This is a genomic window from Lyngbya aestuarii BL J (assembly GCF_000478195.2).
GTDB lineage: Bacteria > Cyanobacteriota > Cyanobacteriia > Cyanobacteriales > Microcoleaceae > Capilliphycus > Capilliphycus aestuarii.
Map to the genome: position 1 here is coordinate 1 of NZ_AUZM01000035.1, position 57,671 is coordinate 57,671.

The 57,671-nt window shown below is 41.6% G+C and carries 41 protein-coding genes (1 of these 41 running past the window's edge); 14 read left to right on the top strand and 27 right to left on the bottom strand.

The window, feature by feature from the left end; all coding sequences use genetic code 11:
• Both M595_RS15320 and M595_RS15325 read right to left on the bottom strand, forming a co-directional pair.
• Positions 1–409, bottom strand: a 409-nt coding sequence (locus M595_RS15320) for a helix-turn-helix domain-containing protein (protein ID WP_040484176.1), incomplete at its 3' end; no start/stop codon positions are given.
• A 308-nt stretch (positions 410–717) separates the two neighbouring features.
• Positions 718–2,607 carry an alpha/beta hydrolase gene (locus M595_RS15325; RefSeq protein WP_023067281.1) on the bottom strand — a complete coding sequence of 630 codons (1,890 nt, stop codon included), beginning with the start codon at positions 2,605–2,607 and terminating at the stop codon, positions 718–720.
• 215 nt (positions 2,608–2,822) lie between these two features.
• Between M595_RS15325 and M595_RS15330 the strand changes: the two genes are divergently transcribed.
• Positions 2,823–4,937 (top strand): diguanylate cyclase, encoded by a 2,115-nt coding sequence (locus tag M595_RS15330; RefSeq protein WP_052001788.1) that lies wholly within the window; start codon positions 2,823–2,825, stop codon positions 4,935–4,937.
• Here the strand turns inward: M595_RS15330 and M595_RS15335 are convergent.
• From M595_RS15335 to M595_RS15350, 4 genes are all read right to left on the bottom strand, one after another.
• Positions 4,926–6,239, bottom strand: a complete 1,314-nt coding sequence (locus M595_RS15335) for a DUF2330 domain-containing protein (RefSeq protein WP_023067249.1) — start codon at positions 6,237–6,239, stop codon at positions 4,926–4,928. The two genes, M595_RS15330 and M595_RS15335, sit on opposite strands and share 12 nt — an antisense overlap.
• A 22-nt stretch (positions 6,240–6,261) precedes the next feature.
• Positions 6,262–7,104, bottom strand: coding sequence for an RnfABCDGE type electron transport complex subunit D (locus M595_RS15340; RefSeq protein WP_023067280.1), 843 nt, complete (start codon positions 7,102–7,104; stop codon positions 6,262–6,264).
• Positions 7,105–7,186: 82 nt separating this feature from the next.
• Positions 7,187–8,227 (bottom strand): patatin-like phospholipase family protein, encoded by a 1,041-nt coding sequence (locus M595_RS15345; protein WP_023067271.1) that lies wholly within the window; start codon positions 8,225–8,227, stop codon positions 7,187–7,189.
• 34 nt (positions 8,228–8,261) lie between these two features.
• Positions 8,262–8,894: an HAD-IB family phosphatase gene (locus M595_RS15350; RefSeq protein WP_023067244.1), complete on the bottom strand. Its 633-nt coding sequence runs from the start codon at positions 8,892–8,894 to the stop codon at positions 8,262–8,264.
• 119 nt (positions 8,895–9,013) lie between these two features.
• Between M595_RS15350 and M595_RS15355 the strand changes: the two genes are divergently transcribed.
• Positions 9,014–9,907 carry a calcium-binding protein gene (locus M595_RS15355; RefSeq protein ID WP_023067252.1) on the top strand — a complete coding sequence of 298 codons (894 nt, stop codon included), beginning with the start codon at positions 9,014–9,016 and terminating at the stop codon, positions 9,905–9,907.
• 43 nt (positions 9,908–9,950) lie between these two features.
• A complete protein-coding gene (gene truB / locus M595_RS15360; protein WP_023067265.1) occupies positions 9,951–10,880 on the top strand; it encodes a tRNA pseudouridine(55) synthase TruB in 930 nt (309 codons plus the stop codon).
• 34 nt (positions 10,881–10,914) lie between these two features.
• Here truB and M595_RS15365 read toward each other — a convergent pair whose 3' ends face one another.
• Complete coding sequence (locus tag M595_RS15365) at positions 10,915–11,811, bottom strand: calcium-binding protein (protein WP_023067278.1); 897 nt, start codon at positions 11,809–11,811, stop codon at positions 10,915–10,917.
• A 971-nt stretch (positions 11,812–12,782) separates the two neighbouring features.
• On the opposite strand from M595_RS15365, the gene M595_RS15370 reads away from it, so the two are divergent.
• A complete protein-coding gene (locus M595_RS15370) occupies positions 12,783–14,474 on the top strand; it encodes a DUF1565 domain-containing protein (RefSeq protein WP_238987083.1) in 1,692 nt (563 codons plus the stop codon).
• Positions 14,475–14,781: 307 nt separating this feature from the next.
• Here the strand turns inward: M595_RS15370 and M595_RS15375 are convergent, their stop codons facing one another.
• The 3 genes from M595_RS15375 to ubiE form a co-directional block, all read right to left on the bottom strand.
• Positions 14,782–15,078, bottom strand: coding sequence for a DUF3493 domain-containing protein (locus M595_RS15375; RefSeq protein ID WP_023067272.1), 297 nt, complete (start codon positions 15,076–15,078; stop codon positions 14,782–14,784).
• 103 nt (positions 15,079–15,181) lie between these two features.
• Positions 15,182–16,414 carry a DUF445 domain-containing protein gene (locus M595_RS15380; protein ID WP_023067268.1) on the bottom strand — a complete coding sequence of 411 codons (1,233 nt, stop codon included), beginning with the start codon at positions 16,412–16,414 and terminating at the stop codon, positions 15,182–15,184.
• A gap of 54 nt (positions 16,415–16,468) precedes the next feature.
• Positions 16,469–17,185 (bottom strand): bifunctional demethylmenaquinone methyltransferase/2-methoxy-6-polyprenyl-1,4-benzoquinol methylase UbiE, encoded by a 717-nt coding sequence (ubiE, locus tag M595_RS15385; protein ID WP_023067234.1) that lies wholly within the window; start codon positions 17,183–17,185, stop codon positions 16,469–16,471.
• Positions 17,186–17,525: 340 nt separating this feature from the next.
• Between ubiE and M595_RS15390 the strand changes: the two genes are divergently transcribed.
• Positions 17,526–17,837 (top strand): DUF6679 family protein, encoded by a 312-nt coding sequence (locus M595_RS15390; protein ID WP_009788026.1) that lies wholly within the window; start codon positions 17,526–17,528, stop codon positions 17,835–17,837.
• A 127-nt stretch (positions 17,838–17,964) separates the two neighbouring features.
• Here the strand turns inward: M595_RS15390 and M595_RS15395 are convergent, their stop codons facing one another.
• Complete coding sequence (locus tag M595_RS15395; protein ID WP_023067250.1) at positions 17,965–19,521, bottom strand: MBL fold metallo-hydrolase; 1,557 nt, start codon at positions 19,519–19,521, stop codon at positions 17,965–17,967.
• A gap of 164 nt (positions 19,522–19,685) precedes the next feature.
• On the opposite strand from M595_RS15395, the gene M595_RS15400 reads away from it, so the two are divergent.
• Positions 19,686–20,255, top strand: a complete 570-nt coding sequence (locus M595_RS15400; RefSeq protein ID WP_023067254.1) for a phycobiliprotein lyase — start codon at positions 19,686–19,688, stop codon at positions 20,253–20,255.
• A gap of 271 nt (positions 20,256–20,526) precedes the next feature.
• Here the strand turns inward: M595_RS15400 and M595_RS15405 are convergent, their stop codons facing one another.
• On the bottom strand, positions 20,527–21,561 hold the full coding sequence (locus tag M595_RS15405; RefSeq protein WP_023067248.1) for a hypothetical protein: 1,035 nt from the start codon (positions 21,559–21,561) through the stop codon (positions 20,527–20,529).
• Positions 21,562–21,826: 265 nt separating this feature from the next.
• Between M595_RS15405 and M595_RS15410 the strand changes: the two genes are divergently transcribed.
• Together M595_RS15410 and M595_RS15415 are read left to right on the top strand one after the other, a co-directional pair.
• On the top strand, positions 21,827–22,558 hold the full coding sequence (locus tag M595_RS15410) for an HAD-IA family hydrolase (protein WP_023067257.1): 732 nt from the start codon (positions 21,827–21,829) through the stop codon (positions 22,556–22,558).
• Positions 22,559–22,856: 298 nt separating this feature from the next.
• On the top strand, positions 22,857–23,492 hold the full coding sequence (locus tag M595_RS15415; protein ID WP_023067238.1) for a hypothetical protein: 636 nt from the start codon (positions 22,857–22,859) through the stop codon (positions 23,490–23,492).
• A 101-nt stretch (positions 23,493–23,593) separates the two neighbouring features.
• Here M595_RS15415 and metH read toward each other — a convergent pair whose 3' ends face one another.
• Positions 23,594–27,166 (bottom strand): methionine synthase, encoded by a 3,573-nt coding sequence (metH, locus tag M595_RS15420; RefSeq protein WP_023067243.1) that lies wholly within the window; start codon positions 27,164–27,166, stop codon positions 23,594–23,596.
• Positions 27,167–27,634: 468 nt separating this feature from the next.
• Here metH and M595_RS15425 point away from each other — a divergent pair, with 468 nt between their 5' ends.
• Positions 27,635–28,693, top strand: a complete 1,059-nt coding sequence (locus M595_RS15425; RefSeq protein ID WP_023067262.1) for a response regulator — start codon at positions 27,635–27,637, stop codon at positions 28,691–28,693.
• A gap of 135 nt (positions 28,694–28,828) precedes the next feature.
• A complete protein-coding gene (locus M595_RS15430) occupies positions 28,829–29,569 on the top strand; it encodes a response regulator transcription factor (RefSeq protein ID WP_023067231.1) in 741 nt (246 codons plus the stop codon).
• A 98-nt stretch (positions 29,570–29,667) separates the two neighbouring features.
• Here the strand turns inward: M595_RS15430 and M595_RS15435 are convergent, their stop codons facing one another.
• From M595_RS15435 to M595_RS30185, 8 genes are all read right to left on the bottom strand, one after another.
• Positions 29,668–30,306: a Uma2 family endonuclease gene (locus M595_RS15435; protein WP_023067241.1), complete on the bottom strand. Its 639-nt coding sequence runs from the start codon at positions 30,304–30,306 to the stop codon at positions 29,668–29,670.
• Between the two features lie 636 nt (positions 30,307–30,942).
• Positions 30,943–31,704, bottom strand: coding sequence for a PHP domain-containing protein (locus M595_RS15440; protein WP_023067263.1), 762 nt, complete (start codon positions 31,702–31,704; stop codon positions 30,943–30,945).
• Positions 31,705–32,010: 306 nt separating this feature from the next.
• On the bottom strand, positions 32,011–33,231 hold the full coding sequence (locus M595_RS15445; RefSeq protein ID WP_023067267.1) for a HetZ-related protein: 1,221 nt from the start codon (positions 33,229–33,231) through the stop codon (positions 32,011–32,013).
• A gap of 502 nt (positions 33,232–33,733) precedes the next feature.
• Positions 33,734–35,125, bottom strand: a complete 1,392-nt coding sequence (locus tag M595_RS15450) for a malic enzyme-like NAD(P)-binding protein (protein WP_023067259.1) — start codon at positions 35,123–35,125, stop codon at positions 33,734–33,736.
• Positions 35,126–35,340: 215 nt separating this feature from the next.
• The gene (locus tag M595_RS15455) at positions 35,341–36,144 is read right to left on the bottom strand and encodes a class I SAM-dependent methyltransferase (RefSeq protein ID WP_023067256.1); all 804 of its coding nucleotides are present in this window, start codon (positions 36,142–36,144) and stop codon (positions 35,341–35,343) included.
• A 3-nt stretch (positions 36,145–36,147) separates the two neighbouring features.
• On the bottom strand, positions 36,148–37,551 hold the full coding sequence (gene leuC, locus M595_RS15460; RefSeq protein WP_023067258.1) for a 3-isopropylmalate dehydratase large subunit: 1,404 nt from the start codon (positions 37,549–37,551) through the stop codon (positions 36,148–36,150).
• Between the two features lie 105 nt (positions 37,552–37,656).
• Positions 37,657–40,482, bottom strand: a complete 2,826-nt coding sequence (locus M595_RS15465; protein ID WP_023067282.1) for a two-partner secretion domain-containing protein — start codon at positions 40,480–40,482, stop codon at positions 37,657–37,659.
• 98 nt (positions 40,483–40,580) lie between these two features.
• Positions 40,581–44,168, bottom strand: a complete 3,588-nt coding sequence (locus M595_RS30185) for a cadherin-like domain-containing protein (RefSeq protein ID WP_023067273.1) — start codon at positions 44,166–44,168, stop codon at positions 40,581–40,583.
• A gap of 780 nt (positions 44,169–44,948) precedes the next feature.
• Between M595_RS30185 and M595_RS15475 the strand changes: the two genes are divergently transcribed.
• On the top strand, positions 44,949–45,521 hold the full coding sequence (locus M595_RS15475) for a hypothetical protein (RefSeq protein WP_040484177.1): 573 nt from the start codon (positions 44,949–44,951) through the stop codon (positions 45,519–45,521).
• A 469-nt stretch (positions 45,522–45,990) separates the two neighbouring features.
• Positions 45,991–47,718 (top strand): mechanosensitive ion channel family protein, encoded by a 1,728-nt coding sequence (locus M595_RS15480; RefSeq protein WP_040484178.1) that lies wholly within the window; start codon positions 45,991–45,993, stop codon positions 47,716–47,718.
• A 58-nt stretch (positions 47,719–47,776) separates the two neighbouring features.
• Here the strand turns inward: M595_RS15480 and M595_RS15485 are convergent, their stop codons facing one another.
• On the bottom strand, positions 47,777–50,032 hold the full coding sequence (locus M595_RS15485) for an nSTAND1 domain-containing NTPase (protein ID WP_023067232.1): 2,256 nt from the start codon (positions 50,030–50,032) through the stop codon (positions 47,777–47,779).
• Between the two features lie 102 nt (positions 50,033–50,134).
• The gene (locus tag M595_RS15490; protein WP_023067233.1) at positions 50,135–51,208 is read right to left on the bottom strand and encodes a D-alanine--D-alanine ligase family protein; all 1,074 of its coding nucleotides are present in this window, start codon (positions 51,206–51,208) and stop codon (positions 50,135–50,137) included.
• A gap of 147 nt (positions 51,209–51,355) precedes the next feature.
• Between M595_RS15490 and M595_RS15495 the strand changes: the two genes are divergently transcribed.
• On the top strand, positions 51,356–52,624 hold the full coding sequence (locus M595_RS15495; protein ID WP_023067246.1) for a leucine-rich repeat domain-containing protein: 1,269 nt from the start codon (positions 51,356–51,358) through the stop codon (positions 52,622–52,624).
• A 69-nt stretch (positions 52,625–52,693) separates the two neighbouring features.
• Here the strand turns inward: M595_RS15495 and M595_RS15500 are convergent, their stop codons facing one another.
• From M595_RS15500 to M595_RS15515, 4 genes are all read right to left on the bottom strand, one after another.
• The gene (locus M595_RS15500; protein WP_023067237.1) at positions 52,694–54,193 is read right to left on the bottom strand and encodes a serine/threonine-protein kinase; all 1,500 of its coding nucleotides are present in this window, start codon (positions 54,191–54,193) and stop codon (positions 52,694–52,696) included.
• A 97-nt stretch (positions 54,194–54,290) separates the two neighbouring features.
• Entirely contained in the window at positions 54,291–54,698 is a 408-nt protein-coding gene (locus tag M595_RS15505) for a DUF309 domain-containing protein (RefSeq protein WP_023067274.1), read from the bottom strand.
• A 139-nt stretch (positions 54,699–54,837) separates the two neighbouring features.
• A complete protein-coding gene (locus tag M595_RS15510; protein ID WP_023067235.1) occupies positions 54,838–55,203 on the bottom strand; it encodes a ferredoxin thioredoxin reductase catalytic beta subunit in 366 nt (121 codons plus the stop codon).
• 133 nt (positions 55,204–55,336) lie between these two features.
• Positions 55,337–56,485 (bottom strand): DUF58 domain-containing protein, encoded by a 1,149-nt coding sequence (locus tag M595_RS15515; protein ID WP_023067247.1) that lies wholly within the window; start codon positions 56,483–56,485, stop codon positions 55,337–55,339.
• 252 nt (positions 56,486–56,737) lie between these two features.
• Between M595_RS15515 and M595_RS15520 the strand changes: the two genes are divergently transcribed.
• Positions 56,738–57,671 carry the 5' portion of a type IV pilus twitching motility protein PilT gene (locus M595_RS15520; protein WP_040484179.1) on the top strand. 293 nt of this gene lie beyond the right edge of the window, so 934 of the gene's 1,227 nt are visible here — the first part of the coding sequence; it begins with the start codon at positions 56,738–56,740; its stop codon lies off the right edge, out of view.

Here is a 57,671-nt window from a genome sequence, read left to right on the forward strand (position 1 = left end):
CTGGATTCTCCTTGAATTGAGGAAAAAGTAACGACTTGAATTGTCCGTACTTCTTGAAGCGTGGAAAACCAAATCCTCTGTTCTGGAAATATTCCCAACTTCTATGCAACTGCTTAATAGTTTGTTGAAGAACTTGAGAAGGAACTTTGCCCAATTCGGGAAATTCTTTCTTCGCTTTCGGCAAGTTGTTGAGCTGTTGAATTTCACCGGGAAACTTGCTCTCAGCAGGGAGGATATATTCCCTTTCAAGAGAGCATCTATCGACCAAGCACAGAAGACTGTTACACCAATCTTTAATCTCTCGCAACGCATAGTTAAATGCACTGCGACAAGTCTCCATCCACTCAATGATCTGTTGCTCTTGAGCGGCATCTGGATAGATTCGGTAACGATGAGTAAGTGTCAGCATCCTCGTATTATAGTAGATTTACTGGATAATAGTACAGCACTAAATGTTAAGTTTACGGACATTGAGTCCTAAACTTAACTGGGGGAGTCCATGGATGAGGGGCTGTCTGCGTGGGTTTCCCGCGCAGTTTATACGCCCCGTCCCAACACCAACCTGAGTAAAGGTACGGTTTCGGTCATAGCTCCCCCAAACCCCCTCAAAAAGATAAATCAGCCAATTTTCCAGTATTGACTGTCTATGAAAATCGATGGGTACAGATTAATTCCGAGGGTGAAAATATTGGTCACAACTGGATTTTGAAACCCTAATCAGTTTGAGTGGGTTTCCCGATTTATAAACGGCTGACAAGGCCAGAAGCGAATGGGTGTATCTGCTATTAAGCGATTAATTTCACCTATTGTTTCGGTGTGAGAAAAATCCTCTCGGGTAATTAAGCATTTCAAGATATCAAAACTTGGGGTTTCAACCTGATGATAACCGCCATGAACATCGATTTTTCCGGAAAAGAAGAAGATAATATTAATAGCGTCAATGATCAAACCATTCCACCTATTTAACTTAAAATTGACACGATTAATCCCTTTCATTAAAGAACAGTCGAGATAATTAAATTTCTCAAATAAGTCATAGGCAGAAGTCGGTTCTACGGCAGATTGCGATGTGATCATCACTCGAATATAAGGACGATATTCTGTCTGATTTTGAAAGGCTTTAACAGGTTGGAGATAAACGTTTCCTAATCGTAATCCTGACATTTCCAAACTGGGTTCTGTAAACCAATTGGCTAATAAGGAAAGGTATCGGAGAACGATATCTCGATCACTTGAGAATAAGTAGATATCTTGACAGCGTTGAATGGCAGAACGGACATAGTTGTTGCGTCCTTCTCGTAGGAATTCTAGGGGAATGTCGGGAGATGATAAAATTAGTTTATTCACAATCAGATAATCTCCCATCTGACTTTTTTCTTCGTCAATTCGTTCGTCTTTGCCAAATTTATCGGATAATATTCTTAAAACATTTACTAATACTAAAGCTCCCATACTATGCCCAATAAAATTAACATTTAAAGAGGTAAAAGCGGGAATTTTAGCTTCAGTATTAGGGTCAAAAGGCATACTAATATAAGGATTTTCTCCCAATACTTTATCTAAACGCCAAAAGAACTCTGCTAAGTCGGGTGCGCCGTAATGAATGGCTCGATAGCGATCGCGTTGATAGACAACTAATCGCAAAATTTGCATCAACAGTAACCACAAAACAAAGACGACAAAAGTTACCGCTTGCCATTGTTTAATTAATGAACCAATTTTAGAGAAATTAAACCAAGCCCAAATCGGATCTAAAATGGTGTCTAATCCTAAAATTTGTAAGAGGGGAACAATGGCTAATGCACTGAGAATATAAAGTACCGTTCCGGCTAACCAAGCTAACACTGCAATGGTCAATAAAAACTTAAAGAAAATCCCCCAATTGTACCGTGCATCTATCCAAAGACTTGGGGTTAAAAATGGCTGTTCTCCCGGCCAATTGTAGCCAATATAAGCACTTTTATCTTCTAACGTTCCAATATAATTAATCGGCCCTTTTAAACATAATGATTCGGCTTCTCTCTCAAAAGAGTTATAAAATTGTTCGGCGGTCGTTGCGTAACCATGGGTTCTCAGTGTAATGCGGTTAAAACTTTGCGATCGCAGGATAATTCCAAATTCAGCAATATTAAACAACGGACGAAATTGCTCCATTGGCGGTAATTTTCGAGCCACATTTAAGGAAGTTGGGGCTGTACTTACCACTAAAAATATGTTAGAATATTGTCGATTGGCATAAACTTCAAAGTTGCGACTAACTGCTTGGGTAAACTGTTTATTGTACCAACTATTAAGAGTCAGAATTACATAATCTTCATCGACTTGTTTGGCAAATTCGGGGTATTCGTTTGGATCACAAGTTGAACGCAAAGCTTCTGCAATTGCCTGTTCTCGTTGATAAGATCCATAGGTTGGTAAACCATAAATAGCTTGGGTTTTTACCCCTGGAGGTTGAATATAAGCAAGCTGTACAATACGGGCTTTTGTCCACCAGTCAGAAAACGGTGCTGCATTGCGAACAATTGACTCTAACCAACGGTGATCGCTTTTTAGGGTTTCTTTCTGCCAATAAAAAGGCAAACTGTCATAGGTGGGCTGAATTTCCATCGTTGTTGTAATATTGGATTATACTAAGAGATTCATTCTATTTATAACAGGTCGTGAGGCGTAACACTAGATAGAAGCCTCTCGATCAAATTGATCAAAATAAATACTTAGACAAAAAAATTTAGAGTTATAAATATTTGTTAAAATTCATGTCGCAAACTCGAAAGCTCTATTCAGTTTAAATTTATACTTAAGTTCTTACTCTTGCCATAGCGATGATCTTAAATCCAAAACAACGAATGCGGCTGTCTTCCACAATCCAAAAATTCATTGTCTCGACTCCAAAGATGAGAGTTGAACCGATTTCACGCCAATTCTTACGATATTTACCTGCACTGACTGTAATTAGTATTTTTAGTCTTTCTGTGTTGCTGTGGCAAGCCCTAGCCTTACAACAAAAGAAACAAATTGAACGCAAAACCGACTTAGAAGCAACCAGCGTTGCTAACCAAATTAGTAATCAGTTAGAGGAACGTATTTTAGCTTTAATTCGCATGGCAGGACGCTGGGAACACTCAGGACGTCCGATTCAGCAAGAGTGGGAGAGAGATGCTATTCTTTACACTTTGCATTTTGGGGCTTATAAGGCGATCGCTTGGGTTGACTCCGACTATCAATTGCGTTGGATTGAACCGGATCTAAGTCTAGAATCAATCTATGATAACAACGCCTCAATCAAACAATCCTACAAAGATATCTTAAACAAAGCTTATACACAACGTCATCTTGTTATCCAACAAATCCCTAGCTTTAACGCCTCAAAAAATACAGATATTGTGGTCATAATTCCCCTTTTTGCAAGACTAGAAAAAACTTCGTTAGAACAAGCACAAACAAGTAGAGAAGATCGTAAATATCGCAGATTTGATGGATTTATTATGACGGCTTCTCCAGTTAACCAATTATTTGAAATATTAGTGAGCGAAGAAATCCTCCAGGGATATGCAGTAGAGATTTGGGATGGTGATCACAAGATTTATGAATATTTAGATCCGCAAAAACGCAGTCTAACAACATTTATGAAAGAAGCAGACGTGAACCTCGATAGCGTCAATTGGCGAGTGCGGGTTTATCCAACCGAAGAACTTCTCGCTTTAGAACAAACTCATTTACCTATCATTGTACTCGGAAGTGGAGGGTTAATCGCCCTTTTGATGGGTTTGGTAATTCGTCAGGCGCAAATTTTAAATCGTCGGGCAAAAAAATTTGAAATGGCAAACCAAGACCTTCAAAAAGAAGTTGAAGAACGTCATCGGACTGAACAAGCATTACAACAAACGTATGATAATTTAGAACAACAAGCACAAGAACGAATTGCTTGGGTCAATACACTCGAACAACGCAATAAAGAAAGAACTTTACTCAACCGCATGAATGATTTATTACAGGCTTGTTTAAGCACAGAAGAAGCAACCCAAGTTGTTTCTAAAACAGTTCCGTTACTCTTTCCTGAAAGTTCCGGCGGGATTTATTGGATTAATAATTCTCGCACCTGGGTAGAAGCGATTGCGAATTGGGGAGAAACTCTAACCAGTAAAATCGTATTTGCACCCCATGAATGTTTGAGTTTACGTCAAGGTCAACCCTATTTATCAGATGAAACAGACATTGGTTTACCCTGTCAACACGTAGAACATTCTCATGCTCTTTCTCATTGGTGTATTCCGATGATGGCGCAAGGAGAAGCCTTGGGAATACTCTATTTGAGTTTTTTAGAAGTTCAAAATTTCAACGAAAACCAACAACAACTCGGGACAATGATTGCCCGTTCGATTGGGTTAGCATTAGCCAATTTAAAACTCCGAGAAAACCTGAGACATCAAAGTATTCGAGATCCCCTCACTGAACTTTTTAACCGTCGCTATATGGAAGAATCTCTCGAACGGGAAATTAATCGAGCGACTCGTAAACAGCATCCGATTGGGATTTTAATGATTGATGTTGATCATTTTAAGCGATTTAATGATACCTATGGTCACGATGCGGGAGATAGTGTTTTAAAGGTGATAGGTCAGTTTTTACAAAGTCAAGTTCGAGGGGGCGATATTGCTTGTCGCTACGGAGGAGAAGAATTAATTTTGATTCTTCCAGAAGTCAACTTAAAAGATACCCAAAACCGAGGGGAAAAAATTCGTGAAGGGGTCAAAAAATTGAAACTTAAAAAAGGTAGCCAGGAGTTAGATCAAATTACCGTCTCAATTGGAGTGGCTTGTTTCCCCGAGCAAGGGTTAACGGGAGAAGTTGTGATTCAAACCGCAGATGCAGCCCTTTACAAAGCCAAAACCCAAGGACGAGATCGGGTGGTTACCGCAGATGAGTTAATTCCATAACCGTCGCCACCAAGGTTCTTCTTTAACGGGGGGTAAATTAGCTTGAGTGCGAATTTCGTTAATATCCCAATTGGTTAACCGGGCTAAATTTTTAATTTCTTGTTCTTGTCGTTCTTGAACAGATTCTTGATAGGCTTCAGCGAGATCACAAGTGATTTCACCTTTGTAGGGATGATTAATCACATAACGTCCTTGAAAAAGTTCTTGATTTCCGGTTGCTTGAAACTGTAAATCTTCGGGGAAAGTTTCCCGAGTATACCGCACATGAACGCGACTAATAAATACATTTGTTGGTTGTCCGGGGTTTAACCAAAATACACCTGCTTGTTTCAATTCTTCAGGAGTTAAAGGGTCAGCCGCACAAGGATCACAACCTTGCATATTCCAAGCATATTCTAAAAACGCAACTCTTTTTTGTTCTCGTTTGTAGGCAGTTTGAAACATGGCTTGATAAAAGTCAGCAAACTTATTTTGAATAAACTCAGGAACATCAATATTAGAAGGAATTTTGACGGTGCGATAATTGGTAATTTCGGTTTGACCTTGAGGAGATAGCAAATAAACAATTAAATCTTGTTCTCCGGTGGCGTTGATCATTCCTAAGCGAATAGGTAACATAAATCTAGGTGATTCATAAGCCATCATCAACGGACGTAACGATTGAAAACCCACCCGATCAAATTCAGTTAAATTAACTTTAGCAACAAAAAACTTTAAATTTTGCCGAATATAAGGTTGTAAAAGTTGACTCGCACCTTGAGGGATTTGATACCCATTTTGAATCAGCCACGTTTCTAATCCATCTGATTCTTTGGCACTCAAAATAATAATATCATATTCTCCGACTGTAAAGCGAGATTCAATCGTAACACCCAAGGTTTTATCACTTTGGGCTTCTGGTTCCGGCGCTGATTCTAGGAATATATCTCCACCGCCTCGGGTTCCTCTAGGATAATAAGTACAAGGATTTTCATCAAAATATTCGACCAGTCGAGGCGCACTAAACGCATCAATTCGTTCAATAATTTTGGGTTCTCCAATTCGCACCTGATCTTCAGTTAAAACAACGGGAACGGGAACGACTAAAGCAAAATCTTTGACTTCACCTTTGTAGTCATTTGCCATTGTTAATACAGTTCGATATCCATCTCTAGCGAGAATCACTTGAGAAGCTTCGTTGTATAAACGGCTATCGGCTTTGGCGACATAAAATCCACAAAATGCCCAAGCATAAGGCGCAAATGGAGTAATAACGGCTAAAATTAAAAGGCATAAAATCAAAATTTTATAAATCTTGTTCATGGTGAAAAAAGAGGAAAATAGGTTACACAGAAGACCGGGTTAAGCGAGTATTCAGCCAAATAAACCGAGGGGCTGACCAAATCTCATCGAAAATAAGAGTGAGGGGAGAGAGGATAAATAATGCCCAAAATAAAGCTGTTGACAAAAAGAATAGATGCTGTAAAATAAATGTTAGACTGGCAATCATAACCGCCCAAACAATCCGGCTTTGAGAAGCATTGGGAATTGAACGAGGATCGGTTAACATAAATAGGGCAAATAAAAGCAAACTTCCACTCATTAGCTGATGAGTATAGACATCAAAACTCCATCCTAAATAAAGAGAACGAACGGCTTCGAGTCCGGCGTAGGTGGTTAAAAAGGTAGCTGAGGTTTCCCATCGTCCGACTTGTTTTAAAATCATTCCACCCAGTCCTAAGAAGAATAGGAAATACCAACTTTCAGTTCCCCACTGTCCAGGAGAAACCCAAGCATCAGAGGTGAGGGTTAAAGCCGCAATAATCCCAAAGTTAGCCGGGTTGAAAAAATGTTTCCCTCGATGATGTAAAATAAACTTACTGGCGATCGCCAAAACTCCAGCTAAGATCATTGTTGTATAACTATTAGCCCGGAGTAACAAGCATAACCCTAAAGCCGTAATTAAAGCACTTTTCCATGAATATAGACTGGGTTGATCGAGATTACTGATTAGACGAGATTGAGAATTTAATTGTTGTAACCTCATCATGATTCCCTGGGTTAACAAACAAGTAAAAATTACCGTAATTATTAATTCCGGTTTAATTGTCCAGTCTCGGGTCATTACCCCTAACCCTAAAAAGATAGAAAGAAACAAAATTTGAGCATTTCGAGCATCTTTAAACATTGTTTTTTAAGGTCTGCTATCTAGTGATCTATGACGCTATTCGAGAGTTTAATTGTTCCAGAATCTTCACCCTATTTAAAGTTTATATCAACAATAAATCGATAAAATCATCCAGACGATTTTTATATTTTTCAGTTTGTTCTTGACCTAATTCAATGATCGCCCGAAGATTTTTATCAGAAGTATCATCAATAGGAAAGATATCTTCATCCTTCAAAATTGGACTAATTCGTAAATATTGACTATGTTTTTCTATGGCATCATAAATTTGCTTCATCTGATAATCTACCGTCTCAGAAACTCCGGTCATAATGATATCAAATAAAGGAATTAACCATTCAATTTTACCCCAATTTTTAGCTTTATTGTAAGGATAAGTTCGTTTAACATCTCCAGTTCCCAGAGAAAGAATCACCATTGCTTCAGCCGTAGGGCCACTTTCATAGCGTTCGTCTAAATTAAAATAACGGTTAAATTTGTGACGGGCTTCTGCATAAGCACAAAGAGCGGGATTATTCGCAAAAACACCCCCATCAACACAGGTATAAACTTCGTTTTTTAACGATCTAAATTGAGCAACTTCAAAGAATGTGGGTGCCGCAGTTGTCGCCCGAACTACATCTCGAACTAAAAAATCATATCGAGAGTCAACTCGGGCATCATGTTGAGTAAAAAAATGGGTTTTACGTTGTTCAATTTCATAAGCCGTAATTAAGCTAGGTTTTAAAAGTTGACTTAATCTTAAATCTCCAAAAAAAGTTTTTAAGAGCTTTTCAAAACTATAGTGAGAATACTTTTCATTTAAAAACCCTCCAAAGTTTAGTAAACTATGTAAAAAAGATTTCGCAAAAATTTGATTAGACTTTTGATAATAAAACTGTAAGACTTCCTCGGCAGAAAGTAAGGGTTTATTGGGGGAGTTGGGATCAGGGCATAAATATAAGCTAGTTAAAATTCCTCCGGCACTACTTCCGGCGATCAAATCAAAGTATTCAGCCAGTTTAGCCTGGGGATTCCCCGTTTTTTCTTGAATTTTATGTTCGACATAAATCAAAACCTGAGCAGGAATTAAGCCCCGCATTCCACCACCATCTAGAGATAATATTCGAGTAAATTTAGACATAATAAATTCAGAAATTAGGAATACTAAACCAAAACTAAAGATTCCAGTGTCGAGCTAAATAATCACGAACTTCCCAAAAATCATTCCAAACAATATAAGGCTTTTGCTGTTCGTCGAGGTATTGAGCCAGGCGATCGCGAGCAAACACCAGCGGCGCACTTAAAGCCATATTTAAGTCGGTGACTGAATCCCCAATCGCGACTTTTTCCTCATGTTCATACAAATCCATAATCTTAACTTTGGCAACTAATTCAGTGCCACTTTCAAACTCAGAATGCACCTGCCAATACTCACCCTGAGTCGCGATATCAACCGCATAAATTGCTGCGACACGATTCACTAACTCTCCTAATACTGTTTCAACCATCACCCGAATTCCACCGGAAACCACAACCAGAGGAACCGCTTGATCATCGAGAAAATCAATCAACTCCACCAATCCTGGGCGAATGTGCTGATCATGAGAAAATTCAATCACCTCTTGATATCGCACCGAAGGAATCGACTCCAACATCTGTCGCACCCCTTGACGAAGGGTTAACTCTCGATTGTACAATTTTGGCATAATCTCCGCTGAGATTTGGGGGGTAAACTGTTTGAGCATTGCCACAAAAGTTTCTTGAGCGGTAATCGTACCATCAAAATCACAGAAAATAATCTTATTCATCGGGGGTTTAGCAACCGTCTATACTGACAGCAACAACAGATTCGTGAGTTGATAGAATATCAATCAGATCTGCTGTTGATTGAGCGTGCAATTTAACCTTACACAACTTTTTTACGATTATGACATCAGTCGGTGTAGTCCCTAGTGATTCAGGAATTCCCCGCGTTCTCATACCGGAACCCACACCCACACCCGCACCCACGCCCGGAGAACCCTCACCAAGCCCAGGAGAACCCTCACCAAGCCCCGAAATTGACTTTGATGACGCTCGACGGATTGATGATCCCGATGGGGATACACTTCGAGGAACAGCAGGTGCAGACTTGCTACTGGGTAATGTTGGCCCCGATAGTATTTATGGTACGGGAGGACGCGATACGATTTATGGACGTGGCCCTGATGATAGCGGTGATAGTGATGATTCTCTCCGAGGAGATGACGGAAATGATCTCCTGTTTGGAAATCAAGGACAGGATACTCTGATTGGTGGAGAAGGGGATGATACGATCTATGGAGGTCAGGGAGGGGATTCAATCTATGGTGGTGAACCGGGTGATGATCAACAACGTGATGATGTCAAGTTGCTCTTTGGTAATCTTAGTAATGATACGATCATTGGCGGTATAGATGATGACTGTCTCTACGGCGGTCGAGATAACGATAGTCTGATTGGTTTTGATGGAGATGACTATCTTTCGGGTGATGTAGGCAGTGATACTTTATTTGGAGGTGAGGGAGAAGACTCTTTTGTGATCGGTGAGAATGGAGCAACTTCGATTGCGAGCCAGACTGATTTTATTCTTGACTTTACCGACGATGATGATGAGATTCTCCTCATAGATGGTCTACGGTTTGGAGATTTGGAAATAGAAGATACTACAGTTGGCGGACAAAGTGGAGCCTTGATTCGGATTGATACCGATAGTAATACTAATGATTTGTTTATTGGGTTTGTTGTTGGTGTCAGTGAAAATGATCTTTCATCGGGTGATTTCCGCACGTTGAGTGAATAAGTTGTTAAAATCAATAAACGTTTTTGCCTTTATTCGTTGAAATATGCAGGGCTTTATCAATCTCAATAAACCTGCGGGTTGGACTTCTCATGATTGTGTGGCTAAAGTCCGTCGTTTTTTGAAGTTAAAACGGGTCGGACACGCAGGGACACTCGATCCGGCGGCACTTGGGGTATTACCTCTGGCTGTCGGAAAAGCAACTCGTTTGCTGCAATTTTTGCCCACTCAAAAGGCTTATCGAGCAAAGATTCGTTTTGGCATGACCACCACAACAGATGATTTAGAAGGCGAAACTCTCACCACTCATAAAATTACCGAATTAAAATTAGAACAAATTCAAGCGATTTTACCCCGTTTTTTAGGTAAAATTGAACAGATTCCCCCTCGCTATAGTGCCATTCAAGTTGAAGGAAAACGGTTGTATGATTTAGCCCGTCAAGGAAAAGTTGTAGAGGTTCCCAAACGCACTGTTGAAGTTTTTAATTTAGAAGTTTTAGGCTGGAATTGTGGGGAGTTTCCTGAATTAGAATTAGCAATTACTTGTGGGGCGGGGACTTATATTCGCTCAATTGCCCGAGATTTAGGCGAAATGCTCAACACTGGAGGAACCTTAGCACATTTAGTTCGGACTCACAGTAGCGGCTTTGATTTAACAAACAGTTTAACCATCGAAACGTTAGAATCTCAAATCAAACAAGACACTTTTCAACTGATTCCTGCGTCTATCGCTTTGAAACACTTAGAAGCCATTACACTTTCTTCGGCTGAAAAGGCTAAACGCTGGTGTCAGGGACAACGAATAGTCTGTGAATCTGAAAATAGCACTCCCTCAATTTTTAGAGTCTATCATCCTAACGGTTTACTTTTGGGGCTAGGTCAACGAGTTGTCTGTGATTCTCAAATCGTTTTAAGTCACCAAATTGTTCTGGCCGACGGGTCTCAAGTTCATCCCAAAGAAGGCAAGGCAAACTGAAGCCAGTATTGCCCTACCCAAAAGAGATCACCTCTTAGAATACCTCGAAATCTCCAGAATTGAGTTCGGGGTTATTTAAGATGGTTGCAACTAGCTGTCCATCAAAGTACAGTTCACCTGTTTCTTGGACATAGACCAAAGGTGTCTCTGCTGCCGCTCTTTCAGCATCCGTTCCTACCAAAGTAAACTCAGCAGCTTCGACATCTCCACCGAGGGCATCGAACACATCCCCACCTAAAGCAATGGTTTCTCCACTCTCAAAAGCAACAATGGTATCTGCATCACTTCCGCCTGCAAAGTTAAAGGCATAGGTATCTGTTCCTGCACCACCATTTAAGCGGTCATTACCCTTATCTCCTAACAGAGAGTCGCCACCATCTCCACCTTGGAGGGTATCATTGCCTTGACCCCCAAACATGGTGTCACTTCCAGCATCCCCTTGAAGTAGGTCATTGCCTTGGTTTCCGTAGAGGACATCATCACCGTCGCCCCCTTGCAGTGAATCATTGCCCTCACCCCCAAACAGACTATCAGTACCACTGCCTCCGGCTAGGGTGTCATTACCATCATCCCCTTGGAGTCGGTCATTATCAGCCCCACCGAACAGATAGTCCTCTCCTTGACCCCCGTAAAGAGCATCGTCTCCGGCTAGACCATAGGTGGTATCACTGCCTTCGTTACCAAAGATTTCGTTGGCTCCGGTACCGCCGAATATGGAATCATTACCACTCAGACCAAAAATAGTCGCATCAGGATTATTAGCTCCGGGAACAATAACATCGCTCCCCCCTTGTCCACGGATTTCTGTAACACCGGTGAGGGTCGGTTGGATTCTATTGTCACCTGCGGCTTGTTCACCCAGGACAAGGTTTCCTCCTCCAATACCGCCACCGATTACCTCTAAACCCGCACTTCCACCAATATCTGACATATCTCCTCCACGCGAGAGTTGTACATTTGAATTTCAACAATGGGATTCTACAATAGGAGTCGTGTATCTGGCAGATTCTTTCTGCTATTGAGGTACAAATTTACCAGATCTTTCGTTTAGTCTAAGCCAAATCCGGTCTGGCTTACATGGAAAAATAACAGAAGACCCAGTGTATCAAAATATTATGAGTTTTAAGTGATAACTGGGATGTTTTAGCAACTTGACTTTAAGTTTTCATTATGGGACACTTTATTTTTCTCACTAGAGTAAGGCTTAGTTATCAACAAGTCAATTTCTAAAAATTCTGTATCAGAATATCAGAATTGCTTGAGAAAATGCAATAGGTTTTGGCATCAACTGAAAAATTACTGGATTCCAGACGTACTGACGATCCTGTACAAACTCAGCCTTAGTTACCTCCTCACCTAAAACGCCTTTACCCCTAAAGCAGTCGTCTGGAGAAAATCAGAGGAGACGCTTGTACTCCCCAATGATGGAATTCCCCGAGTCTAGCATTGGAACTATCTGATTACTGATCCGGTCTGGAAACAGGGGCAAGGACAAATCAACTAGAGAAACACCAAATTATAAAAGCTACGTGTCACCATACCATTTACGGTGACGCTCGTTGTGCATTAAATGTTCCCAACTCATCCCACAAAACTTAGAATTCTAGAGAAACTGGATAAATCAGCCCGTTATTGAGTGAGTGTGTCCGCGAGTCACTATAGATCGTTCGGGGGTAATGGGAGGCGGATGAAGTATTTTCTGGACTCTCATTTTGAGAGAAAACAGGTATTGATCAAACTCGTTCTAGCTTAAGTGTTAAATTCGTTAAAATTCTCACAGTTGGATCGATAGGAATATCTGCGAGATGATTTGATCTGTTTTCAGACCCTAAGTTCAATCGACCATCCTCAATCACCGACTGTTCCTCACTTTGAGCTATGAATGACCCCCTAAAAAATTCTATGACTAAACCCTGTTTTCCCTTACAAGTTTTTACAAAAAGGCCCTCACCGTTTGTCTTTTATGGTGAAAGAATTCGTCAATTGACTTTAACCCTGATTTTAGGAGTTACGGCTTCTGTCGGCACCCCAACTCCGACAAACGCTCAACCCTCTCCGGCTTTCCGAGGAAGATTTTCACAAACTCCCCAACCCCAACAACTTGTTCAAGCCCAAATCATTTATGTTGATCCCGTTAATGGAGTCGATAGCGACACCTCGGGAAATCAAGCCAATCCCTTCCGTACCATTACTTCGGCCTTACAAAAAGCAACATCGGGCGTGACGGTTCAACTTGCACCAGGAACCTATAGCCGACAAACCGGAGAAATTTTCCCCCTTTCTGTTCCTGATGGTGTTGTATTGGTTGGAGATGCTTCTAATAATGGTCAAAATGTGGTGATCACCGGAGGCGGAAACTTTGTCAGTCCTACTTTTGCTCGTCAAAATATAACACTGAGAAGCGAGGGAAACAGCCAAATTAGCGGCATCACTGTCACCAACCCGAATACACGCGGTACTGCTCTCTGGGTTGAATCCTCTACACCCACAATTACCAGTTCAACTTTTGTCAATAGCAAACGGGATGGTATTTTTATTAGCGCAGAAGGAAATCCTAAAGTTGAGAATAATATCTTTATTCAAAATGAAGGAAATGGTATTTCTGTTGCTCGTTCCGGTCAAGGAGAAATTCGCAGTAACTTATTTCAAAATACTGGATTTGCCATTTCTATTAATGATCAAGCCGCACCTCAAGTTCTGGAAAATCAGATTATTGAAAATCGAGATGGGATAGTTGTTTCCCATGCCGCTCAACCGATACTGCGTAATAATCTCATTGAAAATAATAGCCGAGATGGAGTCGTGGCGATCGCTCAATCTCAACCCAATTTAGGGACTTCTGAAAATCCGGGAAATAATATTATTCGCAACAATGGCCGCTACGATGTTTACAACGCCACTCGCGGAAATACCCTGTTTGCGGTGGGCAATGAAATTGATCAAAGTCGCATTTCCGGGGCGGTGGAGTTTGTGGCGGCGTCTGTCAATGCACCGAATGTTGATCTCAATGTCGGTACTTTATCTGATTTGCGGGGTCATTGGGCGCAACCTTATATTGAGGCTTTAGTGACTCAAGGGATTATGTCAGGATTTGATGATGGTTCATTCCGTCCCGATGAACCGATTACTCGGGTACAATTTGCGACAGTCGTACAAAAAGCATTTTCACCTGCGCCTCAACAACCTGCGGCTAATTTTAGTGATGTGTCTCAAAATTTTTGGGGATACAATGCCATTCAAACGGCTTATCGGGCGGGTTTTCTCTCGGGATATCCAGATGGTCAGTTTAAACCTAACGAACAGTTAACTCGGATTCAGGGGATTGTCGGGTTAGCGAAGGGTTTGGGTTATACTTCTGAGAATACTAATGTGTTGTCGGTCTATCAAGATTTTAATGAGATTCCCAACTGGGCGTTACAAGCGGTTGCCGGAGCGACTCAAAAGCAACTGATTGTTAATTATCCTCAACAAAATCAGTTAAATCCCAATCAAGTCGCGACTCGTGCTGATATTGCGGCGTTTGTTTACCAAGCCCTGGTTAATGCTGGAAAAGCCCAAGCGATTGATTCTCCTTACCTCGTGAGTAATCCCTAACTTTCCCTGAAAACATGGGTCACTGGTAACTGATCACTGTTTACTGTTTACTGCTAAAAGGCACCAACCTTCCTGAGTGGGAAAGCTGGTGCTTTGTTTAACTTGTTATAGTTAGGGTCTTTATTAAAGCTGACCCCATTTGAACGATAAAAGGGATTTATGGTTAGGGTCTTTATAAGGGTTGACCCCACTTAAGATTGTCTCTATATTTTTGCAGCGATCGCAGGGGATCTCTTATTTCGTAATATTTTCTTTATTTTCTTTTCTTTAAGGCTTATATATCTTTATCTACAATTGTGAAGTTATGTTACTTGGACTGGGAGGAACGACGGCTCGCTCGGTTTTCCAGGCGAAACAGCCAAACCATCAAAGCGACAACGCCGACTTGAAGGGCTAAGTTTGGTAACGCAGAAGCAACTTCTCGCCCTGCTAAGACTTGGGCTAAAAAGACTAAAGCCCCAATAAAGCCAGAAGCCCCAAATCCGACATAAATAAATTGCCGTAGCCCTCGATAGGGAGTCTTAAGTTCGGCTTTGAGACGGGCGTACTTTTCGGGTGAGAGTTGACTTTTAGGAGACTGACGATTTGAGTTAGGGTTGGACATAAATTTTGCGAAGAGTTGCTCGGTATATTTTACTATTCTCTGTCGAGAACTGCATCCCAACTCAGAAAGCAAAATCTCCCAATCTCCCTATCCGTTAAACAGTTTAGCGAACTAAGAGTAGTATCGTTTGCAGACAACCAATAACCACCCCTAACACCCCTCCTAAATTAACAATGGCTTGTAACTCATTTTTAACAATGCCATTCACCGCCACTTCTAATTCTTGGGGAGAAGTCGCCATAACGCGATCAATAATCACCTGATCAATATTTAAAATCGGAATCACCTGAGCGACAATCTTTTCTAAATCTCGTTCGAGATAACGTTCTAAAACCAAAGCTAATTCTTGACTGACTAACTCTAAAGAATTGCTAACGACAGGTGAAGTTTGCAGTCGCTTTAAAATCAAAGTAGAAACATTTTCCCAATCTATCGATTGACTTAAACCTTGAATAATATCAATTCCTCGTTCTTGCAAATAATGACGAACTGAATCTCTCGTAGTTTTGCGAAGTTGACGGACTGTAGAAACAGGTAAATTTTGCAGGGATAAATTTTGCAACCATTCTTGCAGCCGTTGTCGCATTCCCAAAGCAATAATTAATTCTGCTAATCGTCTATTTGTTTCTTCTCTTTCATCTAAACAAAAAGTTCGTAAGCGTGTTAAGCTATTTCGCAGACCAAATAAATTGGCAACAACCCAATAAGTACCACTTGAGCGTTCTCGAAAACCTTCATCAATAATAGAAATATTGCGATCAGTGAGAAAATCTATTAAAGCCTGTCGGATGACTTCTGGGGGAATGACAACTTCTACTAACCAGTCCGAAAGCTGACGAGCTTGTTTATCTGTTAACTGAAATTCCAGTAAAACTTGATCAAAAATTTGATTGAGTTGAAGTTCGAGAAAATCTTCCCGTCTCGCCCAAATTTTCAGTATTCGAGGTAAAGATTCTCCAAGTAAATCACGTAAAACCCCGGCTAAAATTTTAGCTGTTTTTTGTTGGGTATCAGCTTGAACTTGATCTAAAGCTAACCGGAGTAGCCAATTAATCGTCGCTTGAATTCGTTCGAGTTTTAACAAGCGACGGGCTAAATTTTGTAACTCCTCTGGTGTGAGGAGAGAACTCATAATTGTATCTGAAACTCGTTTAGATAAGCGTTCCTGGTTGCGGGGAATTAAACCGGGTGTAAAAGGAAGTGTACGTCCACCCACTTGGATGGGGCGATAAGGACGAAATAACATTTTTATGGCTAAATCATTCGTGAAATAGCCGATAATTCCACCTAAAATTGGCGGAGCAATTAAAATCCAAAATTCAAACGAGTTTGCCATATTGAGTTATCAGCGATCAGTTACCTGCTTCATAACACTGATACAACTAACGGATTACTGCTGACTATTCACTGTTTTTGTAACCACCAATACTCCCATCATACCGCCTGCGATCGGATAATGGGTGGCTTGTCGGAAGCCGGCAGTCTTAGCTAGAGCGACTTGTTGACGACCGACGGGAAATTGCTCAAGACTCGGGTTAATATAAGCATATTCTTCCCTAAAACCAAACCGTTGAGCAGTCGGCACCACCACTGTATTTAAGTACCACTGCTGGAACCTTCTCAAGCCTAAATCACTCGGACGGTTCATATCTAGAATCGCTGCGGTTGCACCCGGTTTGAGAACCCGATAGAGTTCTTGTAGACTGAGGGGAATATCAATAACATTTCGCAAACCATAGCCCATGGTTGCACAATCAAAGGTATGATCTGCGAAGGGGAGATGCAGGGCATCTGCTTCTATCCAAGAGATCGGGGCAAGTGGAAAAGTAAAAGGTTTCTTCCGACTTTGAGCGATCGCGAGTTGTTCAGCAGAAAAATCTACACCAAACACCTGACCTTGAGTTTTGATCCGTTGAGCGAGCAATAAGGCGAGATCTCCACTCCCACAACATAAGTCTAAGCCCGTTTGTCCGGGTTGCGCCTGACTCCAATGGAGAGCCATCTTTTTCCAGATGCGATGGCCTCCCCAACTGAACTCATCATTCATCTGATCATAGACGGGAGCGATGCGATTAAAAATGCCTTGAATTTTCTGTTTGTCATCCATCAGAACTCTGCTTTTTGACATCCTCCCTTGTTCAACCCCTGATTATACCAGGGAATTCTAGAATCACTTCTAAAGTTTTCGATCTCAGCTATAAGTCCAGATCTCCCCATCTATTCGGATGAATCCGTGCATTTTGCCCAGTGATCAGGTAAAATTTATGTATCGTAAGTGGGGCTGGGCGTGTCCTCACTATAAAATGCTCGAATCCTGCACTTTGGTAACAGAGATCGTTTAAGATGCAGCAGGTGGGAGAAGCCAGCAGCTTGTGTTTGCATCGCTGTTGGGAGTACGTCACTTAGAGATAGACAAAAGTTAGCGCACTTCTCAGGATAAGTTTAAAATGCTCCATCGCAAGATCTATCAACTTTGTTGTGACGGTCGTGAAGTTTCTATCTTCTTGCGGGATCAGCAACGCTGGATAGAGAAAGCCCGTATTCTCGACATAGAGGGAGATCTAGTCACCCTGCGTTATGAAATAGAGGAAGATGACGAAATCTCTTCTTGGGAAGAAATGGTGCGTCTAGAAAGTATTGGTGCTGTCAGTCAGCAGTTAGCCTCGGTATCGAGAGGATATTTTGATCCTCAAATTGCAGAAGATTGTCCAGAAGCCGAACAAATTCGTAATCCTTCTTCTGACTCTAATCCAGAATAATCAGCGATGCGATGCAGCGATGGTGAACAGCAAACCCGAGTAGATGATCATGACTAATGATTTCTTGCTGAGTTCCATCAACTCTCGCTCTTTTCCATCGCCCTGTACTTTCGTCATCGCTCACTAACTAATCACGATCTTCAAACTCTTGACTGGCTTCAAATACCGGACAGCAACCATCTGGTGTCACTTTAAAGTTGAAAAAAGCCGAAGCGGGATTTGTACAACGTTGGCCGCGATAATAGAGGCAGTTTCCGCAACATTCTAATTGAGAGGGAAAAATCGGATCACTCCCTTGATTGAGTAATTCTCGTTGTGAGACGCCCCGCAATACCAATTCCTCACCTTGCCAACGCACTTCCACCATTCCGGTATCGGCAAAGCTCTGCCAGCGCGGATCGGTGGTAATTGATTGAGAAACCACAATATTAATTTCTGTGGCTAACTCAGCGACTTCCGCCTCATAATGGGTTTCGGGTAAAGCAGGCTGTATAAACATTTCACCCACAGGCAATTCTACTAATGTCCCCGTAGAAGGATAGTGAAGTTGATAGCGGTTGCGTAACTCATCAAGGTTCGTCAAGTCTGCCAGATATAAGGGAGAGCCATGCACAAAAATAACGTGTTGGGGACGCACATTATGAATTAGTTGCGTGATACCTGCCCCATCACTATGTTCTGAGAGGAAATAAGTTTCCACTCGCTGAAACTGAGACTCAAGTTCTGGCGGAATCTTTAAAGCCTTTCCGGGTCTTTCTGGCCAAAATAAAACCCAAGATTCGCGTTGATAATCAACATATTGTTGTCCCCAGGTTTCGCGTTCGGCAATGACCACACAGGGAGACTCACTCAAAGTTGGACTTTGTTGCGATGTTAGGCGTCGAACTCGGGGACGAATACGTTCATCCCAAAACAAGGGTTGATGTTGGGCAAAATTCTGCACACTGGTTGGAAAATAGGGCAGAAGTTCTAGATAAATATCACAGCCTTGAGAGACTTGGTGATCAACCCAAATATCAATATCACGACCTGTAAAATAGTGATGGCTGCGAAGCAACATCAACAACTCTTGTCCTAAGCCCAGGGGGGGAGTCGGAAACAAGATTGAATATCCAGACGTTAAAGCCTGTTCAATACGCTCTGCTAACTGGTTTTCAAGCTGGCGTCGATGGGGATGACGGGCGGTTCCGTAAGACCCTTCTAAAATCAAAACATCCGGTTTGAGACTCCGTAACTCTCCGAGGGGTAATCCTTCTACGAGTCGAGAATTGGACAGGAAAAAATCACCCGTGTAGAGCAATTTATAGGTTCGTTCGGGAGCATGATATTTCAGTAAAATCGCTGCTGCACCGGGTAAATGGCCAGCCGGAAATAAGGTAGCAGAGAGTCCCTTTTGGAGTTGAATCTCAGATTGCCAAGATAAAGGCTGACAAAATTGTGGCATCTCCTGCGGGGAAATTTCTGGCCAATTTAAAGGCAGGAGTTGAGCCGTGACTTCACTGGCGTAAATCGGCAGTTGAGGATAGGCTTGATGGAGTGCGAGTAAACCAATGGCATGATCGGCATGAGCATGGGTACAGAACACAAAATCAGCAGGCTGGGAGCGTTTACTCGTTGCTAATAAGGGTGAAATATCCTGTATGCCACAGTCGAGTAAGATTCGATGAGGCCCCATTCGTAGCATCAGACAAATCCCCTCATCAGCATGGCCAACGCTATAAGGGAAACATTCCAGGTCAATCACAAGGATCAGTCAATATTAAGAATTTAGTTTAGATTTTAATTCGGCGATCGATTTTTGATAAAAAAATGTTAACAAGTGTTTCAAGCCAGGAGCAGCAAATTGTTATGTCTATTGCTCAATTTCAAGAATTTTTTGACCATTGTGTGGGAACTTGGACAACCGAACGCACCTATCACTACTTGACTCATCAGGAGGTTGAACGCTCACATACTGAGTTTGTGATCTATCCAATCAACTCGGAGATTAAATCTCAAGTGCTAGCGGATAACCAATGTTCTACTGAACATAACTTAGAGGAGTTACCGGGATATCGACTGGCTTTTGAGACGGTTTCAGAGAAAGGTGACAAGGTATCCCAGCAGTTGAATATTCTGTTTGTTCCTCAAAAGGTTGAACTTCCCTACATTGAAGGGGATTATCTTCGAGATAAAGCCTATGAAGAAGCTAAACCCATGATTGCTCATTTTCGGTACAATGTTCACACCCGAGAGCTGTTAATGACGACTCAGTATAGTCGTGTGGTTTCTGTTGATTCGATCACCTTGATTAATCCTCAGTTACGCATTCGGAAAATCTTAAACTACCAGCGTCCTTTAGAAAATCAACCCCTAGAAACAGTTGTTTTAGCAGGGTTTGGTGTTGAACAAAAACAAACCGTTAACAGTCAACAATAAAGTTAAAAATTGTAACTTCCTGCATAGCGACTGTTCTTGTGAAATTATCACTTTAACATTGACTTCAAACGTTCCAAAACTGATTACTTTGTAAAGACTCAACTGCCTAACTGGGTCTGACAGGGAAACCAGATAGGGTAGTTAACACACTCACCCTATCTGCTAGAGAAGGCAGGGTACAAGAGAGCAGAGGAGAATCTAAACCTCTTGCTTTCACTTATCCTACTATCAACCTTAAATTTCAAGCAGAATGCAATGATTTCTTAAGCTTTTACTGGATGACAAACTGAGTTCCCCGATAGCATCCTTGAAAGGAAGTTAATTGAGTTCCGGTGAGTTGATTGAGTTGAGTCACTAAAGCCGGAGTTCCTTTGTTATCTGCGGAATTCCAGCTATAAACAAAATCTCCTAAGAATTTTTCAGTTCCTTCGTGACTATACTCCTCAATAGGAATTCCAGAAATACCCGTCACTTTTTGATCATGGTATCCATTGACAATAATTTTCTCAATCTCAACACCGGGTTCTACCTGTATATTCCAGTTAACAGGTTCGTAGGATGACAACGCCAAAATAATCGGTTTACCTTGACGGGTGACTCTCACCTGGGCTTCTCCAGTCGGATGATTATTACCGCTATGATCAGAGTGAGATTCATACACTCCCACCAAATGCAGTTCTTTATCCCCAGAAGCAGAAGTTACAAAAGCTGAAAAATCCTGTGAACCTCCCACCCCACAACTCGCAGTCGGAGAAATGGGAGTTACAGGTATCGGTTGAATGGCTTGTTTTTGTTCCTCTCTAGGAGATAATAAAGAAGACCAATTGGCAATTCCAACTCCTGCAATTAAAGCCGCACCCAAACCAATTGGAATGAGTCTTAGCCAACTACGAAGGGGATTGAAATGAGTCAGTTTTCCGAGGGTGTAGCGAGTATTACCGAAAGGATTACTGTTTCCATCCAAAGAAGCTAGCAACCCTAAACCTTCGGGCTGATCTAATAAACCTTGAATAATTTTACCCTCACCCACATACAGATTGCGAGTTTTGCGATCCAATAACAACCAATACCGATCAACTTCGGCTAATTGGTAGTTGTGTAAATCATAGCTGACTTGGGGATGTTCGAGAAACACTTGCCAAGCTAAACTATTAGAAGTTCCTGTGGTTTGACCATCGGTATAAAAGGGTTGTTCAAGATCCGGTTCCCAACGCCAAGCAACCCAGCGATTTTCTGCATTGTAGCCTAAAGATTTTTCTAGGCGAGGATGAGCAGAAATGTCTAAGCGTTTGATTAATTTAGACATAGTGTGTAGGAGTCAAATGTGATAGTGTGAATAGAATCGTTTTGGATGGGATGAGTCTGATTGTAGATGATTGTAGAGAGACACTGTTCTAGTATCTCATTTTGTCACGGATTATTCAAGGTTGCCAACTTTTTAAGACATTTAAAATGGCTCTACAGGAATAACGGGATTTGATACAATTCAACGTGACAGGGAACTCGGATAAGTTTTAGCGATCGCTGGGTTCTGAATTTTCTTATAACTTTTACCTTGTGCCTTCTTTAAAATGATTTTTGAGACTTTTAAACCCCAAGTTATTTTTCTTGATGCTGTTGGAACGTTATTTGGTGTACGAGATAGTGTAGGTGAAGTGTATGCAAAACTCGCCAATCAGTTTGGTGTCATCGCTGAACCAAATTCTTTAAATCAAGCATTTTTTCAACAGTTTGCTGCCTCTCCTGCAATGGCATTTCCGGAAAAAAATCCTAAAGAAATTCCTCAGTTAGAGTTTGAATGGTGGGAATTAATTGCGATCAACACCTTTAAACAGGTTGGTTTATTTGAAGATTTTAAAGACTTTTCACAGTTTTTTAAGGCTCTTTACGCCTACTTTGAAACCGACGGGCCATGGTTTGTTTATCCCGATGTGCAACCCACGTTAAAACAATGGCAAAGTCAAGGGATTGAACTCGGAGTTGTGTCTAACTTTGATTCAAGATTGTATCCTGTTTTAGAAGCACTCAACTTGGCTGAATATTTTACCTCTGTAACCATTTCAACTCATGTGGGTGCTGCAAAACCAGACCCCAAAATTTTTACAATTGCATTACAAAAACATCAATGTTCTTCTGAGGTTGTTGTACATATTGGGGATAGTTTCAAAGCGGACTATCAAGGAGCAGAAGCCGCTGGAATTCGAGGGATTTTAATTGATCGTAATGAACAAGGAAAAAGTGCTTCTTTTGAAAAAGAACCTGAATCAAGCAAATGTAAAAGTTTAAAAGAATTGCAATTTTAAACTTATAATTAATTAATCTGTAATCCTCTCATTAACAGGGTCAAAAAAATATAAGAGGAGAAGTATTTTTATTGTCAGTATACCGCGCCTAACAAATAAAATTTTATTAAAAACAAATAGCTTAATTTTTATATAAAAAAAGCCTTTGTTTAAGTCTGATGGTATTGTTGAGCATTGAGACTATTCTTTTTTTTGACCACAGATGGCTTTAACGACCAACTTATCAATCTCCTAGTCCCGTTGTCACCCCATCAGTTAATATTTTTCTTCAGGTCAAACCGGGTGTTAAACTAAAGGAATGAAAAAAAGTTATTTTATCGTCATTGATAACTTAGACTTGCCTAAATCCAAATGGTCAGGATTTCTAGTTCAACTAGAAGGAGGAGGTCGCAGTTCATCAGATCGAGAAAAGGCTAGACAAATTATCGAAGATTTGTGGATGGAGGGGAAACTTCCCCAACACTACTTTGTTAACGGATTCAGTGAGGATAATATTATTATGGCTAGAACCAAGAAAGAACCTGATCGCGAACTCTTACCTATCGAAGAAGCCGGACATCGCTTGATTGAGTTGATTGAGTTAGTTGCACTCAAAGCCCAAGCTCAACAAGAGTATAGCACAATTTCTTCAATGGTGGAAAAGATTTTTACAGGTCGAGAAAACGAATTAACCACAGAAGAAATTGCCCAAGCCCAAGACAGTAAGATGGTAAAAAATATTATCTCCAGTTTGACTAAAAGTATTGCAGATGTCGAACTTACTCGCCAACAATGTGCTGAACAGTCTGAACTGATTATGGGGATTATTGCCATGGGTCAAAATGGAAACTATGGTCTAAAATCAACAGAAGAAACGATTAAGGAAACAGAAAACTCTGCCTCATCCGAGAGTAAAAATAATAATGCCAAAACCTCAAAAGCAGGGGGAAAATAAGTAGATCATCAGGGAATACAAAAACAGTAAGTCCCCCTCAATCTCCTTTAAAAAGTAGGTTAAGGGGGATAAATTTAATCCAATTTCAAAGAGAATTAGGATTAAGTGTTGAAATATTTCGCCACCGGATGATAAGTCATAATCGCCGTTGTTGACTGTTCAGGATACAACTGTTCACTTTCATCCATATACATCGCAATTCGATCTGTTTTTAACAAGTCCAACTGCTTGTATTGATCCTGCATATTCGGACAAGCCGGATATCCGAAACTATAGCGAGAACCGCGATAACGTTGTCGCAAAATATCCTTAATATTGTCCGCATCTTCGCTTGCAAAACCCAACTCTTGACGAACTCGCGCATGAAGCCATTCCGCCATTGCTTCTGCTGTTTGTACCGCCATTCCATGAAAATAGAGATAGTTGGTATAGTCGTCTTCTGCAAACAATTTTTGGGCAATCTCTGTCGCAATTTCTCCAACCGTTACAGCGTGCATCGGGAACACATCAATAATTCCGCTTTCTTTGGGTGCAAAGAAATCTGCAATACACAACCGCTTTCCAGAAGATTGACGGGGAAACTCAATGATTTTAGCAGGTTCAGTGGGTTTGAACTCTCCAGAAATCATCACTTCCGGGTCATAAATCAACAATTTATTCCCTTCTGCTTGACAAGGAAAATACCCATAAACCGCTTGCGGATGTAATAGATTTTCCTCCAAAATTCGCTGTTTCCACTCTTTCAAAATCGGATAAACCGTCTCCGCTAAAAAGACATCATATTCTTCGCGAGATTGGTCTTTGGGTTTGCGGAATTGCCACTGTCCAGCAAACAACGCCTGTAAATCTAAATACCAGAAAACCTCATCGAGAGGAATATCTTCCGGTTGCAAAACTTTTGTTCCCCAGAAAGGCGGAGTCGGACGTTCGATATCAACTTCAACGACTTCTGAACGACGGGTATCAACTTCTACCGGGGTTGCAGGTTGTTTTTCTTCTTCTGATTTTGGCTTCTCTTTAGTTGTCGTTTCTGACTTGATCTTTCCGTTTCCAAAGAAATCATTTTCTTTAGCGTATTCTTCTAGAAACCCTTGACAATCATCCCACTTTTTAGAAGTTTTTGCAGGCATTAATCGTTCCATAAAGTTAAGGTCAGAAAAGGCATCTTTCCCATAAACGACCTTACCTTTATAAGCATTTTGACAGTCATCATAAACAAATTTTGGCGTTAACGCTGCCCCTCCCAAAATCACGGGAACTGAAATCCCTTCTTTATTAAAGGCTTCCAAATTATCCTTCATAAATGCAGTAGATTTCACTAACAAACCACTCATGGCAATACAATCGGCATGGTGTTCACGGTAAGCCGAAATAATATTATCAACGGGTTGTTTAATCCCTAAGTTAACAACCTTATAACCGTTGTTCGACAAGATAATATCCACCAAGTTTTTACCAATGTCGTGAACATCACCTTTAACCGTTGCAATTAAGAACGTTCCCTTACCACTATCATTCGAGTCGTCTTTCTCCATGTAGGGTTCTAAATAAGCAACCGCCGCTTTCATCGTTTGGGCAGATTGTAATACAAACGGAAGCTGCATTTGACCCGAACCAAACAATTCTCCCACAACTTTCATCCCATCCAATAAGTAAATATTGATGATATCGAGTGGGGGATATTTTTCTAAGGCGACAACTAACGCATCTTCTAAACCAATCCGTTCGCCATCAATAATATGCTGTTTGAGACGTTCTTCGATGGGTAGACTTTCAGTAGCAGCCCGATCTTTTTTGGTGGTTTTTCCTTCAAAGAGTTGAGTTAACAAAGTTAACGGATCATCAACACAAATCTCTCCATCAAACTGACGTTGATCATAGATTAATCGGCGACAAATCTCTTGATGTTCGGGTTCAATTTTAGCTAAGGGTAAAATCTTACTCGCACTAACAATGGCTGCATCTAAACCCACCGCCATACATTCATGTAAAAACACCGAGTTCAACACTTGACGGGCGGCAGGATTTAACCCAAAGGAAATATTAGAAACACCCAAAGCAATATGACATCCGGGTAATTCTGCTCGAATCATCCGAATTGATTCAACTGTTGCTTTTCCGTTTTCTCGATCTTCTTCAATTCCAGTCGAAATCGGCAACGCTAGGGTATCAAAAAAGATTTCGTGAGCGGGAATTCCATAATTTATTGCATCATGGTAAGCCCGTTTAGCGATTTCAAATTTCTTTTGAGCGGTGCGTGCCATTCCTTCTTCATCAATCGTCCCGACAACAACACCAGCCCCATATTTTTTCGCTAGTTCTAACACTTTAAAAAAGCGTTCTTCTCCATCTTCATAGTTCGTGGAATTGAGCAAACATTTTCCGCCTGCAACCTTTAAACCCGCTTCCATTTTTTCCCATTCTGTCGAGTCCAACATCAGGGGTAAATTGACATTTGTAACTAAACGAGAAACCAATTCGTGCATATCCCGCACGCCATCTCGTCCGACATAATCAACGTTGACATCAAGAATTTGCGCCCCTTCTTTAACTTGAGATTTGGCTAAGGCGACTAAACCATCCCAGTCTTCTTCATTTAATAAAGTTCGACATTTTTTAGAACCACTGGCGTTGAGACGTTCACCAATAATTAAAAACGAATTTTCTTGTTCGTAGGTTTGGGTTCCATAGATAGAAGCCGCAGAGGGAATTAATTGGGTTTGGCGTTGTTTTGGTTTTAACGTTTGAGCAATTTCTGCTAAGGCTTTAATATGATCGGGGCGAGTTCCACAACATCCGCCAATCACTTGTACACCTAAGTCTTCAATAAAGTGCATCAACGCCATTTTTAGTTCGGTTGGCGTTAATTTATAATGGGCTTGTCCGCCGACGTTTTCCGGCAAACCCGCGTTGGGAATACAAGAAACGACAAACGGAGAATATTCACTCAAGTAGCGAATATGTTCTTTCATCAAATCTGGCCCGGTCGCACAATTGAGTCCTAAAATATCAATCGAATAGGGTTCTAAAATTGTTAAAGCGGCGCTAATTTCTGAGCCAACTAACATCGTTCCAAACGCTTCCACCGTCACCGAAACCATGATCGGACGTCGTTCGCCTTTTTTCTTAAAAACGTTTTCAATTCCATTCAGGGCAGCTTTAATTTGCAGTACATCCTGACAGGTTTCTACGATAAATAAATCGACATCACCATCAAATAAACCCTCAGCTTGTTCGGTAAAAGCCGCTTCTAGGGTATCGTAATCAATATGTCCGAGTGTGGGGAGTTTGGTTCCAGGCCCGATAGAACCTGCCACAAATCTTGGTCTTTCCGGGGTGGAATATTCGGCTGTAACTGCTTTGGCGAGTTGGGCTGCGGCTTTGTTGAGATCATAGGCAATGTCTGCGAGATCATATTCCGCTAAAACGATAGAGGTCGCCCCGAAGGTATCGGTTTCGATCACGTCTGAACCCGCTTCGAGAAAGCCTCGGTGAACGGTTTTGACCGCCTCGGGTTTGGTATGAACTAGATATTCGTTGCATCCTTCGTATTCTTTTCCGCCAAAATCTTCTGCGGTGAGGTTTTGAACTTGTAAGTTCGTTCCCATAGCCCCATCGAAGACAAGAACAGGACGTTCGGGACTATGGAGGCGTTCGAGGAATAGACTTTTCATTTGCAATCTGAAATAGGGTGAAGATTAGACGAAATCGATTTTAGTAAGCTAGCTATAACTATTATGCAAGACTTTAACAGTGAGCATAAACGATTGGGTTCACTACCGTCAACTCGGTTTTCCCTCCCTTCTGGTGATCTCAGAGTTGAGTTTGGGAAAAATCTCTTGAAAAAAGCATTGAATATTGAGAGATGACTCTGATTTTTTTAACTAATATTTTAATCAATCACTCTTTATCGAAGGGAACAAGATGAGCTATTTTGACTGAAATACTGTCCAGTGTTTTGAGCTTGAGTATTATCTGAAGATCCCGATCTCCGAAAAATTACGGACAACACGAATAAGCCGGGAACCGTTCACCCCATAAAAAATACTTAGAATTGAAATTTTATTCATCTATACAATACAATAAATCAATCTTTCTTCCCGAAGACAGACTGTTAAGTTATACTCAAAACAAATATTTTTTTGAAAAGTCAAGGCTATACTCATGTTAGTGGTCGCATCAATTTTATCCTTGCTTTTTTCCAAATTCAACTCATGTTATATCCAGATTTTGAAACTCATCCCCGTTTAATTGTTGTGGTTGATGACAACTTATCCCACCGAGAAATGATTAGTTTTGAAATGGAAAGTCAGGGATATCGGGTGGTTCAATTTAGCGATGGACAAAAGTGTTTTGAGCAATGTCCTACTTTGAAACCTGATATGATTTTGCTAGATGCAATTTTACCTGAAATTGATGGGTTTACCTGTTGCGCTCAACTCAAGCAAACTTTAGGTGAACATTGTCCGCCTGTCTTGATAATCACCGCTCTCGACGATGAAAAATCCGTTGATCGCGCTTTTGATGTCGGTGCAACAGATTACATTACAAAACCCATTCATTGGCCTGTCTTACGTCAGCGAATTCGTCGAATTTTACAAACTCGATGGGCGATGAAAGAGCTAAAAAAACAAGTTGAGCGATCGCGAACCTTGACCGAACAATTAGAAGTTGCCAATCAAAAATTAGAACAAATTGCTGCTCTAGATAGTTTAACCCAAATTGCCAACCGTCGTCGATTTTATCAAAGTTTACATTCTGAATGGAAAAGACTCGCCCGAGAACGTTTTCCCCTCTCACTGATTTTATGTGACGTTGATTTTTTTAAAGCTTATAATGACACCTATGGTCATCGTGCTGGAGACTTATGTTTACAACAAGTCGCTCAAACCATCTGTGAAAAAGTCCAGCGTCCGGCTGATTTAGTGGCGCGTTATGGGGGTGAAGAATTTGCGATTATTTTACCCAATACTCAACTTCAAGGTGCCGTAAAAGTGGCTGAAGATATTCGACATTCTCTACACACAATTGAGATCGAACATCCCAATTCTCGGGTGAGTAACTTTGTCACTTTAAGCTTAGGAGTCGCGAGTCTAATACCCAATCATTATTTATCAGAAGATTTTTTGATTGGAGAAGCGGATCGAGCCTTATACGAAGCCAAAAAAGCAGGACGTGATCGCGTTGTTTTCAGAATTTAGAAAAAAAAGTAAAACCAGAGGAAATTTGTCAAGTGTAAAGTCGGTCTAGAAAACCGTCCATTTGATAGATCTCTTTCGGTTCTCAAGTTCGCTAGAGTGAAAAGTAAAGTAGAAGGTCAAACCAAAGTAAAATTAATGTCTAGTCAGACTCAGGGAAATGATTCTGAGGGAATGGAAGTTCCCCAAATACCATCACGACTGTTGTTGGTTGATGATGAACCGGGACTCAGAGAAGCCGTCCAAGCTTACTTAGAAGATAGCGATTTCACCGTTGATGTGGCGGGTAATGCGCGCGAAGGTTGGGAACTGTTACAGCAAAATTTACCCGACTTAGTTATTACCGATATTATGATGCCAGAAGTCGATGGTTATCAGTTCCTCAAACAAATGCGCGAAGATCCCCAGTTTAAAGCTTTACCTGTGGTTTTTTTAACCGCTAAGGGGATGACAACCGATCGCATTCAAGGCTATCAAGCTGGTTGTGATGCTTATCTTTCTAAACCGTTTGATCCTGAAGAATTGGTTGTCATCGTCAAAAACTTGCTTGAACGTCGAGCGGTGGCGACCGCCAGTAGTTCCGATGGAAATCCTGATATTGCCGCCTTAGCAGGTCAAATTGCTCGGATTGAGAATATGCTAAAAGGTAAAAGTGGGATCACTCCAACTCCACCCCCGATTAAGATTGATTTAACGCCTCGTGAACAGAGTGTGTTAGATTTGGTGGCTCAAGGATTAATGAATAAAGAAATTGCCCGTCGCTTAGAAACCAGTGTTCGTAATGTTGAGAAATATGTGAGTCGTTTGTTTACAAAAACCGGAACAAATAGCCGCACGGAGTTAGTTCGTTATGCTCTAGAACATGGTTTAACTCAGTAGATCAATACTTTGAATGAACAGTGAGGGGACAGGAAAAAAGACGGGTCACTGAAGGACTGCATAACTGATAACTGTAAAAGCTGTTCCCTACTCTAATTTTACCAAATTACCGTTAAATATAATACAAATCCAGGTAATATACTTTCTCCTGATAATAGTGTAGGATTTTCTAAAATTTCTACTTCTTGACCCGAGCGATATACTTCTACTTGTTTAGTTTTAGGATCAATTAACCAACCCAATTTTGCTCCATTCTCTTGATATTCTTTCATCTTATCTTGTAGGGTTTTGAGACGATTGGCTTCGCCAGTGCGCTCCGCGCAATCACTGGCTGACCTCAATTCCACCACAAAATCAGGACATAACGGTAAAAACTTTTCTCGTTGTTCTTGGGTTAAACTCTCCCAACGTTCGCTTTGAATCCAAGACGCATCAGGAGAGCGAATGGGCGTAGCCCACGCTTCGCGAACGGCACCATTTGGAAGTTTAAAACCTCCCGAAGAATCAAAAGCTTTTCCTAAATTATTTTGACGACTCCAAGCTTGCAATTGATAGGATAATTCAATATTGCGGTTGCTGGTTTCTCCTCCGGTTGGTGACATAATCACTAAAATTCCTGATGCTGTGCGTTCAAATTGAAAATCTCGATTTTTGTGACAAAGATCAAAAAATTGATCGTCACTTAAATCAATCATTAATTCCAGAGGAGTCGGTAAGTTAATAGTCGTCGAATTCATTAATTGATTCCTCGATCAATCTAGGTTGAATTTTAGAGCAGTCGCGGTTGGCAATTCGGACACCCGTAATCCTGTCAAACTATAGTGAAGATGCGAGTTTTATTTTTGACCTGACGACTTCTGCTATAACCTTTAATATAGCAGTTTTTTGAACCTCTAATCGTGGGGATGTCAATAATTGAGTTGCGAATTTATACACAATGTTTCTTTTAGGAGTTATAGAATTGATTCGATTTTTGAAGAAAACTTACATATATTTAAGATTTATTTGACTTCTACCCGATTGATGAAGCGATTTGTTAGTTTAAAGGTATAAGTCCTGATTACATCATATAACATTCTGTCATGAAAACTTCCAAACCTTCTTTCTGGGAAACTGAATCTCTGACCAAAACCTTTCTTTTGGTGATGTTTTTGATTGCATTTCTAATGATGATGATTATGGGAGGTGGAAGCTAAAATCATCAATATATCCTCAAAATAGACTCTCTCAATTCTGTTTTCTATTCCATTAATTATCCCTCCCTTGATTAGATTAATCAGTGGTCAGTGAGAACGGTGACTGACCACATATCAATAATAAACCCCTGATTTTTTTTGGTTGTTTCCCCACATCAACTCAATCAAGCTCCTAGCCTAGAGGCGCAAGAGAAGATTACACCCATGACTATCAGTACCACAGGTGTGCAGAAGTCCATACCGATTTGCCAATTGTTTGACTTCTTCGGTAATCTTGGGTGTAGGTTTCCACGGATTTGTATTGCGATAACTGTAGTAGACTTCTACGCCATCAACCCCAAAACGAGCAGCTTCTGGAATTAAGGCTTTTGCCGGAGAGCGATAACGCGCCGGATGAGCCAAAACCGCTAAACCCCCCGCTTGATGAATCGCAGCAATCACATTTTCGGCTCGGTAATGAGAACCCTTGAGCGTATGACCCTGGAGATAGGGCTGTAGACAGATGGCTTGTGGGTTAAAAGCATAAGCGAGAATATGCACCTCTACATTCAGTAAACCCGCATTAATTTCTAAGCCAGTCCACAAAGTTGGAGCCGTGGAACTATTTTCAGGATGGCTAGCTTTCCAGGCTTCTAAGCATCGTTGTGCTTCAGTATACCCTTGGGTTGTATGATGATCGGTAATCGCCAATCCTTTCAAGCCGATCGCAATTGCTTGTTCTATGAGTTGATTCGGTTTGAGCTGTCCATCTGACTTAACCGTGTGCATATGAAAGTTATAAGAAGACGGACAGCTATTGATGTCAATTGTTTGGAAAACACGCTGAAGTGCAGTCAGGTTTTGAGCCATTGCATCCGATGATAATTGTTCATCTGCGTTCCCTCTCGGATGAGAGATCCGATCCAATGAAGCAGAAGCCGGAGCCAGGTTAGCAAACATGGTGATTTGGATAACTATACTTAATAAACTGTTACTTCAGTGTACTGTATATAATTTGCCCTAGAATAGTTCGGCCTTAACACTAAAACTTTAAATTACAAGATTAGAAATTCTTATCAGCAAAACCGAGCATTTTTACTTATCATTTGTTGATGGATTGTTGATCATTAAAAGTTTATTCTTAACCTTGCCGCTTTTAGGAGGATCGGGGTGAACATGGTAGACCTATTTAGGATGATCGGATAGTGAGACTCTAGCTTTTCTCTCAACGTTATCGCGGTTCACCATGCTCTTACCTACCCGATCCTATGCGTTAGCACCGTTACGATAGGCAAAAGCCAAGTCTAAAAGTTTTGCCCACCGCTTCTGCACTTGCTTCGGCGTACACTTAAGCACTTTAGAGATTTCTTTTTCACTTTTTTGCTCCCGCTTAAGTTGCAACAGTTGGCGTTGATTGACTGATAATTGGGTTTTAAAATCTTCCCATTGGCTGGTTGTCATCCCCAGTTTTTGATTGAGGTCTGCACCTAACCATTCATGAACTAACTTCCAATTGGTCGAACGGGCAAACTTTTCAACATGATACTTAAACCGTTGTTGGAGATAATCGCGCTGACGAGCGGTTAAACCAAGAGCTTTGTCAATATCACTCGCTTGCATATCCTGCAATTTTAGCATCAGATAATTCACACAGTCAGGTTGGTCTTGAGATTCCAGATATTGAACTAACTCAGCAACCACCCGTTGACGTAAAACCGCATCTGCGGGGTCTACCGCTTCCGAAACCATTTGTTCGCGGACTTGTTGCATTGCCGAAGAACGGCTTTGAGCTTCAGCTTCTTCAGTTTTTCCGCCTTCAACCGCCAATTCAATATCAATGGAAGTTTCAGGGGGTTGACCTTTAGCAAATCCTTGAGCGCGAAGAACAATCAGACGTTGACGGTTACGACCCGGTAAACCAATCTGACGCTTGGCATACTGTTCGGTAAAAGCCATATACTCAGACAGTTCTAACTTGGTGTGAGGGGTGTAGTCTTCTTCGACGTTGTGTTCCCGACGGAAGGCTCGTAAGGACTCGATATAAAATCCTTGTAGGAAATCTTCGATCAGGGTGTAACGCGCTTGAAAATTGAGTTGAGCCGCAAATGCTGCAATATGACGATAAACCATAGCCGCTAACGTTGAATGCAGTTCAACCCGACCTTGCTTAGAACCGAGTTTGTAGTATTGCAAGCACTTTTGTAAGCGATGACGACCTAAATTTAGCTGCCAAGTCCGGATTTCTCCAGAAGATTGAATACGCTTGCTCTTTTCACAAATGCGTTCAACCTCGAGGGCAATTCGCATCATGATCGCTTGACCACTTGCAGGTCTCATTTGCAAGGTTGTAGACAATTCTTCGAGGAGAATATCTGCTAGAGTTTGAGGGTCAAGTTCTTGATCGACTGCAAAGGTGTTTCCAGCTTGAACATCGGAAGTTTGATAGGTGTTGGTAGCGGGGTTGAAGGATTGGGTATTAGCAAACATTTTCTCTAACCTCAGGGTAATGCACCATTTGCACAAAGCAAAGAGTGAAGGGCAGTGAGAAAGTTGATTTCTTGTGGATGTCCTGAATCAACTCTCTACACTTTGAATAGTAGGAGCAGACTAAATCGCTTAGGCACTGCGATGTTCCACTCTCTGAGGTAACTGCAATTGACCTGAGTTCAAGTATGATCACTTGGAGACAATGCTGTTATTCTCATCACCCTGAAAGCGTTATGATACGAGCGTTTGACATCCTTAACGCCAAGTGCGATCGCACTTGTTTTAGGCAAGCCATCCTGATTACTAGAGTAGACAATTGATGAACTGGTTCCCTTTGACAGATGTAGAGATAGCCGAAAGGAGTTAATTTAACCAGTTACCAATTTTTTTCTCATCTCCCCAATTGCTGAACCCTAAACTGTAGTTGGGGGCGGAGGATACACTTTTTGTTGCTTTGTGATTCTCTCGCCCCGAATTTTACCAGATTAACCCGGTTAACTCTTTAGTTGCGAGCAACACCTTCAGTACGAGCCGTATGAGAAACTGCTCCTGCTACCGCTTGGGCGACTCGTAGATCGAACACAGAGGGGATAATATGGTCACGAGCCAGATCAGAAGGATTAACCAGGCCCGCGATCGCCACTGCTGCTTCTAAATACATCTTGGTGGTTAATGTTGTCGCTCGACAGTCAAGGGCACCTCGAAAAATCCCCGGAAAAGCCAGAACGTTGTTAATTTGGTTCGGATAGTCACTGCGTCCCGTTGCCATAATCGCCACATCATCCATAATCAACTCGGGTTGAATCTCTGGAATGGGGTTGGCCATCGCAAACACAATCGGGTCTTTTGCCATCGAACGCACCATCTCTGGAGTCACCACACCCGGAGCGCTCACGCCCATGAATACATCAGTCTCTTTCATCGCATCTGCCAGAGAACCGGACATTTCTACAGCAAATGCTTGTTTTTGGGGATTGAGATCCGATCGCGAAAGTGAGAGAATCCCCTTAGAGTCACACATAATGATATGACGAACACCTGCTTCTTGCAGTAAACGGGCGATCGCTACCCCTGCCGCACCCGCACCATTAATCACAACCCGAACCTCCTCAATGGATTTTTTCACCAGTTTGAGGGCGTTAAATAAGGCGGCTAAACTGACAATTGCGGTTCCATGTTGATCGTCGTGAAAAATGGGGATATCGAGGATTTCTCGTAGTTTCGCTTCTATTTCAAAACAACGAGGTGCAGCAATATCTTCCAAATTCACCCCACCAAAAACCGGGGCTAAATATTTCACCGTGTCGATAATGGCATTGGTGTCTTGGGTATCGAGACAAATCGGAAACGCATCAATACCCCCAAATTCCTTAAATAACATGGCTTTCCCTTCCATCACGGGTAAAGCACCCCCTGGCCCCAAATTTCCCAACCCTAAAACTGCACTGCCATCGGTAACAATAGCAACAGTATTTTGTTTAATGGTTAGGTTATAGAGTTCTTGAGGATCGTCAGCGATCGCCCGACAAATTCGGCCGACTCCGGGTGTATAGGCCATTGCCAAATCATCTTGAGATTTGAGGGGAATCTTGCTTTCAATGCGAATTTTACCCTGGCGATGAAGATTGAATGTGCGATCATAAACCGAAACCACCTTAAAGTCGGGTAAGGCTTTGACGGCCTGGACAATTTTATCGGCGTGTTCGCTACTATAGGCATTAACAGTAATCTCGCGAATTGTAGTGTGGCGAGTATACTCAATCAAATCGATTTGTCCTAAGTTCCCCCCAACTCCTGCAATGGCTTGGGTGACGCCAGCTAGCATTCCGGCTTTGTTGGGAAGTTCGAGACGAATAGTGACGCTATAACTGGGATTAGGTGTTAGATTAGCCATGTTCGTTTACTGTTCATTGATCATTATTATTCAGTGAAAAGTAGCCCGACCTGCTTAATCGTTGGATTTAATTTGGATTTACTATTTCTAGTCCCGAAAAAGTTCGACTCGTCCATCCCCAAAACTGAGACGTCAACTACCCTTTGGACACCGAAAGCGAAAAATCAATCCGTATGTCGTTGACGAGTGTACGCCACAATATTGTTAACGGTCAATTATTTATGAGCGATCGCCAAAAACATGGTAATATCTAGCCAAACTCCATCTGCTGTGGCTAACGTCTCAATTTGTCTTTGAAACTCTGCTGTTAAGTTTTCTGTTTGTTCGGCTGTGAGTTCAGACAACGGATGTCCGGTTGGGTGTAACCAAGTTCCTTTCCAGAATTGTTTAGCTTCATCGAGACTGAGAAATCTGCCAAATTGTTCGGTTTTGATTTCAATTTGTGCAAATCCCGCTTGTTGCAATTGATGGTAACATTTTTCTGCACTGCCAACGGGTTCGTGTAAATTCGGTAATAAAATCCCATTATTAGCACAAACCTTCGCAATTAACGGTGTGAAATGAGACGTTTCTGCATAAGCCGAAAACGCGATAAACCCATCGGGTTTTAACCAGTGATATCCCTTCGTTAATAGTGCCAGAATATCTTGAAATAAGACAATAGCCGAAGAACAGAAAATCCCATCAAAATGATTTTCAGGAAAATCAATTGTTTCTACATCCGCTTCGATCAATTGAATATTATTCAAGCCTGCATTTGCTATTTTTCTTCTGGCTTGATCCAGCATCACCGCAGAAAAATCAACCCCAATGACATCCCCCTCATCCCCAACCTGCGGACTAACGGCGATCGCAATAATAGCCGTACCTGTCGCCAGATCCAACATTCGCTGTCCGGGCTGAAGTCGCGGTGCCAACTCCACCAGTCGCAACGCCCGTCTGACCGTCAGATTATTATCATAGTTGGTTCGCTGATCGTAGCAGGCTTGAATTTCCAGTTGAGGAGAGGAGAGGTTCATCAACTACAACAACTCCCGCACATCGGTTACTTTACCATTAACCGCCGCCGCCACCACCATCGCCGGACTCATCAACAATGTTCGCCCCGTAGACGACCCCTGACGCCCTTTAAAGTTACGATTAGAGGAAGATGCACTAATTTGATTTCCTTGCAGCTTATCGGGGTTCATCGCCAAACACATCGAACATCCCGCCTCTCGCCATTCAAACCCCGCCGCTTGAAAGATTTTATCGAGTCCTTCGGCTTCTGCTTGTTTCTTAATGCGTTCAGAAGCTGGAACCACAAAGGCTTTCACCCCATTCGCCACCTGACGTCCTTGGGCAAATTTCGCCGCTTCCCGCAGATCGCTTAACCGTCCGTTGGTACAACTCCCAATAAAACAAACATCAACTTTTGTACCTTTAATCGGTGTACCGGGCGAAAACTCCATATAACGGTAAGCTTCGGTTGCAACATCGCGATCGCTGATCTCGAAACTCTCTAAACTGGGAATGGTTTCATCGACTGCTATTCCCTGACCGGGTGTAATTCCCCATGTTACCGTCGGAGAAATCTCTGCCGCATCAAAAATCACCACATCATCATAAACCGCATCGGCATCGCTGTGAAGACTTTCCCACCAACTCACGGCTTTATCCCAATTTTCCCCAATGGGTGCAAAATCTCTCCCCTGAAGATAGTCAAACGTCACCTGATCCGGGTTAACATAGCCACAACGAGCGCCGCCTTCAATGGACATATTGCAGATGGTCATCCGTTCTTCCATCGACATCGCCGCCAGGGTACTCCCCGCAAATTCATAGGCGTAACCCACACCCCCTTTAACGCCCAATTTACGGATAATATGCAGAATCACATCTTTAGCATAAACACCGGGACGTAACTCGCCATTGACTTCGATCCGACGAACTTTTAACTTAGAAAGGGCTAAGGTTTGGGATGCCAACACATCCCGCACTTGTGAAGTCCCTATCCCAAACGCAATCGCCCCAAACGCGCCGTGAGTCGAGGTGTGCGAGTCCCCACAGGCGATCGTCATTCCCGGCTGTGTTAAGCCTTGTTCCGGGGCGATCGCGTGAACGATTCCCTGATCGCCCGAACCAATATTGTAGAAGCGGATGCCATAGTCTTTACAGCTTTTTTCTAGGGCTTGCATCATCTCCTCGGCCAAGATATCCACAAAGGGACGGGCTTGGTTTTCGGTGGGAACGATATGATCGACAGTGGCAACCGTGCGATCGCTATACAATACCTGTAAATTTCGTTCGCGCAGCATCGCAAAAGCTTGAGGACTCGTGACTTCGTGGATCAGGTGCAAACCGATGAAGAGTTGAGTTTGACCTGAGGGTAAAGTTCCTACCCTGTGCAAGTCCCAAACCTTATCAAATAGTGTTCCGTTGCTCATATCAGACCAGCCTGTATTGCGGGGATTTTACCCTTTCTATCTTTAGATTTATTGTACCTGATTTATCGGGTAACTCTCCGTTTAATTTTGGAGTTGGTTGCATTTTCAATCAGAATGACATTGATGGGGAATGGCTGGACGTTGACGAATCACCCCTGTTTTTGTAGGGTCATAACCGACTAAAATAACCTCTCCTTTCTCATTGCGTATCCACCCCCTCGCCGGAACAATATCCAAACTGGAAACGGGTTGATTTTGGATTGGGGAATCATTGCGCTGCACTCTACTTTTCTGAGAGGATGTATCATTGCGGCGGGACTCATCTTCTGGGGGGAATTCTATTAACGAAACAAACGTTTCTTCGCTGCGTACAGTTTCTTGGGGGCTGCGAGGTAAACCCCCCCGACCCGTAATCACAAATTCACTATCAGCACCTTGTTTACAGGGATCTTGAGCAATTAATACCGCCGGATCGACAACGGTTTGAGGTAAGTCAACTAACCCTTGTGCGGGGTCTATTTCGTTGTTTAATTCAACCGTTCCGCTAAATTCTGCACCGAGTTCAGACGTGGCGGTAATATCGCTGGCTGAGGTTTGTTGAGTACGGAATTGGGTTCCAAAAACCGCATCAGTATTAATCACAACTTGACCCCCTAACCCCGCTTGAGCATTCGCAGAAATATCGCTATTTTCAATCGCAACTAACTGATTACTATTAATCGTAATATTTCCACCCGTACCTGTTTCTAAGGAATTTGTAGTAATTTGACTGCCCCGACGCAGTTGAATATCGGGCGCATTTAGGGTAATATTTCCTTGAGTTCCCAGACGAGTTTCTGCTCTCAGACTTCCATTATTAAGACGAATCAAATTCGCTTCAACGGTTAAATTTCCCGCCTCTCCCGTTCCCGTTGAACTCACATTTACTTCTCCTTCGTTAGCAACGGTTAAATTCGGCGTTAAAATGCTTAAATTTCCTGCATTTCCTGTTCCTTCTGCTAAGGTAAATAAACGACTATTTTCTACAGTTGAACCAATCCTATCCGTACCCGTAATTTCTACAGACTCAGAAGCATTAACTGTTAACGTTCCGCTAGAACCCCGTTCATTATCTATCGGATTGCTTCCTAATAGAGAACCCGCCCCAATTTGTCCTCCATCCCGAATAATTAACCGAGAAATATTTAAGTTAACATTACTTCCGCCACCCGTCCCAAAATTATCCGCCGATATTCTCGCCCCATTTTCAACAATTAATTCTGGGGTATTGATCATTAATTCTCCGGCGTTTGCAGTGGTAAGAATTAAATTACCCGATTCATCTTCAAATGCAGGCTCGGCCGAAACAAAAATTCCACTTCTTTGATTTTCCTGCGGTTCTGAAACGGGTGCAGTTCCGCTCAAAATGACTGAATTATTAGCATTAATTGTTAAAATTCCTGCTTGTCCTGTATTGCGAGCCGTTGTGCCAATTTGTGCGCCCTCGCGGACAATTAATTGATTCGTATTAATCGTTAAATTGCCTCCATTTCCACTTCCTCCCTCACCCACCTGAGCATATAAACCGCTTGCAGAACGACCATCTACCGTAGAACCAATAACCTCTATTCCCGAAGCATTTACAAATAAATCACCCGCACGACCAAAACCAAACGTATCGGTTGAAACCTGCGCCCCATTCCGAATTGTTAAACGGTTGGTTTCAAGAATAATATTACCTCCATTTCCCGTCGCTCCCGCTTCCACTCGCGCAAACAGACCACTGGGGTTTTCTCTGTCAGATGCTTCTCCAATTAAACCAATTGATTCAGTTGCAGCGATCGCCAAGTTTCCCGCTTGACCAAAACCCAAAGTTGTTACGGAAATTTGCGCCCCGTTTGTGAGTGTTAACCGTCCTGTTTCAACAGTAATTGTTCCGCCCTGACCCGTTGCATTGGGACGCACCTCAGCAAATAATCCACTCTGTTGTTCAATCGTTATAGAATCAGAAGCAACGATGAAAATATCTCCACCAATTCCCTCACCTAAAGTAGAGGAAACAATTCTGGAATCACCCGTTAAATTGACTTGTCTACCTTGAATTTGAATCTCTCCGCCTTGCTCTCCACTGGTGTTAATTTCAGCTAAAGTAGACAAACCAATATCTTGAAAATTCTGAACGTTATTATAATTTAGAGCAAATCCTTCCGACTCAGAACGAATGCCAATAAAGCTATTTCCGGCTACACTCCCCAACTCAACCCGCCCTTCTGGAACCGTTAAAATTCCACCTTCTAAACGAACCTCTCCACCCACAAAAGCTAAAGTTTGTTCGGACGGAATTTGTAAACCTGTGGTGGTAATCTGTTGACCCATATCATCGCTTGTAATGGTAGTAGTTCGGGAGCGATTGACAATTGAGCCGGGATTTTCTCTAAATCCTAAACCAACAGGAATGTTAATAATTAATAGCGGTGGACTATTGGGGTTTGTTGCTCTAAATTCTGTTCCGTTGGCAAAAACAATACTGTTAGCACTGGTGGCAAAAAACGAACCGCCAATATCAAGGGAAGCATTTTCACCAAATATAATCCCATTGGGGTTAATCAGAAATAAATTCGCAACGCCGTTAGCTTTGAGAACTCCGTTAATCTCAGAAATAGAACTCCCGGTAACGCGAGAAAAAATATTCTGAATGTCAACAGCATTATTAAAAAAAGCGGTTTCACCCGTTGGTACAGAGAACCGTTCAAAACTGTGAAATAGAGTATTTCCCGCTCTCGTTCCCCCGTCAATTTGTCGAATATTACCTTGAGGAGTGACAACGGAGTTTTGAGGTAGAGTGTTGTCTGGAATGATTTGTGCAGAAACAGGTATGGAAGATAGTGAAACCGTCAGTAAGCTAGCTTTAAATAGCTCTAAGTAGAAGACCCTGATTAAGCTTTTTAACATGATATTCTCCGAAAGACTTGAATGTTGGCTACAGACTAATTGGCTAAATTCATTACTTTTCCTCGCTTTAAGATTAATTCAATGTACAACACCTGCACTTAAACGATGTCTGGCTGAACCAATATAGTTTCTTCAATTGGTTCTTCTAAAAGAAGATTATTAAAATCATCAGATTCTTTCAAATAAAATTGAGTACCAAAACGAAATTTTTCAAAAAATTTGTCTTGTAGTGAAAGTAAATAATTTGCCAAAAAATCTGATATTACAGTTGATTTACCTTCAGTATATGAGAGTAAATTTTCGTCAATAATGTATTCTAGAGAGTTGGTTGCTAATGCCAAAGATGATATTTCTTGGATATTATCATATCGCACAATGAATTCGTCTATAATTTCTCTCGTTCCATCTTCTTTTTCTTCTAAGAACTCATAAATAATAATTTCTTCTGGAAACGAATAAATTTCAGTTTGATTATTATAATTATCAGTTACTTCAATAACATTATCCTCTAAATTGAACTCTAAATTGAACTCTAATTTAACGGTACGCTCAGAGAATAACCCGGATACATCAAAATACACTAACTCAAATTCATCATTTAGTCCCAACTCAGCTATTATGTTCTCTTGTCCAATTACTCTTTTTACTCTCAAATCTACAACTGGTATCTGTGTAAATTCTGGTTGGTTGTCTGTTTCAGTAAAGATAGGCTTTCCCTCATTGTTAAAACTGAGAACACCTCCGTCTTCAAGTTGTGTATTACCATCAAAATCAATTGGATCACGCGGATCTGGGACTACAATCAAAGGATTGTATTTAATAAAGTTTTGAATGGCTTGAGGGAAAAAACCCAAGTTAGGATTGCTATCAATTTCATTGTCATCAATTATTCCATCTTCATTGGTATCAATCGTTCTATCGTAAATAGTTTGACCGTCATTTCCCTTGTTAGTGAGTAAGAAAGTTGATAATATATTCTCATCATCAGTGGCTCTCTGAGAGTAACCATTAAAAGTTCGGGTTTGTTCTTCGGGTTGTGGTGGTTCTACATTAATTGTAACGGTAGCCACATTGGAGTCATCTTTCCCATCATTAGCAACGTAGATAAAACTATCAACTCCGAAGAATTGACTATTGGGTATATAACTAAATGAACCATCGGCCTTAAAATAGTCGAGGCTACCATTAGCAGGTGAACTAACTAATATTGCGCTTATTGCATCTCCATCTAAATCTGTATCATTATTGAGAACACCAACAGAAGCAGCAACGTTGAGTCGAGAATCAAAAGATGTAGTGTAGTTGTTGTCATTATAAGCAACGGGTGGTGTATTTGGTGGTTCTTCTATATTAATCGTAACGGTTGCAATATTATTGGAGTCAACTTTCCCATCGTTAGCAATGTAGGTAAAAGTGTCTATTCCTGAGTATCCAGTCTTCGGTGTATAACTAAATGAACCATCACTCTTAAGAGTAACGTTACCAATAGTAGATTGATTAGGTAGATCAACTAATCTTGCTGTTAAAACATCTCCATCTCCATCACTATCATTATTGAGAACACTGGGAACAGAATTAACAGAAATTTGAGAATCAAAAGGTGTAGTGTAGCTGTCGTTATTGACTTCTGGTGGTGTATTTGGACGTTCTCCTACATTAATCGTAACGGTAGCAACATTGGAGTCATCTTTCCCATCATTAGCAACGTAGATAAAACTATCAACTCCGAAGAATTGACTATTGGGTATATAACTAAATGAACCATCGGCCTTAAAATAGTCGAGGCTACCATTAGCAGGTGAACTAACTAATATTGCGCTTATTGCATCTCCCTCGGCATCACTATCCCCGTTGAGAACGCTGGAAACCGCATCAACGATGAGTGGAGATTGAAAACCTGTAGTGTAGTTGTCATTATCGGCGACTGGCGGTGTATTTGGACGTGGTTCTACATCAATTGTCACAGTAGCAACATTGGAGTTAGATTCTCCATCGTTAGCAGTATAAGTAAAGCTATCGACTCCCGAGAATCCGCTATTGGGTGTATAAGTAAACGAACCATTTCCATTCAAGTTTAGGCTACCATTTGTAGGCGAATTAACTAATGTTGCGGTTATTGGATCTCCTTCAGCATCGGTATCACCATTGAGAACACCAACAGAAGCATCAACGGTGATGGGGGATTGAAAACCTGTAGTGTAGTTGTCGTTATCGGCTACTGGCGGTGTATTAGGACGTGGTTCTACATCAATTGTCACAGTAGCAACATTGGAGTTAGATTCTCCATCGTTAGCAGTGTAAGTAAAGCTATCGACTCCCGAGAATCCGCTATTGGGTGTATAACTAAATGAACCATTAGGATTAAGGTTAACGGTACCATTTGTAGGCGAATTAACCAATATTGCGGTTAAAGGATTTCCATCTACATCACCATCACCATTAAGGACACCGGAAACAGCATCAACGGCGATCGGAGATTGAAAAGATGTACTGTAATTGTCATTATCGGCTGCGGGTGGTGTATTTGGTTCTGGTTCTGGATCGGGTGTTGGTGTTGGCGGTGTTACCGGATCGGGTGTTGGTGTTGGGGTAACTGGATCGGGTGTGGGAGTTGGGGTAACTGGATCGGGTGTTGGTGTCGGTGTAATTGGGTCGGGTGTGGGTGTTGGAGGTGTTACCGGGTCGGGTGTGGGTGTTGGAGGTGTTATCGGATCGGGTGTGGGTGTTGGAGGTGTTACCGGATCGGGTGTGGGTGTTGGAGTTGGGGTAATTACAACAGGTGTTGGAGTTGGGGTAATTATCGGGTCTGGTGTTGGTGTTGGAGTTGGGGTAATTACAACAGGTGTTGGTGTTGGGGTAATTGCAGGTGTTGGTGTTGGGACAATAACTTCAGGAAACTGTGATTCTTCAATTTGACGAGGAATTGCTTCTTCAGTTTGAGGAGGTTCGACTACATTTGAACCCGTGATAAATTGATTAATAGTTGCATTTTGAACAAAAGCAATCAAATCGTTATTCTGACTGAAAATTGCCACTCCCAACCCGAATTCATTTAGGACGGTTTCCGTATAAGTAACTTGATTATTCCCAATATTTATTTGATCTTCTATAACATTAAAGTCCGTAATTAGGGCAAAATCATTATTTCCCGAACCGATATAATACAACCGAGATTGATCGCCGAGAACAAATATATCCTGTTCCAAACCGCCAGTTAGGATATCTATTTCATCTATTCCTGGGTTGACCGCATCAACGTCAACTCCCCATAAAATATCATTACCGCGATCGCCAAATACTTGATCGTTTCCCGTACCGCCAATTACTGTATCGTTGTCTTTTCCACCATATCTTTGATCGTTTCCTGCACCTCCTCGAAGTAAATCATCTCCCAGATTCCCAAAGAGTTGATCCTCTCCTTCTCCATCTTCTATTATGTCAGCTTCTTTCCCCCCAAACAACCAATCCTCTCCACTATCTCCGATTAAAAGATCAAGATTTTGATTGCCGAATAAAGTATCATTACCCTCATTACCATTGATAGTATCATTACCCCGAAAGCCAAATAGAGAATCACCTCCCCCCAAACCGGAGATTATATCATCCCCTGTGAGTGCAAAAATGACATCAGCTTCACTCGTTCCTAGTAGATTGTCGTTACCTGGTGTTCCGTTAATCTCTATCATTCGGTATTAACCCCCTGATGGTTTAAATAACGATAAACTTTGAATAGCTTTCCTCTTGGCAATTTCGTGTGATGACTAGAACAATGAGTTCAATATTTATTGATAAACTGTAAATTAATCTTAAGCGAAAAACCTATAAAGTTTGATACTTTTAATGCCCTTGTAGAATACTCACCTGTTCTAAAAAAGTCAACAGAGTTTACATAATCTTTAAAATATAAAGAAATGTTATTTACATAAAAAAGTATTGTGTAAAGTTGACCCCAGGAGAATAGTCTCTCATACTAAATCCGGTTCTCATACCCCTCTTGTTTTCATAACCTAGATTATTGATGATAGAGTGGGATTCGGTCAATTCTTATAAAGGGGTTTTGACAACAGGACTTGGTATCAATCGTAATCTCAGCCACTTTTAAGTCATCCCTCAATAAAATTAGCACTCGGGGTGCAAGTCTTGTGAACGGTGTTCTATATGTGTTTCTGAACTTGCTCGACTTTTTTTCGGAAATTCGAGATTTTTTTGAACAGAGGTTGGCGAGAGGCTGCATCAAGTTCGCTGTAACTCCCTCTATTGCTGACTTGCTACTACATCTTTTTAATCAAAGGAAATCGGGGTGATCGCGGAATTTTTTCTGTTGGTTCTCTATCAGCACTTTGGGTTGTCGATTTATTCAACAAAGGTTATAATAAAAGTAGAAAAAGTAAAAAGTACCCTTTCTCTAAATGCAATAGTTGGGGTACTAAGAAGTTGAAGTTTCATCACAAAAGGATCATATCACAATGACATCGCCATTGATCGTACCTGCTCAAATTTCTGCGGGAGCAAGTGTTAACTATTGTTTAGAAAATCTAGTCCAAACTCCCCAAATTCCCGCCTTAGTTCCTGCGAATATTCAAGTAGAACGCATTCAAGCCGTTGGAGTCGGAAAAATTCCCCAAATTGTTTATAAAACCGCCAAGGGGCGCTGTTCGACGCTGTTATCGAAACGGCAATTTTTAACAATTTGGCAATGTTGGCTGCAAATTCGCCATCCTCAAATCGAGAAAATTGAGAGTTGGGAAATCAAAGCTTCAGGTCTTCAGTTTACCACAAATCGGGGTTTATTTGGGTTAACTTTTTCCGAAGCAAAAGCCTTTTTATCCCGTTACAATCGGGCGGCGATCGAACCTTTGTCCGTGAAATGTAACGGAAGTGATACGGTGGTTTGGAATCCCCTTCATCAAACGATTTCTCAGGTGAGTGAAACCGGGTGCAGTTGTGCCGATTCGCTGTATCGCAATACTATTTGCAAGCATCAAATCGCCGTTCACCTTTGTCGAAATCAAGGAATTTTGGGCGATCGCGCCTCTTAAAAATTCCGGGGACTTAGAGTGGCGGGATGTTGAGTTTCCCCGATTGAAATAATATCAAAGGCTAAAATTATTGATTCGGGAGCAAGCCGGGGAGGGCCGAATAATTATAAGCGATCGGGGCCACTTTTAGCCGGGCTAAAAAAAACCGAATTTTCGAGTCAGTTGTGGGCGGAGAGCATCAGCGATCGCCCTTTTGTTGTCAGGGCTTTGATCGAATGGGGGGTCATGTTAGGATCAAATCAGAGCTTATGTAGCAGTCGGATCTCGGCGATCTAAAACGCATCCTTCCAAGAGGCGCTCATGGGAAAGGCACCGACGGCATCTCTGGAAGTGGTTTCAGGCTTTTTACCTGTTTTTGGATGGCTCACCAATCGTGTCTGATTGCTACAGATCATCTACCGATGTCAAGTATAGATGTCAAATATAAAGGTAGAATTCGATGAAGTCAGTCCCACGGTTTCTGCTCAGAATGCTGAGTGTTACGCTGATTGTTTTGTCTTTTCAGGGTAGTTTTGTTGGTGTCAATGCTGAGATAGGCCCGATTGCTCCTCCCAACACTCAAAGCCCCCGCGACACGTACAATGCCTTTATGACTAATATGGACCAAGCCTATGAGTTAGTTATCGAAGGCTATCGACAATCTAAACAAGAACCGGGGTTGTTTCAATCTGCGGAGGTTAAGAAGCAGGCCGCTCGCGCTGAGAAAGCAATGGAACGGGCGATAGGAACCCTCAATCTTCAGGAGGTGTCACCCGTGATCCAAAAAAACACAAACATAGAGTCAGCACTGCTGCTCCGGGAAATTTTGGATCGGATAGAAAAACCCCGGCCGGAAGACATTCCCGATCTTGAGGCGGTGAAGACGGAGGGGATCAAGCGGTGGGAGATTCCGAACACGGCGATCGCAATTGTTCAGATTTCCGACGAAGGCTGGTACAAGAATGAATTTCGATTTTCGCTATTTTCCGAAGAGACGTTAAAACGCCTGGAGTTATGGTATGGCGAAGTTAAGCATTTACCCTATCAGGAAGGAGCCTTGGAGGGATTTTATGAATATTATATCAGTACGCCAGGCTCTCTGTTACCTCCAAAATGGAGCAAGTTGCTGCCGGGGTGGAGCAAGAAAACGTTTTGGGATCAGACGATATGGCAGTGGGGGAGTTTATTGCTGCTGTTATCGCTGGCATCGGCAATGGTCGGCTTTATATATCGGGAGTTAAGATCCCCGCGCAATCAAGCCAATAGTAAAGTGCAAGCCTGGGAAGGCTTAATCCTGCCGACAAGCATTGTCGCGATCTGCTTTGTATCGAAATACATGGTTACAAATATCATCAATATCACGGGCAGCACCTGTGTGACGATCGTGCTGGTTCTCGAAACCATCTTGTATTGCGCTCTTGCCTGGTTGAGCTTTATGTTTTTCAACGCAGTCGGACGAACCATTATTGCCAGTTCCTATTTTGATGAGAATCATCTGCTCGAAGCAACGATTGTGCGTAATGCTTTCAGGATTTGGGGTGTGGTCACGGGTGCAAGTTTACTCTACCTCGGCGGAAATGAGATTGGAATTCCCACCCAGGCACTGGTGGCCAGTTTGGGGGTTGGGGGTCTGGCGATTAGTTTTGGGGTACAACCCTACTTGAAGAACCTGGTTGGCGGCATCACGCTCTTTGCCCATCGATCTGCTAAGATTGGCGAATTTTGCGAATTTGGGGGCGTGACGGGTACGATTGAAGATATCGGCCTCAACACAACCTCAGTTCGCACTCTCGGTGGCAGTTTGGTGATTATTCCCAATTCCGTTGTCTCCGAAACTCAGGTGGTCAACTACAGCAGGTGCGAGCGTCGATTGATGAACTTCACCATCGGGCTGCGGTATGAAACCGAGCGTCAGCAGTTGCTCGATGTCATGGACAAAATCAGAAGTTGGCTTGAGCAGCATTCGATGATTGTAGATGAGCGTGTTCGGTTTATTGACTTTGGTGATTCATCGCTTGACATTGAAGTGTTTGCTTACGTGATGACAACCTCCTACGCCGAGTTTCTAGAAATTAAAGAAACTTGTCTGATCGAAATTATCAAAATTGTCGAGGCGGTAGGCACTGAGTTTGCTTTTCCCTCCCAAACCTTATATTTTTCTCGCGATCGCGCTGCGGGGGGAGGCGATCGCGCGACCGCATCAAAGCCCGGCCAATAATTTGAGTAAAACATCGGAAGTTTCCGGTTCTCAAGCTTGAAGTTTGCCCCCGGCTGTGTTACTCCACCCGCATCCAACGCAACATTGAGCCGATCGCCCGTTCAACAAAACTGTCGGGCTTTTCTTGCATCAATTTGCGTTGGGCTTTATTGCGTTCAAGTTCTAATTCTGCGATTAAACGTTCACCCTTTTGTTTACGAATTAAACTCACTAAATAATCGTGAGAAAGTTGATAGCGATCTTCAGGAATATCGGGAAGCAAAAATACTAATCCATTTTCAACAAAGACTTCTAAAACCATATCTATTTTTTCAGAGGATGCTGTGTCTAAATCGGCGATTAATTCAGCGCGAGTTTTGAGGGGACGGATACCATTTTCTTGAGTCAGTGAATAGAGAACCAGCAAAGCCACTCGTTCATTTTTGAAACCACAATCTGTTAAAGCTTCATCTAAAAAACGGGCGACAAGATTGAGTTGAGGATGATCACAAAATTGTTGATATTGTTCTAAGGTTGTAATCCCATCGGTTTCGAGTTGTGAACCTGTAATTTGTAATTCAATCGGACTAATTTCTTCTAAGCGAGTTCCTAAATCTTGTACCCATTGATTGATTAACTCCTCCTCAAATTGATCCGATTTTTGTTGTGTTTGATATTTAATAAAAGCTTTCGCTTGATCTACTGAAAAGTTTCTTAATTCATAAATAACCTGTTTAGAAAGAACTTCATAGCCAATCACCGCTTCTAAACGAGTGGTGCGATCGCATTCTAATAAATAATGCAAGAAATCAGTTCGCATTGAAAGGATAACACTGATCGATTCTAAAGCTAAACAGTCTCGCAAAAATTGATAAAAAGGTAAACGTTGATTGGCTTCTGTACAGATGAGAAAAAATTCTTCAAATTGATCAAAGATTAACACTGTCGATAAATGATTTTCACTATTTTTTCTTAAACGGTTTAAAACAGTTTCTAAGTTCCAGGTGTCGGAATTGGGTTCTCGTAGCCAATCTGTATAAATCCTCAATGCAATTGGAATCGAAACTTGGGGATTTGTTGTTTGTTTTTGTAGTAGACTCGGAACAATCCCAGCATTAATCAAAGAACTTTTTCCAACCCCAGATTCTCCATGCAAAACAATTAATTTATGATCGGGACTCTCGATCCGTTCGACTAACTCATTAATCTCATTTAATCGACCCGAAGAAATCATTTCTGGTGCTACTTTTCCCGTCAATTCTTGAGGTTTTAACTGCGGTTTTAGCGGACGGACACCCACAAATGATCGGATTCCAAATTTACATTCTATTTGTAGTTTTTTCTCTTTAAGATGAGTTGCACTCCCATAATAATCTTGTTCAAAATAAAGTTGATGGAGAGCCTTTAAAATTTGCAGATAAGTTTGAGTTTCTTCCTGGGGATTAGTTTCATTTAAAGCATCTTCTAAGCGATTAACTGTCGCTTGCCAAACCTTTAATTCATGTTTGGATTCTGCTAATAACAATAGATAAGGATTTTCATCAGATAAAGTATGCAGGGGATCGCGTAAAGATTGATTCTGAATTTCTAAAGCTAATTCAGCCAGTTGATTGGCGTGTGACCATTGAGACTGGTGCATTGCCGCCTCAGCTAAAAAGCCATAATCTTGAGCGATATCATGGTGTGAACCATAAGAAATATGTAAATCTAGAGCTTTTTGAGCCAAGAGTTGTAGTTCTTGCCAAGCTTGCAATTGTTGGAGAACAATACATAATTTCGGGGTGAATTTTGCAACTAAATCCTGACGCTCTGCTAATTCAAAAATCTCTAAACAGCGTTGAAAATAGAGTTTTGCTTCTCGATAGTGACTCTGTTGATTGGAAGAATCAAGCTGCGATCGCCGAGTATAACTCAACCCGATATGAAACAAAATAGCCCCTAAACGTTCTAAAGAATTAGAAGCCGGAATAATCTCCGGATCGGCAAATAAGTTCTGATTAAAAGAAGTTAAGGCAGCCGGCCAGAATCCTAAACTCTGTTGATAATGATATAGGGCTGAATCAATTTGGTCGTTTGCATAGTCTTCACGACCCAGGAGAAAATCTAGACCCGCCGCGAGTGATGATGTCAGTTCTTGTTGTTGAGGTTGAACCGTCTCAATAATCGTCCTCAGTTGGGCGTGAGATTCACCGATAATACTGGCATTAGACTCGAATAAATCACTATGGGGATCGAGAATATTGGCAAAAATTTGGTCGGTACAATCATTGAGAAAACCAATAACATCCGCACCACCGAACTCTGCACGACCTTCTGATAAATGACTATCGCTCATAGGGCTGATTGGCTGAGGGAATACTTTCCAAATTAGCACGTCAATCTCCGATCAGCCAACCTATAGAACCGATACAAACTGTTACACAGGGGGAACTTCAACTTATCGTTCCAGGGCTAGTTGAACTAAGCGATCAACCAATTCGGAAAAAGAAATTCCACTCGCCGCCCACAATTGAGGGTACATACTGGTTGCTGTAAAACCAGGAAGTGTATTAATTTCATTGATCAAAACCTCGCCCGTTTTCTCGACATAAAAGAAATCCACTCGGGCTAAACCTGCCGCATCTACTGCTAAAAAGGCTTTAACCGCCATTTCTTTGACTTGATTGGCAATATTATCACTCACCTTTGCTGGGATGAATAAATCGGCTTGACCTGCGGTATATTTGGTTTCATAATCATAAAAATCACTGGCAAAAGTAATCTCTCCGACCACAGAAGCCTGGGGCTGATCATTGCCTAACACTGCACATTCTAGTTCTCTGGCTTCGACTCCCGCCTCAACAATAATCCGCCGATCATAACTGGCTGCATTATCTAAAGCGGTTTCTAATTCTGAGCGCGATCGCACTTTAGAAATACCCACCGACGATCCTAAATTAGCAGGTTTAACAAAACAAGGATATCCCAGTTCAGCTTCGATTTCATCACATAATTTGGGAAAGATACAAGGATTTGACCAAATTTGTGATCGCGTTACCATTTTGTATTTGACTTGCGATAGTCCAGCTTGAGAAAAAATCATTTTCATGGCAATTTTATCCATGCCCACTGCTGAACCTAAAACACCTGATCCGACAAACGGAACTTGCATTAAGGTGAGTAATCCTTGAATGGTACCATCTTCTCCGTTGGGGCCGTGTAATATGGGAAACCAAACCTCAATTTCTGCAAAATTTGTAGGATCAGGAAGTAGCGAAGGACTGGGAACTAAATCTGTTGATGTTGTCTTCTCCTCGGGAAGATAAAACGGTTCACCTGAAGCGAGAATTTTTTGAGCAATTTCACCTTTTTGCCAAACGCCATCTTTACGAATATAAACGGGTAGCAGTTCATACTTGCTAGCATTTTGATCGCTTTTTAAGGCTTTGGCGATCGCTTGTGCAGAACGAATGCTGACTTCATGTTCACCTGAACGTCCACCAAATAACAATCCTACCCGTGTTTTACTCATATAATTTCTCACTCTAAGAGATGTTGAATACTATATCAGCTCTCGGACACCCTTTGTCCGGAATTTTGGGGAATTGCTTCCTAACGTGCATCCAGTTTTGAAACGGTGGTTTTGCTATCATTATGGGTATTGAGTCAGGTTAGGGTAATGCAAACACAATTCCTGAAAACAGGTCATACATCTTTAATCCAGAAAAGTATTAGTATTGCGATCGTAATGATTGCTATTTGCGGATTAAGTAGTTGTAGAAAGGCTGTTGCGCCAGTCTCCTTACCAAATCTCGATAGTTCTTTTCTGGAATGGTGTCTTCAGAAAGAAAGTATCTCTGCTGAGGCGAGAAAAACAGTAGAGGCGTTATTAGAAAAAGCAGGCACAAGTGATTGTCAAGCCGCGAGTGAGGATTTATTGAGTCGCAGTCAATTAGATCTAAGCAATTTAAACCTCACAGATATTAGTCCTATAGCCCCACTGACTAACTTAAAGGAGCTTGATCTCAGTTTGAATAAAATCACAGATATTAGTCCTGTTGCCCCACTGACCAACTTAAGGGAGCTTTCTCTCACTAGTAATCAAATCACAGATATTAGTTCTGTTGCCCCACTGACCAATTTAGAGGGGCTTGATCTCAGTTTTAATCAAATCACAGATATTAGTTCTGTTGCTCCACTGACCAATTTAAAGTCACTTTATCTCTTCAATAATCAAATCACAGATATTAGTTCTGTTGCTCCACTGACCAATTTAGAGGGGCTTCTTCTCAACGAGAATCAAATCACAGATATTAGCCCTGTTGCTCAACTGACCAATTTAAAGTCACTTTATCTCTTCAATAATCAAATCACAGATATTAGTTCTGTTGCCCCACTGACTAACTTAAGGGAGCTTTCTCTCAGTAGTAATCAAATCACAGATATTAGTTCTGTTGCCCCACTGACTAACCTAGAGAGGCTTGAGCTAGACAACAATCAAATCACCGATATTAGTTCTGTTGCCTCACTAACCAATTTAAAGTCACTTCCTCTTGGTAATAATCAAATCACAGATATTAGTTCTGTTGCCCAACTGACTAACTTAAGGGGGCTTCTTCTCAACAATAATCAAATCACCGATATTAGTCCTGTTGCCCAACTGACTAACTTAGGGTTACTTGAGCTCAACGAGAATCAAATCACAGATATTAGCCCTGTTGCTCAACTGACTAACTTACGGGGGCTTGATCTCAACGAGAATCAAATCACAGATATTAGTCCGATCGCACAACTAACCAATTTAGAGAGGCTTGATCTCAAAAATAATCAAATCACAGATATTAGTCCTCTTTCTGAACTCAAAAATCCAAAAAAACTCTCTCTTTCTGGGAATGAAATCGTCCCCCAAACCTGTCCTGTTAGTCCTGAAAGTATTTGTGAATTTTAAAAGAATTATTGTATTGTTGAGATTTTGGGATGAATAATTCTCCTTAACCCGCCTAACAATTTTTAAAAATTAAAGTTGACAGGTTTCCGCCCGAGCGAATAACCAGTATAACGGCCAACGACAGCCCGAAAATTTTTGAGCCGCATTTTTGCAGGAGGGAAACTGACCTCTGGGTGCATTTTCATCAAAGGTTAAGTCAGAATATTCTAACCAATTGCCATTTTTTCGCCAACCAATGCGATCGCCAAATTTATGATAACTTGATTCTTGAAATTTTCCCAAAGGATTTCCAGTTTCTAGGTAAATTTCTTTTTGAATACTCAACCCAAATTTTCCCTCTGAATATTTAATCCAAACTTGATCAAGTTCGCGCAGATCACTACAGGATAAACTTTCAATTGTATTGGCATCAATCCATCCTTCTGCCTCTCGATTTGCCATTTTTAGCATAACTTTTTCGGTTTCTATATCTGCTTCTTTCCAGTTTCTTTGTTCGAGTAAGTTCTGAAGTTCGGTATAATCTGCATTCAGTAAAGCCTCGGGAGATCTAAGGTTTTCTATCGTAACATAAACCCCACCGATAAAAAATATCACGGTTATTATTCCGCCTAAAGAGCTTTTGATTGATTGAGTTACAGATTGTCGAAAAGGAGGGGTAGAAATGGGTGTAGTTGCCGCAGACTGACTTATATTAACGGTCGTTAACCTGTGAGTATTCGCTGTTGAAAAATTATTAGATTGAGTCAGTAAAGAAGTTAGTGAAGTTAAGGCTTCAGACGCATTAGAATAGCGATCACTTAACCGTTCTTGTACCATTTTATTGAGGATTTCCGCGAGTTCATCACTGACATTAGCGTGGTTTCTCCAGAGGATTTCATCGGTTTTTTGATCGTGGGGAAATTGAGAGGGTTTTAACCCAGTTAGAGCTTGAATTCCGATGATTCCCACTGCATAAATATCGCTGGCGAGTTTAGGGCGTCCTTGGGCTTGTTCGCTGGGCATATATCCGGGGGAACCAATACCAACGGTGAGGTGAGTTTGTCCTTGAGCGTTAACGGCTATTCCTTGAATTTCTTTAACTGCACCAAAGTCAATTAATACTATTTTATCATCGGACTTTCGCCGCATAATATTTGTGGGTTTGAGATCGCGATGAATTACATTTTGTTGATGAATAACGGCTAAAACTTCTAAAATTTCAGATAATAATTTAAGGGTTTTTTCTTCACTCCAAGGTTGTCCGGGTTGAAGTTCGTGACTGAGATCTTTTCCTTCGATAAATTCTTGAACGAGATAAAATTCTCCGCTATCATTAAAATGAGCATAAAGCCGGGGAATTTGAGAATGTTCTCCCAAGCGATGTAACAGTTGTGCTTCTTGTTCAAATAATCGTTGAGCGACGGAAAGAACGTGAGGACTGGTATCTTTTGGGGAAAGATGTTTAACGACACATTCAGGTTGACCGGGTAAAGCGAGATCAACAGCTAAATAAGTCTCTCCAAATCCTCCTACTCCAATTTTTTGAGTAACTTGATAACGGCTCAAAAGTGTTCGACCAATGAGTGTCATATATTTTATATTTTTCAGAGATTAATTAGAATTATAGCAATTCAACTCACCTTTAATTTTTAAACTCATCTCGATTTTCTATTAAATTTAGCTAAAACTAGCTCTCAATCTTAAAGATTTTGGGAGGAGTAATTTCGAGGGAATTTTTACCCCCATTCTCAGCAAAAATAAAATCAGCAACTTTGTCTGGCCCTGCGGATTGCAATGCTAATAATAAATTTGTGGTTTGATGAATTAACTGTTCAACATTAATCTCAAAATAATCGGGTTTAAAATAATCTAACCGACGCATTCCTTCACCCATCGAAGTCACAGTACCTTGCCAGTTATGATTGCTCAAATGATAAAGTCCGACAGCTATTTGTAAGATGCCCTGATAGAACTTTTTAGTGGGTTCCATTGCTTCCATCCATAACGCCTCTAAGGTATCGTGACAAGCATAATATTCTTGTTGGTTAAACTGTTCAATACCTTGCCAAAATTCTGACGGAATTTCCTCACGCATAATCTTTGTTCAAAAAAGGATAGATTTACCGACCATTTTAAGTAAAAATTGGGCTGCCCTAATTGACAATAGAGCGAACCCGCTCAAATAATTATCTAATCTCTCAAAACATTAAAATGAGGTTTATTATTTGATGTTCTTATGCCATACTTTGACGAGCTGCTTCGAGATCTTCAGGGGTAATATCTTGTTCCTCACCTGCAAAATCATTATCAGGAGTTAAAAACAACATACAGTGACATTCTTTGCGTTCCCGCATCGGAATACAAGGACAGTTCCAGAACGTATTTTTAACTTCAGCTTCCTTATCTTCATAGTGGCGACAAGGACAAAGCGGCGCCCCTAAGTCATCTTTGTGTTTAGCAAGTCCTTCGATCACAACTGCGGTGACTGAAGGATCAGAACAAAAATAGGTTCCTGTCCGCTTGGCATACTGTTCAGCGAATTTTTTCATCGCTTTCAAGCTTTTGTCAGTTGATAAATTTCCGTTAGTCTCAGTTGTCATGGTATCAGAGCTTAATATTTCGCACATTTTTTTAGATTGTAACGCACGATGGGATCATTATAATCAACCCTGATCAGTTATCAGTTTCCCAAATGATGCTGAACTCTTGAATACAGCAATTTCTTTTGGAATTTTATTTCAAAGCAGACTGAAGTTGAAGTTGTAGGGGTTGCTCAGGGAAAATTTGTAAACCGAGTTCGGAAAATTGAGCAGTTTTTGTAGACCTCAAATGATCGTCATCTGACCACAAAACCCAACGACTTCCAGAGGGAAGCGAAACAATACTCTGGGAATTTTGAGTCAGCCAAATTAGGGGCTTATTGGGTAGATTTTCGCCCATTGCTTCTTCTGCCATGACCGCAGCGAGTGTTGATAATACGGCTCGATTTCCCTGAACTAAGCCTGTTTTTGCAGTCCATAATTTTACGTTGAGTTGCGATCGCGAAGCATAAAAATATAGAGATCCGGCGGCAATGACAGCCTGCTCAAAATGATCACTTTGCCATGAATTGCCACTATCAAGACCAATGATAATTTCTTGACCTCCGGTGGCGACTTCTAACTCCCGAACTCGCAGTTGATTATAACGCGCACTTGATCGCCAATGAATTAAACGAGTGGGATCACCATAACGGTAGGGTCTAAGGGTACGAGTGACCCCTTCGGTTGCCATCTGAAACTGACTGCGATCGAGAACTTGTTGATTTTGTTCCCATCCCATTTGATCTACTAACGGGCAGGTTGTCAAGGGTAAAATAGTCGGATACACAATTGCGGTTGCTTTGGCCTTTTGGGAACGACGACACCAAAATAAACCCAAAGGAGCCGCTGTCCGAAGCTGAACCTGATCCCAATGATAAACGCCTCGTTGTTCAGTCGGCAGATAATACACCCAATGATAAGTGCTGGCAGGAGCCAAGGTTTCGATTGCTGTTGCGGATTTTCCTAAAGTTGAGGGGAGTTGATCGTATACTTGTAAAAGAGTTTTCGGTTGCTCAGAACGATTGTAAATTTCCAGTTCGACCGTGAGTTGACTCCCGACGCTAACGGGTTCAAGGGAACGACGATGAACGTCTAGGGATTTTAGCGATCGCCCCGGTAATATTGCCGCAATTGTTAATAAAGCAAAACTGATCCCACTGATCACATACAACCAACCCGTCATCGTATTCGTCGCTGCTCCAAAGAAAAAGAGCGATAAAAAAGTGAGTAATCCTCCCGCATACGCTGGCGCAATCCAATGGGTTTCGAGCCAATAGGCGATTCTTCGATTAATTTTCATAGGAAATACCGCAGGTTTGTGTTCCCGTTGGGCGAGAATATCTATAATTTTATCGGCTTATAAGTTCTCAGTTATGATAAATTAACAGGAAGATTTTCAGCAAAGATAGAAGGGATCTGATCCAGTCCGATCTCAAAATTTGATTACAAAACTTTTAAAAAGTCTACAGGAAGTCATCAGATTTTCTATAATTACTGTTAATTGACCTGAATAAAAATCAACTGAGTTCGCGCTTCCAGGAGAATTCAACCTATGACAAATGCTGCTATCCCTCAGTCGTCGAACCCTCCTTTGCCCAAGGTACCCCCTCCTCCCAAATCTCAAGAGTCCAATGCCAAAAGCTCTCACGCCAAGACCACGATCAAACAGATGGTCAAGGATGCGTATAATCTCAAAGCCTCTGATATTCATATTCGCGTTGGACATACTCCTCGCTTTCGGATTCAAGGGGAGATGGTCAGAGCCAAAGATCAGGTCAAAGTTACACCAGAGGTTTTTGAACAGTACCTGATTGAGATTCTCAGCCCCAGTCAACGACAGCAGTTTTCCCACGATAAGGAACTTGATACGGCGATTTTTTATCCCGGTTTAGTCCGGTGTCGGGTTAACTGTTTTGACTCCCTCAGTGGCGGAGCGATGGTACTGCGGTTAATTAGCTTGAAAGTTCCCTCCATTGATGAAATGGGTTTACCCGAAGTCCTCAAAAAGATTATTAGCTTTCCGCAGGGACTCATTTTAGTCACCGGGCCGACGGGTTCAGGTAAATCAACCACGCTGGCGGCGATGATTCGTTATCTCAATGAAACCGCCAAAAAGCACGTGATTACCATTGAAGATCCGATTGAATTTGTACATCCCTCCCATCGCTGTCTGATTAGTCAACGGGAAGTTGGCCTGCATACGCTAGAATTTAACAACGCTTTGCGATCGGCTTTGCGGGAAGATCCCGATGTGATTCTGATCGGGGAAATGCGCGATCGGACAACGGTGAATACGGCTTTGCAAGCGGCACAAACGGGTCACTTGGTTCTCGGAACCTTGCACACTCGCAGTGCAATTAATAGCATTAACCGTTTATTGAACCTGTTTAATGTTGATGAACAGCCCGCCATGCGAATTCAAATTTGTGATTCTTTAGTGGCAGTTGTGGCTCAATTACTGGTTCCGACTGTGGAAAATCGTCGGA

Coding starts and splice junctions, on each gene's coding strand:
- metH (WP_023067243.1), bottom strand. CDS start 27,166: ATGAAAAGTCTATTCCTCGAACGCCTCCATAGTCCCGAACGTCCTGTT.
- M595_RS15430 (WP_023067231.1), top strand. CDS start 28,829: ATGTCTAGTCAGACTCAGGGAAATGATTCTGAGGGAATGGAAGTTCCC.
- M595_RS30185 (WP_023067273.1), bottom strand. CDS start 44,168: ATGATAGAGATTAACGGAACACCAGGTAACGACAATCTACTAGGAACG.
- M595_RS15445 (WP_023067267.1), bottom strand. CDS start 33,231: ATGTTTGCTAATACCCAATCCTTCAACCCCGCTACCAACACCTATCAA.
- truB (WP_023067265.1), top strand. CDS start 9,951: ATGCAGGGCTTTATCAATCTCAATAAACCTGCGGGTTGGACTTCTCAT.
- M595_RS15510 (WP_023067235.1), bottom strand. CDS start 55,203: ATGACAACTGAGACTAACGGAAATTTATCAACTGACAAAAGCTTGAAA.
- ubiE (WP_023067234.1), bottom strand. CDS start 17,185: ATGGATGACAAACAGAAAATTCAAGGCATTTTTAATCGCATCGCTCCC.
- M595_RS15330 (WP_052001788.1), top strand. CDS start 2,823: ATGATCTTAAATCCAAAACAACGAATGCGGCTGTCTTCCACAATCCAA.
- M595_RS15495 (WP_023067246.1), top strand. CDS start 51,356: ATGCAAACACAATTCCTGAAAACAGGTCATACATCTTTAATCCAGAAA.
- M595_RS15455 (WP_023067256.1), bottom strand. CDS start 36,144: ATGAACCTCTCCTCTCCTCAACTGGAAATTCAAGCCTGCTACGATCAG.
- M595_RS15400 (WP_023067254.1), top strand. CDS start 19,686: ATGTCTATTGCTCAATTTCAAGAATTTTTTGACCATTGTGTGGGAACT.
- M595_RS15345 (WP_023067271.1), bottom strand. CDS start 8,227: ATGTCTAAATTTACTCGAATATTATCTCTAGATGGTGGTGGAATGCGG.
- leuC (WP_023067258.1), bottom strand. CDS start 37,551: ATGAGCAACGGAACACTATTTGATAAGGTTTGGGACTTGCACAGGGTA.
- M595_RS15390 (WP_009788026.1), top strand. CDS start 17,526: ATGCTCCATCGCAAGATCTATCAACTTTGTTGTGACGGTCGTGAAGTT.
- M595_RS15380 (WP_023067268.1), bottom strand. CDS start 16,414: ATGGCAAACTCGTTTGAATTTTGGATTTTAATTGCTCCGCCAATTTTA.
- M595_RS15405 (WP_023067248.1), bottom strand. CDS start 21,561: ATGTCTAAATTAATCAAACGCTTAGACATTTCTGCTCATCCTCGCCTA.
- M595_RS15375 (WP_023067272.1), bottom strand. CDS start 15,078: ATGTCCAACCCTAACTCAAATCGTCAGTCTCCTAAAAGTCAACTCTCA.
- M595_RS15410 (WP_023067257.1), top strand. CDS start 21,827: ATGATTTTTGAGACTTTTAAACCCCAAGTTATTTTTCTTGATGCTGTT.
- M595_RS15355 (WP_023067252.1), top strand. CDS start 9,014: ATGACATCAGTCGGTGTAGTCCCTAGTGATTCAGGAATTCCCCGCGTT.
- M595_RS15395 (WP_023067250.1), bottom strand. CDS start 19,521: ATGCTACGAATGGGGCCTCATCGAATCTTACTCGACTGTGGCATACAG.
- M595_RS15340 (WP_023067280.1), bottom strand. CDS start 7,104: ATGTTTAAAGATGCTCGAAATGCTCAAATTTTGTTTCTTTCTATCTTT.
- M595_RS15335 (WP_023067249.1), bottom strand. CDS start 6,239: ATGAACAAGATTTATAAAATTTTGATTTTATGCCTTTTAATTTTAGCC.
- M595_RS15325 (WP_023067281.1), bottom strand. CDS start 2,607: ATGGAAATTCAGCCCACCTATGACAGTTTGCCTTTTTATTGGCAGAAA.
- M595_RS15475 (WP_040484177.1), top strand. CDS start 44,949: ATGACATCGCCATTGATCGTACCTGCTCAAATTTCTGCGGGAGCAAGT.
- M595_RS15515 (WP_023067247.1), bottom strand. CDS start 56,485: ATGAAAATTAATCGAAGAATCGCCTATTGGCTCGAAACCCATTGGATT.
- M595_RS15490 (WP_023067233.1), bottom strand. CDS start 51,208: ATGAGTAAAACACGGGTAGGATTGTTATTTGGTGGACGTTCAGGTGAA.
- M595_RS15505 (WP_023067274.1), bottom strand. CDS start 54,698: ATGCGTGAGGAAATTCCGTCAGAATTTTGGCAAGGTATTGAACAGTTT.
- M595_RS15485 (WP_023067232.1), bottom strand. CDS start 50,032: ATGAGCGATAGTCATTTATCAGAAGGTCGTGCAGAGTTCGGTGGTGCG.
- M595_RS15480 (WP_040484178.1), top strand. CDS start 45,991: ATGCTGAGTGTTACGCTGATTGTTTTGTCTTTTCAGGGTAGTTTTGTT.
- M595_RS15465 (WP_023067282.1), bottom strand. CDS start 40,482: ATGTTAAAAAGCTTAATCAGGGTCTTCTACTTAGAGCTATTTAAAGCT.
- M595_RS15350 (WP_023067244.1), bottom strand. CDS start 8,894: ATGAATAAGATTATTTTCTGTGATTTTGATGGTACGATTACCGCTCAA.
- M595_RS15365 (WP_023067278.1), bottom strand. CDS start 11,811: ATGTCAGATATTGGTGGAAGTGCGGGTTTAGAGGTAATCGGTGGCGGT.
- M595_RS15450 (WP_023067259.1), bottom strand. CDS start 35,125: ATGGCTAATCTAACACCTAATCCCAGTTATAGCGTCACTATTCGTCTC.
- M595_RS15500 (WP_023067237.1), bottom strand. CDS start 54,193: ATGACACTCATTGGTCGAACACTTTTGAGCCGTTATCAAGTTACTCAA.
- M595_RS15440 (WP_023067263.1), bottom strand. CDS start 31,704: ATGTTTGCTAACCTGGCTCCGGCTTCTGCTTCATTGGATCGGATCTCT.
- M595_RS15370 (WP_238987083.1), top strand. CDS start 12,783: ATGACTAAACCCTGTTTTCCCTTACAAGTTTTTACAAAAAGGCCCTCA.
- M595_RS15415 (WP_023067238.1), top strand. CDS start 22,857: ATGAAAAAAAGTTATTTTATCGTCATTGATAACTTAGACTTGCCTAAA.
- M595_RS15435 (WP_023067241.1), bottom strand. CDS start 30,306: ATGAATTCGACGACTATTAACTTACCGACTCCTCTGGAATTAATGATT.